General features: G+C 58.7%; 56 protein-coding genes and 1 riboswitch (2 of these 57 running past the window's edge). Of the genes, 42 read left to right on the top strand and 14 right to left on the bottom strand.

Annotation, left to right across the window (positions count from 1 at the left end; all coding sequences use genetic code 11):
- The 3 genes from EDC28_RS07440 to EDC28_RS07450 all read right to left on the bottom strand — a co-directional run.
- Positions 1-663, bottom strand: partial view of a hypothetical protein gene (locus tag EDC28_RS07440; protein ID WP_123421154.1) — the beginning only. The gene continues 957 nt to the left of window position 1, outside the view; 663 of the gene's 1620 nt are visible here — the first part of the coding sequence; the start codon lies at positions 661-663; its stop codon lies off the left edge, out of view.
- Positions 664-870: 207 nt separating this feature from the next.
- Entirely contained in the window at positions 871-3054 is a 2184-nt protein-coding gene (locus EDC28_RS07445; RefSeq protein ID WP_211355722.1) for a TonB-dependent receptor, read from the bottom strand.
- Between the two features lie 171 nt (positions 3055-3225).
- Positions 3226-5604, bottom strand: coding sequence for a S9 family peptidase (locus EDC28_RS07450; RefSeq protein WP_123421155.1), 2379 nt, complete (start codon positions 5602-5604; stop codon positions 3226-3228).
- Between the two features lie 315 nt (positions 5605-5919).
- On the opposite strand from EDC28_RS07450, the gene EDC28_RS07455 reads away from it, so the two are divergent.
- Positions 5920-6291: a hypothetical protein gene (locus tag EDC28_RS07455; protein WP_123421156.1), complete on the top strand. Its 372-nt coding sequence runs from the start codon at positions 5920-5922 to the stop codon at positions 6289-6291.
- A 33-nt stretch (positions 6292-6324) separates the two neighbouring features.
- On the opposite strand, the gene EDC28_RS07460 is transcribed toward EDC28_RS07455, so the two are convergent.
- Positions 6325-7245 (bottom strand): AraC family transcriptional regulator, encoded by a 921-nt coding sequence (locus EDC28_RS07460; protein WP_123421157.1) that lies wholly within the window; start codon positions 7243-7245, stop codon positions 6325-6327.
- 145 nt (positions 7246-7390) lie between these two features.
- Here EDC28_RS07460 and EDC28_RS07465 point away from each other — a divergent pair, with 145 nt between their 5' ends.
- The 7 genes from EDC28_RS07465 to EDC28_RS07495 all read left to right on the top strand — a co-directional run bounded on the left by EDC28_RS07465 (position 7391) and on the right by EDC28_RS07495 (position 13925).
- Positions 7391-8215 carry an oxidoreductase gene (locus tag EDC28_RS07465; RefSeq protein ID WP_244946558.1) on the top strand — a complete coding sequence of 275 codons (825 nt, stop codon included), beginning with the start codon at positions 7391-7393 and terminating at the stop codon, positions 8213-8215.
- 313 nt (positions 8216-8528) lie between these two features.
- Positions 8529-9443: a LysR family transcriptional regulator gene (locus EDC28_RS07470; RefSeq protein WP_123421159.1), complete on the top strand. Its 915-nt coding sequence runs from the start codon at positions 8529-8531 to the stop codon at positions 9441-9443.
- 2 nt (positions 9444-9445) lie between these two features.
- Positions 9446-10342 (top strand): LysR family transcriptional regulator, encoded by an 897-nt coding sequence (locus tag EDC28_RS07475; RefSeq protein ID WP_123421160.1) that lies wholly within the window; start codon positions 9446-9448, stop codon positions 10340-10342.
- A gap of 146 nt (positions 10343-10488) precedes the next feature.
- A complete protein-coding gene (locus tag EDC28_RS07480; protein ID WP_123421161.1) occupies positions 10489-11115 on the top strand; it encodes a glutathione S-transferase family protein in 627 nt (208 codons plus the stop codon).
- 51 nt (positions 11116-11166) lie between these two features.
- Positions 11167-13221 (top strand): 2Fe-2S iron-sulfur cluster-binding protein, encoded by a 2055-nt coding sequence (locus tag EDC28_RS07485; protein WP_123421162.1) that lies wholly within the window; start codon positions 11167-11169, stop codon positions 13219-13221.
- 10 nt (positions 13222-13231) lie between these two features.
- Positions 13232-13453: a hypothetical protein gene (locus EDC28_RS07490; protein WP_123421163.1), complete on the top strand. Its 222-nt coding sequence runs from the start codon at positions 13232-13234 to the stop codon at positions 13451-13453.
- Positions 13446-13925: a nuclear transport factor 2 family protein gene (locus EDC28_RS07495; RefSeq protein ID WP_123421164.1), complete on the top strand. Its 480-nt coding sequence runs from the start codon at positions 13446-13448 to the stop codon at positions 13923-13925. The genes EDC28_RS07490 and EDC28_RS07495 overlap by 8 nt, the downstream gene beginning before the upstream one ends.
- A 42-nt stretch (positions 13926-13967) precedes the next feature.
- Here the strand turns inward: EDC28_RS07495 and EDC28_RS07500 are convergent, their stop codons facing one another.
- On the bottom strand, positions 13968-16244 hold the full coding sequence (locus EDC28_RS07500) for a S9 family peptidase (RefSeq protein ID WP_336391508.1): 2277 nt from the start codon (positions 16242-16244) through the stop codon (positions 13968-13970).
- A gap of 254 nt (positions 16245-16498) precedes the next feature.
- Between EDC28_RS07500 and mdcA the strand changes: the two genes are divergently transcribed.
- The 11 genes from mdcA (at position 16499) to EDC28_RS07555 (ending at position 25459) form a co-directional block, all read left to right on the top strand.
- Positions 16499-18154 (top strand): malonate decarboxylase subunit alpha, encoded by a 1656-nt coding sequence (mdcA, locus tag EDC28_RS07505; RefSeq protein ID WP_123421165.1) that lies wholly within the window; start codon positions 16499-16501, stop codon positions 18152-18154.
- Positions 18154-18981 carry a triphosphoribosyl-dephospho-CoA synthase gene (locus EDC28_RS07510; RefSeq protein ID WP_123421166.1) on the top strand — a complete coding sequence of 276 codons (828 nt, stop codon included), beginning with the start codon at positions 18154-18156 and terminating at the stop codon, positions 18979-18981. The genes mdcA and EDC28_RS07510 overlap by 1 nt, the downstream gene beginning before the upstream one ends.
- Positions 18981-19292, top strand: coding sequence for a malonate decarboxylase acyl carrier protein (mdcC, locus tag EDC28_RS07515; RefSeq protein WP_050657116.1), 312 nt, complete (start codon positions 18981-18983; stop codon positions 19290-19292). Before EDC28_RS07510 ends, mdcC begins: the two co-directional genes overlap by 1 nt.
- Positions 19282-20109: a biotin-independent malonate decarboxylase subunit beta gene (locus tag EDC28_RS07520; RefSeq protein WP_123421167.1), complete on the top strand. Its 828-nt coding sequence runs from the start codon at positions 19282-19284 to the stop codon at positions 20107-20109. The genes mdcC and EDC28_RS07520 overlap by 11 nt, the downstream gene beginning before the upstream one ends.
- Positions 20106-20888: a biotin-independent malonate decarboxylase subunit gamma gene (mdcE, locus tag EDC28_RS07525; RefSeq protein WP_123421168.1), complete on the top strand. Its 783-nt coding sequence runs from the start codon at positions 20106-20108 to the stop codon at positions 20886-20888. Before EDC28_RS07520 ends, mdcE begins: the two co-directional genes overlap by 4 nt.
- On the top strand, positions 20885-21505 hold the full coding sequence (locus EDC28_RS07530) for a malonate decarboxylase holo-ACP synthase (RefSeq protein WP_170164057.1): 621 nt from the start codon (positions 20885-20887) through the stop codon (positions 21503-21505). Before mdcE ends, EDC28_RS07530 begins: the two co-directional genes overlap by 4 nt.
- Complete coding sequence (locus EDC28_RS07535; RefSeq protein ID WP_123421170.1) at positions 21502-22407, top strand: malonate decarboxylase subunit epsilon; 906 nt, start codon at positions 21502-21504, stop codon at positions 22405-22407. The genes EDC28_RS07530 and EDC28_RS07535 overlap by 4 nt, the downstream gene beginning before the upstream one ends.
- A 67-nt stretch (positions 22408-22474) precedes the next feature.
- Positions 22475-22885, top strand: a complete 411-nt coding sequence (gene madL / locus EDC28_RS07540) for a malonate transporter subunit MadL (protein WP_050657111.1) — start codon at positions 22475-22477, stop codon at positions 22883-22885.
- Positions 22878-23648, top strand: coding sequence for a malonate transporter subunit MadM (gene madM / locus EDC28_RS07545; RefSeq protein WP_050657110.1), 771 nt, complete (start codon positions 22878-22880; stop codon positions 23646-23648). The genes madL and madM overlap by 8 nt, the downstream gene beginning before the upstream one ends.
- A gap of 76 nt (positions 23649-23724) precedes the next feature.
- Positions 23725-24639 (top strand): LysR substrate-binding domain-containing protein, encoded by a 915-nt coding sequence (locus EDC28_RS07550; protein ID WP_123421246.1) that lies wholly within the window; start codon positions 23725-23727, stop codon positions 24637-24639.
- Positions 24640-24715: 76 nt separating this feature from the next.
- The gene (locus tag EDC28_RS07555) at positions 24716-25459 is read left to right on the top strand and encodes a hypothetical protein (RefSeq protein ID WP_123421171.1); all 744 of its coding nucleotides are present in this window, start codon (positions 24716-24718) and stop codon (positions 25457-25459) included.
- 68 nt (positions 25460-25527) lie between these two features.
- On the opposite strand, the gene EDC28_RS07560 is transcribed toward EDC28_RS07555, so the two are convergent.
- Complete coding sequence (locus tag EDC28_RS07560) at positions 25528-26250, bottom strand: anti-sigma factor family protein (protein WP_123421172.1); 723 nt, start codon at positions 26248-26250, stop codon at positions 25528-25530.
- Entirely contained in the window at positions 26247-26765 is a 519-nt protein-coding gene (locus tag EDC28_RS07565) for a sigma-70 family RNA polymerase sigma factor (protein WP_050657628.1), read from the bottom strand. The genes EDC28_RS07560 and EDC28_RS07565 overlap by 4 nt, the downstream gene beginning before the upstream one ends.
- Before the next feature lie 115 nt (positions 26766-26880).
- Between EDC28_RS07565 and EDC28_RS07570 the strand changes: the two genes are divergently transcribed.
- From EDC28_RS07570 to EDC28_RS07600, 7 genes are all read left to right on the top strand, one after another.
- Positions 26881-27909, top strand: a complete 1029-nt coding sequence (locus EDC28_RS07570) for a catalase family peroxidase (protein ID WP_123421173.1) — start codon at positions 26881-26883, stop codon at positions 27907-27909.
- Positions 27909-28433 (top strand): cytochrome b, encoded by a 525-nt coding sequence (locus tag EDC28_RS07575; RefSeq protein WP_123421174.1) that lies wholly within the window; start codon positions 27909-27911, stop codon positions 28431-28433. Before EDC28_RS07570 ends, EDC28_RS07575 begins: the two co-directional genes overlap by 1 nt.
- 110 nt (positions 28434-28543) lie before the next feature.
- On the top strand, positions 28544-29209 hold the full coding sequence (locus EDC28_RS07580) for a CerR family C-terminal domain-containing protein (RefSeq protein WP_050657104.1): 666 nt from the start codon (positions 28544-28546) through the stop codon (positions 29207-29209).
- A complete protein-coding gene (gene hlyD, locus EDC28_RS07585) occupies positions 29209-30183 on the top strand; it encodes a secretion protein HlyD (RefSeq protein ID WP_123421175.1) in 975 nt (324 codons plus the stop codon). Before EDC28_RS07580 ends, hlyD begins: the two co-directional genes overlap by 1 nt.
- Positions 30183-31862 (top strand): ATP-binding cassette domain-containing protein, encoded by a 1680-nt coding sequence (locus EDC28_RS07590; RefSeq protein ID WP_123421176.1) that lies wholly within the window; start codon positions 30183-30185, stop codon positions 31860-31862. The genes hlyD and EDC28_RS07590 overlap by 1 nt, the downstream gene beginning before the upstream one ends.
- Positions 31856-32950, top strand: a complete 1095-nt coding sequence (locus EDC28_RS07595) for an ABC transporter permease (protein WP_123421177.1) — start codon at positions 31856-31858, stop codon at positions 32948-32950. The genes EDC28_RS07590 and EDC28_RS07595 overlap by 7 nt, the downstream gene beginning before the upstream one ends.
- Entirely contained in the window at positions 32950-34035 is a 1086-nt protein-coding gene (locus tag EDC28_RS07600) for an ABC transporter permease (RefSeq protein ID WP_336391509.1), read from the top strand. Before EDC28_RS07595 ends, EDC28_RS07600 begins: the two co-directional genes overlap by 1 nt.
- A 40-nt stretch (positions 34036-34075) precedes the next feature.
- Here the strand turns inward: EDC28_RS07600 and EDC28_RS07605 are convergent, their stop codons facing one another.
- Positions 34076-35026 (bottom strand): TDT family transporter, encoded by a 951-nt coding sequence (locus EDC28_RS07605; RefSeq protein WP_123421179.1) that lies wholly within the window; start codon positions 35024-35026, stop codon positions 34076-34078.
- 99 nt (positions 35027-35125) lie between these two features.
- On the opposite strand from EDC28_RS07605, the gene EDC28_RS07610 reads away from it, so the two are divergent.
- Positions 35126-35998: a LysR family transcriptional regulator gene (locus tag EDC28_RS07610; protein ID WP_123421180.1), complete on the top strand. Its 873-nt coding sequence runs from the start codon at positions 35126-35128 to the stop codon at positions 35996-35998.
- Here the strand turns inward: EDC28_RS07610 and EDC28_RS07615 are convergent.
- Complete coding sequence (locus EDC28_RS07615; RefSeq protein WP_123421181.1) at positions 35988-36869, bottom strand: LysR family transcriptional regulator; 882 nt, start codon at positions 36867-36869, stop codon at positions 35988-35990. The genes EDC28_RS07610 and EDC28_RS07615 overlap by 11 nt on opposite strands.
- Before the next feature lie 96 nt (positions 36870-36965).
- Between EDC28_RS07615 and EDC28_RS07620 the strand changes: the two genes are divergently transcribed.
- From EDC28_RS07620 to EDC28_RS19960, 5 genes are all read left to right on the top strand, one after another.
- Positions 36966-38141 (top strand): MFS transporter, encoded by a 1176-nt coding sequence (locus tag EDC28_RS07620; RefSeq protein WP_123421182.1) that lies wholly within the window; start codon positions 36966-36968, stop codon positions 38139-38141.
- Between the two features lie 41 nt (positions 38142-38182).
- Positions 38183-39115, top strand: a complete 933-nt coding sequence (locus EDC28_RS07625; RefSeq protein WP_123421183.1) for a TIGR03571 family LLM class oxidoreductase — start codon at positions 38183-38185, stop codon at positions 39113-39115.
- Positions 39116-39210: 95 nt separating this feature from the next.
- Positions 39211-39353, top strand: a riboswitch (FMN riboswitch).
- Between the two features lie 94 nt (positions 39354-39447).
- On the top strand, positions 39448-40113 hold the full coding sequence (gene ribB / locus EDC28_RS07630) for a 3,4-dihydroxy-2-butanone-4-phosphate synthase (protein WP_050657094.1): 666 nt from the start codon (positions 39448-39450) through the stop codon (positions 40111-40113).
- Positions 40114-40239: 126 nt separating this feature from the next.
- Complete coding sequence (locus EDC28_RS07635) at positions 40240-40959, top strand: YebC/PmpR family DNA-binding transcriptional regulator (RefSeq protein WP_050657093.1); 720 nt, start codon at positions 40240-40242, stop codon at positions 40957-40959.
- Positions 40960-41176: 217 nt separating this feature from the next.
- Positions 41177-41572, top strand: coding sequence for a hypothetical protein (locus EDC28_RS19960; RefSeq protein ID WP_148049813.1), 396 nt, complete (start codon positions 41177-41179; stop codon positions 41570-41572).
- 117 nt (positions 41573-41689) lie between these two features.
- Here EDC28_RS19960 and EDC28_RS07640 read toward each other — a convergent pair whose 3' ends face one another.
- A complete protein-coding gene (locus EDC28_RS07640; protein WP_050657091.1) occupies positions 41690-42076 on the bottom strand; it encodes a hypothetical protein in 387 nt (128 codons plus the stop codon).
- Complete coding sequence (locus EDC28_RS07645; RefSeq protein WP_050657090.1) at positions 42069-42527, bottom strand: Rrf2 family transcriptional regulator; 459 nt, start codon at positions 42525-42527, stop codon at positions 42069-42071. The genes EDC28_RS07640 and EDC28_RS07645 overlap by 8 nt, the downstream gene beginning before the upstream one ends.
- Before the next feature lie 78 nt (positions 42528-42605).
- Here EDC28_RS07645 and EDC28_RS07650 point away from each other — a divergent pair, with 78 nt between their 5' ends.
- From EDC28_RS07650 to EDC28_RS07680, 7 genes are all read left to right on the top strand, one after another.
- Positions 42606-43316 (top strand): class I SAM-dependent methyltransferase, encoded by a 711-nt coding sequence (locus EDC28_RS07650; protein WP_123421184.1) that lies wholly within the window; start codon positions 42606-42608, stop codon positions 43314-43316.
- A gap of 1270 nt (positions 43317-44586) precedes the next feature.
- Positions 44587-45417 carry a DUF2262 domain-containing protein gene (locus EDC28_RS07655; RefSeq protein ID WP_123421185.1) on the top strand — a complete coding sequence of 277 codons (831 nt, stop codon included), beginning with the start codon at positions 44587-44589 and terminating at the stop codon, positions 45415-45417.
- 96 nt (positions 45418-45513) lie between these two features.
- Complete coding sequence (locus tag EDC28_RS07660; protein ID WP_123421186.1) at positions 45514-46341, top strand: hypothetical protein; 828 nt, start codon at positions 45514-45516, stop codon at positions 46339-46341.
- Entirely contained in the window at positions 46338-47135 is a 798-nt protein-coding gene (locus tag EDC28_RS07665) for an FRG domain-containing protein (RefSeq protein ID WP_123421187.1), read from the top strand. Before EDC28_RS07660 ends, EDC28_RS07665 begins: the two co-directional genes overlap by 4 nt.
- An 84-nt stretch (positions 47136-47219) precedes the next feature.
- Positions 47220-47840 (top strand): hypothetical protein, encoded by a 621-nt coding sequence (locus EDC28_RS07670; RefSeq protein ID WP_148049814.1) that lies wholly within the window; start codon positions 47220-47222, stop codon positions 47838-47840.
- A 782-nt stretch (positions 47841-48622) separates the two neighbouring features.
- Complete coding sequence (locus EDC28_RS07675) at positions 48623-48904, top strand: hypothetical protein (RefSeq protein ID WP_198174054.1); 282 nt, start codon at positions 48623-48625, stop codon at positions 48902-48904.
- Positions 48905-49014: 110 nt separating this feature from the next.
- A complete protein-coding gene (locus EDC28_RS07680) occupies positions 49015-49332 on the top strand; it encodes an Mpo1-like protein (RefSeq protein ID WP_123421189.1) in 318 nt (105 codons plus the stop codon).
- A 54-nt stretch (positions 49333-49386) separates the two neighbouring features.
- Here the strand turns inward: EDC28_RS07680 and EDC28_RS07685 are convergent, their stop codons facing one another.
- On the bottom strand, positions 49387-50130 hold the full coding sequence (locus EDC28_RS07685) for a class I SAM-dependent DNA methyltransferase (RefSeq protein ID WP_123421190.1): 744 nt from the start codon (positions 50128-50130) through the stop codon (positions 49387-49389).
- Between the two features lie 88 nt (positions 50131-50218).
- Here EDC28_RS07685 and EDC28_RS07690 point away from each other — a divergent pair, with 88 nt between their 5' ends.
- From EDC28_RS07690 to EDC28_RS07700, 3 genes are all read left to right on the top strand, one after another.
- Positions 50219-50647 carry an ACT domain-containing protein gene (locus EDC28_RS07690; protein WP_123421191.1) on the top strand — a complete coding sequence of 143 codons (429 nt, stop codon included), beginning with the start codon at positions 50219-50221 and terminating at the stop codon, positions 50645-50647.
- Entirely contained in the window at positions 50635-51108 is a 474-nt protein-coding gene (locus EDC28_RS07695) for a hypothetical protein (protein WP_050660914.1), read from the top strand. Before EDC28_RS07690 ends, EDC28_RS07695 begins: the two co-directional genes overlap by 13 nt.
- A 92-nt stretch (positions 51109-51200) precedes the next feature.
- Positions 51201-52043, top strand: coding sequence for an energy transducer TonB (locus tag EDC28_RS07700; protein ID WP_050660913.1), 843 nt, complete (start codon positions 51201-51203; stop codon positions 52041-52043).
- Here EDC28_RS07700 and EDC28_RS07705 read toward each other — a convergent pair.
- Together EDC28_RS07705 and EDC28_RS07710 are read right to left on the bottom strand one after the other, a co-directional pair.
- On the bottom strand, positions 52040-52936 hold the full coding sequence (locus tag EDC28_RS07705; protein ID WP_123421192.1) for a LysR family transcriptional regulator: 897 nt from the start codon (positions 52934-52936) through the stop codon (positions 52040-52042). The genes EDC28_RS07700 and EDC28_RS07705 overlap by 4 nt on opposite strands.
- Before the next feature lie 116 nt (positions 52937-53052).
- Positions 53053-55800, bottom strand: partial view of a TonB-dependent receptor gene (locus EDC28_RS07710; RefSeq protein ID WP_123421193.1) — the 3' portion only. Its footprint extends 117 nt past the window's final position; only the last 2748 of its 2865 coding nucleotides appear in the window; its start codon lies off the right edge, out of view; it ends in the stop codon at positions 53053-53055.

Genomic DNA, 55800 nt, shown 5'->3' on the forward strand with positions numbered 1-55800 from the left:
AGCCACAGACACAAAGATATTGGTGTCAGCCGAGGTGGCCGCTTTGGCCGATTGCCACTCTTTTAGCAGCAGCTTTAAATCGCCCTTGGCCTTGGCAGTGTTACGAAACTGGTGCGGCAGTTGCAGGCGCAGCCCCTGGGCTTTTCGCACCTCGCTACCCAGCATTTTGGCTTTGCCGCTGCTGGCCTGGCCTATGGCATAGAGCATGTTGGATGGGGTATCCCAGGTTTCAAAGGCCCGCAGTTCGGCGCCGCCAACGGTGCCCACATAGTGGGTCAGCCCCGCCCAAATACCCCAGCCGTGGCGATACATGGCGGTGTCGTCTTGGCCGTATACCCAGCCGTTTATCTCGCTCTCGGCACGGGGAAACTCAAAGCCCGCCACCACCTTGGGTAAGTCCGGCATGCACACCAGGCTGCCGTCAAGGTTGGCAATGTCGCCGTAGTGGGTGATGGAATTCATGCACTGGCCCAGCTCAACCAGGGTGGTTTTTAGCTGGCTGCCAGAGAGGGTGGTGCAGCTGGCGCTCAGGCTGTCTCCCGACACGCTGATATTGGTGCAGCTGCGCTGATAGCTGCCATAAGGCACAAAGTTGGCGGCGGGGGTAGCCACCGCAAAGGCGGCGCCAACCAAGGCAGCCCCCCAAAGCAAGGTCCTTTTCATAACCGATTCTCCATTGAGATGATGGCCCGGGCATCCCGAAGCCCCAGGCAGGCACGGTTAAAATTCAGTCATTAGTAATACGCTTACAACTGATGAAAAATACGGTGTGACAAAGTCGCGCTCTTGGACAGGTCGGCCAAGGCAGACAAAAAAAGCGGCCACCAGGGCCGCCACCGGGTATTAAAAAAGGGGCCTAAGCCCCTTTTATCAAAACGCCATGCTGGCGCTCAGGCTGAAGGTGCGGGGCGCGCCCTGCACCAGGTAACCATTGCCGGGGTAGCCACCCACTGACGCCCAATATTCTTTGTCGGTGAGGTTTTCCAGACGGGCGTGGAAGGTCACGTCGTGGTTCATCACCGTGGTGCCGTATTTGGCGCCAAGGTCATAGCGGGTCCAGCCAGCCACTTCCAGGGTGTTGGCGGCATCGGCATAACGGGCACCGGTGCTGATGGCTTGCATATCCAGGCTCAGGCCATAGACCCAGGGCAGGTCCCATTGCAGGCCAAGGTTACCCTGCCACTTGGCGGTACCAATCACCCGGTTGCCTTCGTTGGCGGCGATGCTGACATCCTTTTGCTTGGCATCAAGGTAGGTTACCCCACCCAGCACCCGCAGCCCTTCAACCGGCTCGCCAAAGATGGTCAACTCGGCGCCGCGATGGCGGTCTTTGCCGTATTCGCCAAAGATATTTTGCTCGTTGACATAACCGCCAGGCTTGGAGGTGGTAAAGACCGCAAAAGTGCCCCCTAAGCTGCCGGTATCTACCTTCACCCCCAGCTCTTTTTGCTTGGAGACATAAGGCGCCAGCATGGTGCCGGGGTTCAGGGTAGTGGTACCGGCGGTATCGCCCTGGGCCAAGGCCTCGATGTAGTTGGCATACAGGGAGACAGCATCGGTGGCCTTATACACCAGCCCGGCCGAGGGCGAGAAGCGCGACTTGCTGTACTTGCTGGTCTGGTCGGCGGTGCCGTAGGCGTAGCTGCGCAGGTCCATATGCTGGTAACGGCCACCTAAGGTCAGCAGCAGTTTGTCATCCAAAAAGCCCAGGGTGTCGGAGAAAGCCAGGCTCGGCAGCTTGGTGGTGCTGGTGGTTCTGGGGTCGCTCATGTCACCGCCGGCATAGCCGTCGGTGATGGGGCGGGCCAGCTGCACCGGGTGGTACAGGTTGGTGGCCAGGCCCAGATAGCTGCTCCAGGCGTAGGCGTTTTTGGAGTCCAGATCGTAATAGGAGCCGGCAACCACCCATTTATGACTGACCGAGCCGGTATCAAAATGGCCGCGCAGCCCCACTTCGCCGCTGTACACCGTATCTTCACGGGCGTTGTCGGCTCTATATGTCAACGCATCGCCGCTTTGGCTGTTGGTGACATAGAGGTTGGCCAGGGAGTTGTCTTCCTTGGAGTAACGGCCACCCACCGCAGCCCAGGCGGTGATGTTGTCACTCAGATCGTATTCGCCGCGCAGGGTGCCGAACCAGTCTTTCTCGTTGGAGTGGGTCCAGTCCTGGGCGTAGTTGGCATCGGCCTTGGGCGGCGCCGGTACGTCGCTGGTGCCAGACAAGGTCACATTGGGGCGGCCGCCGTACAGCTTGTGCTCCTGGAAGGTGGCATCGGCCGACACCCGGGCCCGCTCGCCGCGCCAGTCATAACCCAGTGAAGCCAGGTCGGTTTTTTCCTTCTCGCCGTCTACGCCGGTGTCGCCGTCACGGTGAGCGACGTTAACCCGGATACCGTGCTGGCCGTCGCTGCCGAAGCGGCGGCTGATATCGGCAGCGCCGTAGCCCTGGCCCTGGTCGTTAAAGCCGAGGGTGATGTCGGTTTTCTCGTCGTTACTGGCGCGCTTGGGCACCAGGTTGATGCTGCCGCCGATGGCGCCGCCACCGGGGGCCATGCCATTCAAAAAGGCGCTGGCGCCGCGCAGCACTTCAACCCGCTCAATCAGCTCCGCCGCCACGTATTGGCGTGGCAGCACGCCATAAAGGCCGTTGTAGGCGATTTCGTCAGAAGAAAGGGTAAAGCCGCGGATAAAGTAGCTTTCCTGGAAGTTGCCAAAACCGCGCGCCACCCGCACACCGGGGTCGTTTTGAATGACATCGCCAATGCCCTGGGCCTGGATGTCCTTCATGTACTGGTCGGTAAAGGCCAGGCCGCTAAAGGGGCTGTCCATGTAGTCGGTGGTGCCCAGCAGACCGGCTTTTTGGCCACGGGCCACTTGGCCGCCGGCGTAAGCGCCGATAAGGCCGTCAGCACTGGCGTCAGCGCTGGCGGTAACGGTGATGGCTTCCATGTCCTTGTCGCCATCTTTGGCTTTGTCGGCCGCAAAGGCGCCGCCACTTAAGGCCAGTTGAACACCAAGGGCTATCGGGAGAAGAGGGAGGGAGCGTTGCTTCACGGTTACGCCTTAAGACTGCAGCAGGAAATGCGCATGATTATCATCTTTACAAAAAATGAGATCAAATCTTATTAGCAATCGCTTTTGTATTGACCGGTTTTTGTCACTTTCGAGCTTGCTGGGCAACAGCATAAAAAAACCGGCCAAAAGGCCGGTTTTTCTTTATTGCCCTTAGTACCAGGGCCAGGCTTTGAGGCTGTAATCGCCACTGGTGCCGCCAGCCAGGTGCTCGATAAAGTAATCCCAACGCGCCTTGGTAATGTAAGGCGTGGCATAGCCGTAAGCATGGCGGGCATTGGGAATGGCCATCATGTCGAACTTCTTGTTGGCCTTGATAAGGGCCTCAATCACCACCTGGGTGTTCTGGGGCGGCACGTTGTCGTCCAGGGTGCCGTAGGTGAGCATCAACTTACCTTTGAGGTTTTTCACCAGCGCCGGGTTGGACTGGTTGTCGTAGCTGGTGGTGCCGTCGGCGTTTTTCACCAGCAGGCCTTGGTAGCGCTCGCCCCAGTCCGCCTCATAGATACGGTTGTCGTGGTTGCCAGACTCGGCCCAACCCACCTTGAAGAAATCGGGGTAGCGGAACATGGCATCGGCAGTGGTGTTGCCGCCACCGGAGTGGCCCCAGATACCGATGCGGCTCATGTCTATCCACTTGTATTTGGCGCCCAGCTCTTTTACCGCTTTAACCTGATCCGGCAGGGTGTTGTCGCCCATGTCGCCATACCAGGTGTCGTGGAAGGATTTAGAGCGCCAAGGGGTGCCCATGCCGTCGATGGCCACCACGATAAAGCCAAGCTCCGCCAGGGCCTGGTGGTCGGCGCGAGCAGCCAGGAAGCTGCGGCCCCGAACCGAGCCGGTTTGCGGGCCCGGATAGACGTAATCGATGATGGGGTAGGTTTTATTCGGGTCAAAGTTCGTCGGTTTGAACATCAGCCCGTAGAGGGGGGTTTTGCCGTCACGGCCGGTCACGGTAATTTGCTCCGGCGCTACCCAGCCAGCAGCCTTGAGACGGGAGATATCCGCTTTGGCGAGGGTCGCCAACACCTTGCCATCACTTGCCGAGCGCAGCACCGTTACCGCCGGGGTGGTGGGGGTGGAGTAGCTGTCGACAAAGTAGCTGCCATCTTCAGAGACGCTGATGCTGTGGTCAGCCGCTTCCGGGGTCAGCAACAGCGGTTGGCCACCGTCCAGCGGCGCCTTGTAGAACTGGCGATAGTAAGGGTTAACGCCCTGTTCCCGGCCGACGGCGGTAAACCAGACTTCCCGCTGGTTGGGGTCTAAGTGTTTGACATCCACCACCGGGCCTTGGCCGCTGGTGACCGGGTTAATCAGCTTGCCGGACTTGATGTCGTAGAGATACAGGTTGCCCCAGTCGCTGCGCTCGGAGTACCAGAGAATTTGCTGGCTGGCCGAGAGATAACGCCAGCTCACGCCTTTGACGCCGCTTTCAAAGTAAGTGGGTACCGACTCTTCAAAAGAGGTGAAGATGGCGCCGGTATCGGGGTTGGCAATGCGCACCCACTCGTGTTTGTGGTCACGGGAGGTGGAAACAAAAGCCAGGCTATTGCTGTCGGCAGCCCATTGCACGTCGTCCCAGGCGCCGTGGCCGCCGCAGCTGACATCGTCGCAAAGGGTGGAGCGGCGATAGTCCGCGTCCATTTGCAGCGGCACCACCTTGGCCTTGGCCACATCAATCACCACCCGGCGCAGCATAAACACATGCTCGTCGCCGGCGAAGGGGTACTTCCATTTCTCAATCTTGGGGTTGCCCAGCTCGGCGCTGGCCAGCACAAAATCGGCAACCTTGCGCTGATCTTGCTGGTAGGTGGCGATGCGCTTGGAATCGGGGGACCACACCAGCACCGCTTGCTCTGAGTGCATCCAGCCGGCGTTGTCGGTGGCGTAGCCAAAGTCCTTCACCCCATCGGTGGTGAGCTGGCGCTCCTTGCCACTGGCAATGTCATGCTCCCAGAGGTTCCAGTCGCGGATAAAGGCCACCTTCTTGCCATCCGGCGAGGTAACGCCGTGCAGCTTGCTGATGTCGGCCTGGTCTTTGTTGCCGGCCAAGAGCGCACTTAGCTCACCGCTTTGGCAGGCGTTAAGGGCGGGGTAATCGCAGCTGTAAACCGCGCCTTCGAGGGTCAGTTGGATATGGCCGTCTGTTGGCAGGCGGATCTCGGAGATGGCCAGCTTGCTGGCGTCCAGGGCCTTGGGCTTGTCTTTGGCTTTTTTGTCTTTGGCAGCGGCCTTGGCGCGCACCTTATCGATGGCCTTGGCCAGCTTGTTCTGGTCGAACAGTGGCTCGGGCTTGAGGCTGGCCACATCCATGCGCAGGTAGGTTTTCAGCTCGTGGTCGGTGTCGACAAACCAGAACTGGCGGTCGTTGAACCAGTGGGCGCTGCGTACATCGTGGTCCACCAGCGGCTGGGTTTTATAACTCAGGAATTTCTCCGCCCTGGCGTAATCGTCTTTTGTTACCGCGCTGGCGCCCAGGGTTACCAGGGCCAGCGACACGCCAACCCCCAGCATCGAGACTCTGCTCTTCATCCATCCCACCTTGTGCTTGTTATGTTTTATTGGCGTATCTCGCCACGAAATTGCGTTAAAGCATCGATTCTAAGCTGTTGGCGGCCAACAATCCTACCGCTGGGCGGCGATAAGGGGCGGCTGGTCGTGGCGCTTTTGGCCTCAAAACCGCTTCTTAAGCTGACAGCATCCTGAAGCCGGTTGCTTATCCGTAACCAAAAATCAATCTCTTGCAAACTTTCTGCACCATGTTCAGAGCCCTTTTTGGCTTGGGCTTTTACCGTGGCAGCTGTCCGAAGACGGAGGAAACTGCCATGAAAAAGATAACAACCAGTCTTGCCATCGCCGCCTTTATCCTGGCTCCCAGGGGCCTTTGCCCATGGCAACGGTAATGGCCACGGCCATGACAAAGGCCGCGGCCAGGGCCATCACCAGCGCCATGACAACCATGACCGCTGGGACCGCGGCGGCCACCACTACAGCCGCGACCGGGTGATCGTGGTGCAAAAGGGCTACCATCACCGTGGCCCGGCGCCCCGCCACCGTTACTACCACCGTAGCGATCTCGCCAAAATTGCCACCTTTGCGGTGTTGGCCGGGGTGACCTACGCCATTGTTGATAACGTCTACTACCAGCAGCGCGGCGAGCGTTACGAGTATGTCTCGGCGCCACCCGCCGGCAGCTACCGGGTTGTCGACTACCGCTGATAAAAAGCCGCCCACGGGCGGCTTTTTTGATGCTCAATGCGAGGCAATAAAGTCCCCCGCCGCCTTGGGCGGCAAGGCAAAAGCCTGGCGCAGCCGCCGCGCCTCCTGCTGGGGCGTTAACGCAAACAGCCTTTTAAACTCGCGGCTGAACTGCGACGGGCTCTCGTACCCCACGGCAATGGCGGCCGCAGCGGCGTTTATCCCTTCACGCACCATCAACAGCCGCGCCTGATGCAGGCGGATGGATTTTAGGTACTGCATGGGCGAGGTTTGGGTAACGGCGCGAAAGTGGCTGTGAAAGGTGGCCTGGCTCATACCAGCAAGGCCGGCAAGCGCTGCCACCTCCAGGTGCTCGGCAAAATGGCCATGGATATGGCGAAGGGCCTGGGAGATTTGGCCAAAGGCCCCTTGCTGGGTTAGCGCCGAGCGCAGCTGGCCGCCCTGCTCCCCGGCCAACACATGAAAGTAAATCTCCCGCACCAGCCCAGGCCCCAGAAGCTTTGCCTCCAGCGGGCTGCGAAGGGCTTTGAGCAGCCGCAGCAAAGACAGGCGCAAGGTGCCATCAAGGGGCGTGGATTGCATGCCGGTCGGCGGGTGGTCGAAGCTCGCGCCCCCTTGCAGCATTTGCAGCAACAGCTCGGCCACCACCGGTAAATCCAGGTGCATGTAAATGGCCAGCAGCGGCGCCTCCGCGCTGGCATCGGTTTCCATGGTAAAGGGCACCGGCACCGACACCGCCAGGTAGTGCTCGGCGTCGTAGAGATACACCTGGTCGCCAAAAAAGCCGCGTTTGGTGCCTTGCAGCACAAACACAATGCCTGGGTCATACAGCACCGGGGTGCGGGCCAGGGGGCGATTGGAGCGCAGCAGGCGCACGTCATCCAGGGGCGTCAGGTTGTAGCCCTCAAGGGGGGCCAGCTCGGCCAGCAGCGGGACAAGGTTTGAATCGGTCATGGCGAGGATTATGCAGCATATCTGGCCAATAACCACCCCAAGCCACCCACACTCAGAGCTTTAGGCAAGGATGGCAGAGCAACGGGTCTCATCATCCGCCTTAACTACCGGCATGCTGGGCGCCCTGGATTTTAAGGAGCGCAATATGAAAACCTTACTTATTACCGGTGTTAGCAGCGGCTTTGGCCAGGCCCTGGCCCAGCAGGCCCTGAAAGCTGGCCACAAGGTGCTGGGCACAGTGCGCAGCCAAGCGGCTCTTGATAGCTTTGCCGCCCTGGCGCCAGGGCGCGCCCATGGCGCCTTGCTGGACGTTACCGATTTTGCCCGCATCCCGGCCCTGGTAGCCGAGCTTGAAGCGCGCCATGGCGCCATTGATGTGCTGGTTAACAACGCCGGCTACGGCCACGAAGGCATCTTTGAAGAAGCCAGCCTGGAGCAGATGCGCCACCAGTTCGACGTAAACCTCTGGGGCGCAGTGGCGATGATGAAGGCGCTGGTTCCGCGTTTTCGGGCGCGCCGCGCCGGGCACATCATCAACATCACCTCCATGGGCGGCTTTATCACCATGCCTGGCATCAGCGATTACTGCGCCAGCAAGTTCGCCTTGGAGGCCTTTAGCGAGACCTTAAGCCAGGAGCTGGCCGGCTTTAACATCGCCGTGACCGCCGTGGCGCCGGGCTCCTTTCGCACCGACTGGGCCGGCCGCTCCATGGTGCGAAGCGAGCGCGCCATCGCCGATTACGACGCCCTCTTTGACCCGGTGCGCCAGGCCCGCCAGCAAAAAAGCGGCAAGCAATTGGGCGCCCCGCAAAAGGCCGCCGAGGCGATCCTCGCGCTTATCAGCCACCCCAAGCCCCCGGCCCACTTGCTGCTGGGCAGCGACGCCCTGGCCCTGGTGCAGCAAAAGCTGGCAAGCCTTGGCGCCAGTTTTGAGGAGTGGCAGGCCCTCACCCGCTCCACCGACGGATAAAAAAGGCCCCTTGCGGGGCCTTTTTTAGTGCTTGTTCCAATCCGGCGTCGCTTCGCCCTTGAGGTGATTGAGGAAGAAGTCGAACTGGCGGCGCCAGGCGTAGCGGGTGGGGCCGGTGGAACGGAGGCAACCGGTTGAAGGCAAAACAGTTATTCCGGGGTAAAAAAGCGGTATGGTTTTCAATACCAGTGCCGATCTGGCACCCAAAGGCCAAAGTTTCGCTTAAGCCCATCGACCGCTCAGCTACACAGGCGGCCGTTGCGCCCAGCGCCACCAAGGGCATTGCCCAAGCTGACGTGACCAAGGGGAAGGTGTGGATAGGTTTCAAGAAATGCAGGTGCTTATCGCGGTGTCGGAGCAGGAAAGTTTCAGCGCCGCAGCGCAGCGGTTGGGGATGTCTGCGCCCAGCGTCACCAGGGCCATTTCAGCCATGGAAAGCCGACTCGGTATATTGTTGCTGGCCCGCACCACCCGCAGTGTTCGCCTCACCGATGCCGGCCGGCGTTATGTGGAAGACTGCAAACGTATTCTGAGCGAGCTCCATGAGGCAGAAGAACTGGCAGCCGGTAACCAAACCAAGGCTTGCGGCCAGTTGCTGGTCACGGCGCCAGTGCTCTTTGGCGAACTTTATGTGGTTCCGTTGATGGCACAGTACTTGGCCAAGCATTCTGAGGTTAACATCAACGCCATGCTGGTCGACCGGGTAGTCAACCTCATCGATGAGGGGGTCGACGTGGCCTTTCGTATCGGCAACCTGCCTGACGGCGGCATGTGCGCAGTAACGGTGGGCCATATCCGGCCGGTTATCTGTGCCGCGCCGTCCTTCCTTGACCGCCGCACGCGTCCTGCTCGCCCCAGCGACCTCATCGATGCACCGGTAGTGCAATCCTCGGCAAGTGCCCTGCTTACCGAATGGCAGTTCCAAACCGGCCAGGGCACCTTGAGTTTTCACCCCCAGTCCCGGTTGGTGGTTAACTCCAATCAGGCGGCCATTAACGCGGCCAGCCTGGGCTGGGGCTTTACTAGGGTGCTGTCCTATCAGGTGGCGGACAAGGTGGCAGCTGGCGAGTTGGAAATTGTTCTGGATGAGTTTGAAACGCCGCCCCTGCCCATAAGACTCTTCTATCAAGGCGGGCGAATGCTGCCAGCAAAGGTGACCACCTTTGTCGACCACTGTGTGGCGGCACTCAAGGCCAACCCGGCTCTGCAATTACAGGGCAGGAGCTGAACGTGGACCGGTTCCAGGAAATGACGATTTTCAGGGCAATCAGCCAAACCGACAGCCTCGCTGGCGCGGCGCGGACCTTGGCATTATCGGAGGCGACAGTCAGCCGCGCCCTTGGCAACCTGGAGCGGCGCCTAGGCGCAACTTTTGCTGAGCGCAGCACCCAGGGCATAGTGTTGACCAAAGCAGGGAAAGCCTTTGCCGAACGCTGCGCCCATATCCTTGACGCCACTATCTCGGCGGCCGATTCAGCCAAAGGCATACATGGAGAAGCCAGCGGCCAACTGATCCTGGCGATGCCGCTGATAATGGCACAGCAACTTTTTTTGCCGGTCCTGCTTGAGTACCTAAAAGCCTATCCCAAGATGAATTTGTCACTGCGTTGCGTCGAGACCCCAGTCAACCTCCACGAACAGGGGATCGACCTGGCCGTAACCCTGGGGGCGCAGCCCGATTCATCGGCCTTTGCCCTGCCCCTAGGCCAAGTACGCCCACTTTTTTGCGCCACCCCTGCTTATTTGGCGAAACACGGCACACTCAAGAGCCTGGAGCAGATCGCTCTACACCCTCTGGTGCAGTCCCGGGCCTACTCCCAGCAGCTGGACTGGCGCACCCCCGAGCTTGCACAGCTTAAGTGCAGGCCCATTTTGTCCTGCACAACTCAGCAAGGGGCCATCAGTGCCGTTAAAGAGGGGCTAGGTATCGGCCGTTTTTCAAGCCACGAGGTTTACCATGAGCTTCAACAAGGGCTGCTGGTTGAACTTTTGGCTGGGTCAACCGAACCTGCCCGCCCCGTATACCTGGTTTACCGCGAAGGCCGCAAAGCGGCGGCACGGATACGCTCCTTTATCGATTTTGTACTGCCGCTGATGCGGGCCCACCCGGCCATAACACCACAATGAGCCTCCTTGACTCTGGCCATTCTTTCAGGAGGTGAAATAGTGGATTGTTATTCTTAGCCGTTCTCCAATCCCGGCTCGAGGATCAGTATGAATCCCATCAGCGCGCCAATCCGGCCCTGACATCTGACCTCAAAAGGAGCCATGCCATGACCAACGCCATCAAACTTTATCGCCATCCCCTGTCCGGCCATTCTCATCGTGTCGAGCTGATGTTGTCTTTGCTGGGGCAGCACACTGAAATCATCAATGTCGATTTAGCCAAGGGCGCCCATAAACAGCCCGAGTTCTTGGCACTCAACAGCTTTGGCCAGGTACCGGTTATCGACGATAACGGCACAGTACTGGCAGACTCCAACGCCATTTTGGTGTATCTGGCCAAGCGCTACGGCAAAGGCAAATGGCTGCCAGAAGAGCCGGTGGCCGCCGCCAAAACCCAGCGCTGGATGTCGGTGGTTGCGGGGCAGATAGCCTATGGCCCAGCTCGCGCCCGTCTGGTGACTGTTTTTGGTGCCCCATACCATGCCCCTGACCTCATCGCACAATCTCACAGCCTGTTTAACGTGTTGGAGCAGGAGCTAGGGCAAAGCGCCTTCCTCGTGGGGAACGAGGCCACCATCGCAGACATCGCGGCATACGCCTACATTGCCCATGCTCCCGAAGGCAACGTGTCGCTGTCAGACTACCCCCATGTTCGGGCCTGGCTAAAACGTATCGAAGCCCTGCCTGATTTCGTGCCGATGCAGAAAACTGCTGTCGGCCTGCAAAGCCTCTAACACCGGTCTGGGTCGCCGCTGCGGCCCTTTCTCTCTCAGGGGAAACGCACCATGGACAACTTATCTAAGTTAGCCTCCTCACCTTGGCATCAAGGGGAAAAACTGCTCCAGGAGAAAGTAGGTGTCTCCGAGCGCATGGACGATATAGGTCAGCGGGTAATCCGCGATTTCATGCCCGACCAGCACCGCGACTTTTATCATCAATTGCCGTTCATGGTGGTAGGTGCGGTGGACGATAAAGGCTACCCCTGGGCGACCTTACTGGAGGGGAAACCGGGTTTTGTTACCTCCCCTGACCCTCAGCAACTGTGCATCGCCAGCCGGCCTGCGCCAAGCGATCCGGCCGCGCCAGGTATCGGCCCAGGGCGGGCGTTGGGGTTATTGGGTATCGAGCTGCATAGCCGCAGGCGAAACCGTATCAACGGCCACGTTCAGGCTCTGGACGGTGACGCTTTGATTGTCAAGGTCGAGCATTCTTACGGTAACTGCCCCCAATACATCCAATTGCGTGAAATGGAGGCCGTACCGCCAAGCCAAGCCGAGCAAAGCATTGCCGAGCATCACAGCCAGCTCGACAGCGCCGCAGCCGCCTTTATCGCTACCGCCGACACACTGTTTGTCGCCAGCTACGTGGACCACCCGGGCGGCGGCCGCTCGGTTGATGTTTCCCACCGGGGCGGCCAGTCCGGTTTTGTCGGTGTAGAGGGCAACACCCTGATCATCCCCGATTACTCGGGTAACAAGTTCTTCAACACCCTGGGCAACCTGGCCGTCAACCCCAAAGCTGGCTTGGTATTCATTGATTTTGTCAGCGGCGATCTGCTGCAAATTAGTGGCCACACCGAGTTGGTACTGGAAGGACCGGAAGTGAAGGTATTTTCCGGAGCCGAGCGGCTGTGGAAAGTGCATGTCGATAAAATGGTGCGTCGTCCTGCCGCCCTGGCACTGCGTTGGCGTTTTGAAGCGTACTCGCCCTACAGCCTGGAAACCGGCACTTATTTGGATGCCAAAGCCAGGTTGCAGTCCGCCAGCCAGCAATGGCAAGACATGAAAGTGATGGCGGTGCAGGACGAAGCCGAGCAGATCCGCTCTTTTTATCTCACTCCCCAGGGCGCTGCCTTACCGGACTTCGCCCCCGGCCAGCATTTGGCCCTGCGCCTGGCAGTACCCGGACAGGACAAGGCGGTGGTGCGCACTTATAGCCTGTCTTGTGCGCCGGCGGACGAGTTCTTGCGCATCAGCGTCAAGCGCGAGGGCCTGGCGTCGAGCTTTTTGCACGATGCCATCGTGGCCGGCAGTGTGCTGCAAACCCGAGCCCCCGAAGGCAACTTTTACATCGACGTCGAGTCGTCCCGGCCCTTGGTGCTGCTGGCTGGCGGTATCGGCATCACACCGCTGCTGTCTATGGCCCGCGAGGCCCTGGCCCGCAATACCCAAAGAGCCGAGCCAAGACGGGTCTACCTCTTTCACAGCGCCCGCAGCCTGGCACAGCTGCCCTTTCGCCAGGAGCTGGACGACCTGGTGGCCGGCAGCCAGGGTGTATTCAAGGTCGTTCGGCTGCTTAGCGAACCCGAGCCGGAGGCCACAGTGGGTGAGGCATTCGACCATGTCGGGCGCCTGAGTATGGATCACCTCAAAGCGGTGCTGCCCTTTGACGACTACGACTTCTACCTCTGTGGCCCCGGCCCTTACACCCAGGGCGTTTACGACGGCCTGCGGGCCATGGGTATGGACGATTGCCGTATCCACGCCGAGGCTTTTGGCCCTTCCAGCCTGCGCCGCCATACCGATGGCAAGGGCGCCGTGCTGGTTCAGCCGCCGGCCGCCACCGAGGCGGTGCTTGTGATGTTCTCGGCCTCGAAAAAAGAAGCCAGATGGCAGCCTGACAGCGGCTCCTTGCTGGAGTTGTCCGAGAGCCGCGGCCTCAATCCGGACTTCAGCTGTAGGGGCGGCTCCTGTGGTACCTGCCGTACCCGCCTGCTAAGTGGCCAAGTGCACTACCCCAATCCACCGGCACAAATGCCCCCAAACGGTGAGGTGCTGATCTGCTGCGCCGTGCCGGCCAAGGGCGAAGATAACGGCCCCCCCCTTGTTCTGGATTTATAAGGAGCCCCCCATGAGACCCTATTACGATGCACCGATCCTGCTGGTGGAATCCCAGTACGAGATAATGTTTTATTCGCCGTACGGCGACTACGGCAGCGAGCTTCACAGCCCGGAGCCGGCCACCGAGCCACAAAGGCATGGGCTGCTACGACTCTGGCATTGGTTTCAAAGCGGGTTTGGTGGTCACTCCCAGAGCAGCACGGCCGCCAACCAGGAGCGCCACCATGACTGAGAAATCTGCATCAAGGCCACCTTTGCCGCCCTTTACCCGGGAAAGTGCCATCGAGAAGATCCGTCTGGCCGAAGACGGCTGGAACAGCCGCGACCCTGAAAAGGTGTCTTTGGCCTACACCGAGGACACTCGCTGGCGCAACCGTGCCGAGTTCGCCAGCAGCCGGACCGAAGCCAAGGCCTTTTTGGCCCGTAAATGGGCTAAAGAGCTGGATTACCGGCTCATCAAGGAACTGTGGGCCTTCACCGACAACCGCATCGCCGTACGTTACGCCTACGAATGGCATGACGAAGCCGGCAACTGGTTCCGCTCCTACGGTAACGAAAACTGGGAATTCAATGAGCAAGGCCTGATGGCAAGACGTTTTGCCTGTATCAACGATCTGCCGATAAGCCCATCCGAGCGGCTATTTCACTGGCCGCTCGGGCGGCGCCCTGACGACCACCCCGGTTTGTCCGAGTTGGGCTTGTAACAGCACGATGCGCCAGCAAAAAGGCCCCTTTCGGGGCCTTTTTTAGTGCTTGTTCCAATCCGGCGTCGCTTCGCCCTTGAGGTGATTGAGGAAGAAGTCGAACTGGCGGCGCCAGGCGTAGCGGGTGGGGCCGGTGGAACGGCCCGCCGAGTGCTCGCCGCCGGGCACTTCAAGCAGGTCAAAGTCCTTACCGGCCTTAATGAGGGCATTGACCAACTGCAAGCTGGAGGACGGGTCAACGTTGCTGTCTTGCTCGCCAAAGACGATCAATACGTTGCCCTTGAGATTGGCGGCATGTTCCACCGCCGAGGCTTTTTTGTAGCTGTCGTCCACCGGCCAGCCCATCCACTGCTCGTTCCAGCTGATCTTGTCCATGCGGTTGTCATAGCAACCGGCATAGGCCACGCCAACGCTATAGAACTCGGGGTGGAACACCAGGGCGCTCAGGGTGCTTTGGCCACCGGCCGAGCCGCCGTAAATGCCCACGCCTTTGGCAATGTCATACCAGGGGTACTTTTTGGCGGCCGCCTTGTGCCAGAGGATGCGGTCAGGGAAGCCGGAATCGCCCAGGTTCTTCCAGGCCACGTCCTGAAAGGCTTTGGAGCGGTTGGCGGTGCCCATGCCGTCAATCTGCACCACGATAAAACCGAGATTGGCCAGCGACTGCATGCCAATCACCTTGTCGCCACCGCTGTGGTAACCAAAGGGCCAAAAATCCTTGGGCACAAAGCTGTCGTGGGGGCCGGCGTAGATGTTCTCTATCACCGGGTAGCGCTTGTTGGGGTCAAAGTTGAGCGGCTTGACCATAAGGCCGTAGATATCGGTTTTGCCGTCGCGGCCCTTGGCCACGAAAGGCTCGGGGAATTGAAAGCCCGCCGCCAGCAGCTTGGAGATGTCGCCTTTGGCAATGGTGCGCACCAGGCTGCCGTCGGCTTTATGGAGCTCGGCGATATTGGGCAGATCTACCCGCGAATAGACATCCACGTAGTAGCGCATGTCGTCCGAGAAGGCCAGGTGATGGTTGGCCGGCGCCTTGGTGAGCTCGGTGAGGTTTGAGCCGTCAAAATCGACGCGGTAGTAGTGCACAAAGTAAGGGTCTTCCCCTTGGTGCATGCCGCTGGCGGCAAACCAGATCTGCCGTTTGGCATCGTCTACCTTCACCACTTCCCGTACCGGCCAGTCGCCGTTGGTGATGCGGTTTTTCACCTTGCCGGTGCGGCCGTCGTAGAGGTAGAGATGGGCCCAGCCGTCACGCTCGGACAGCCAGATGAACTCCTTACCAAGGCCATTCACGTCATGGCCGAATTCCCGGTCCTGGTAGATAAAGGTTTTGGCGGTTTCATTCACCACGGCCCGGGCCTTGCCGGTGGCGGCGCTCACTTCAATCACCCGGGCGGTTTGAAAGCCGCGCTGGTTGTAGCGAAAGGCAAAGGTGTTGCTGTCTTTTCGCCAGCGCAGGTCGGTGAGCTGATAGGGGTTGGGAAACAGGGCGTTATCAATCACGGTTTCCTTGCCGGTCGCTACCTCAAAGAGCACCGGCTGCTCGATGTCGATGGCGTCGCCCGGTTTGGGGTAGAGCTGTTTCACTACCTTGGGTTGCAGCTGATCGGTGGGTGAAGAGAGCACCCGGGTTACAAAACGGGCATAACCGGGGCGCACCCGGTACAGCACGATGTGCTTGGAATCGGGGGACCACGCAATGCTCTCGGGGTCGTAGAAGTTACCGGCGCTGCCGTCTTGGCTAAGAATGCGCTTGTGGCCGTCTTTATCGACCAGCACCAGATTGTGGCCCTCGACCATGGCGCTCAACTGGCCGTTGGGGGCGGCGCGCAGGTGGTTATCGGCCGGGAAGCGCAGGTCACGCACCACCCCAAAGCCCGAGGGGCGGCCCGGCCAGCTGCCGGCTTCACACTGGGCCACTTTCAGGCTGCAATGCCAGGGGGCGTAGTCGATATCAAAATCGATGCGCCCATCACTTAGGCTGAAATGCTTGATGGGCAGCTGCAAAGGCGTGACGGTTTTGCCAAGGGCGGCGGTGAGGCCTTGGGCGACAATGGCCTTGTCAAAGGCCGGGCGGGTTTGGCCGGTCTCGGCGTTTTCCATCACAAAGTCGTAGCCGCCGGCTACCGTCTTGCGGTAGTAAAAATCGTGGCTGTCCGGCATCCACTGGGCAGGAAACACGATGTCCCGGATCAAGCCAATCCAATGCTCACGCAGATCCAGACTGGCGTTGATGTCAGCAGCGCTGGGGGCTGCCTGAACCAGGCTGGCCATGGCCAGCAGCAGGCCTGACAGGCCTTTAAAGACGAAATTTCTCACCGGACTTCCACCTCACAAAACGGTATACGATATACGTTACTGTAAAGCGGGACGGCGCCCAACACAATGCGACCAATCCCTGCTGGCAAAAGACAAACCGCCAGGCTGCTGGCCCCCAAAGCCCACAGCCAGGGCCTTGGCGCTGGCTCACCTCGGGTTCATTACTCTCAGGGTAATGATTAAACACTCAAGTTCATTGATAGCCTGGCAACCTCACCATAACGTTGACGTAAACGCGATGACGAGGAACCGCCATGCAGGCCGATACCCAACGCAACTGGTGCAGCCGCCGCCAGGATAAAGCCCGGCGCCTGAGCCAGCTTGAGTCCCTTACTACCGGCAAAGAAATCCCCACCGCCCGCATTGTCGAGGCCCTGGAATTGCTGCTCGAACCGGGCGACAAGGTGGTGCTGGAAGGCAACAACCAAAAACAAGCCGATTTCCTTTCCCGCTCCCTGGGCCAGGTAGACAGCGGCAAAATCCACGACCTGCACATGGTGATGCCCAGCGTCGGCCGCCCCGAGCACCTGGATTTGTTTGAAAACGGCGTGGCCCGCAAACTGGACTTTTCCTTCTCCGGCCCCCAGAGCCTGCGTATCGGCCAGCTGATGGAAGACGGCCTCTTGGAAGTGGGCGCCATCCACACCTACATCGAGCTCTACGCCCGGCTCTTTGTGGATCTGACCCCGAGGATGGCGCTGCTGGCAGGCTTTAAGGCCGACCGGGCCGGCAATATCTACACCGGGCCTTCTACCGAAGACACCCCGGCGCTGGTGGAAGCCGCCGCCTTTAAAGACGGCATCGTTATCTTCCAGGTTAATGAAATCGTTGACGATGTAAGCGACCTGCCAAGGGTGGATATCCCCGCCAGTTGGGTCGATTTCATCGTGCTGGCCGACAAGCCCTTTTATATCGAGCCGCTCTTTACCCGCGACCCGCGCCTCATTACCGACGTGCACGTATTGATGGCGATGATGGCCCTAAAAGGCATCTACGCCCGCCACCAGGTGCAGTCGTTGAACCACGGCATCGGCTTTAACACCGCCGCCATCGAGCTGTTGCTGCCCACCTACGGCGAGGAGCTGGGCCTCAAAGGCAAAATTTGCCGCAACTGGACCCTAAACCCCCACCCGACCCTTATCCCCGCCATCGAAAGCGGCTGGGTGGAAAGCGTGCACTGCTTCGGCACCGAGCTGGGCATGGAAGACTACGTGGCTGCCCGCCCCGACATCTTCTTTACCGGCAGCGACGGCTCCCTGCGCTCCAACCGCGCCTTTTGCCAACTGGCCGGCCAGTACGCGGTGGACATGTTTATCGGCGCCACCTTGCAGGTGGATGGCGATGGCAACTCTTCTACCGTGACCCGGGGCCGGGTCGCAGGCTTTGGCGGCGCCCCCAACATGGGCCACGACCCAGGCGGCCGTCGCCACGCCAGCCCGGCATGGCTCGATATGCGCACCGACACCCACCCCCTGACCAAGGGCAAAAAGCTGGTGGTGCAGATGGTGGAGACCTTCCAAGACGCCAACAAACCCACCCTGGTGGCCGAGCTGGACGCCATCGCCATGGCCAGCGATTACCAGATGCCCCTGGCGCCGGTGATGATCTACGCCAGCGACGTGACCCACGTGCTCACCGAAGAAGGCATTGCCTACCTGTATCTGGCCAAATCCCCCGAAGAGCGCCGGGCCATGGTGGCGGCAGTGGCGGGCATTACCCCCATTGGCCTTGCCCGTGACCCGATTGAGACCGCGCGCCTGCGCGCCGAAGGGCTGGTGGCCTACCCGGAAGATTTGGGCATCAAACGCTCAGAGGCCACCCGCGACAAGCTTGCCGCCAAGAGCATCAGCGAGCTGCAGGCCTGGTCCGGCGGCCTCTATCAGCCCCCTGCCAAATTTCGGAGCTGGTGATGAAAGCCCTTGCCCTCACCCCTTCGGCACACAAAGCGGCCCTGGCCCGCTGGGCCTTGCTGGCCGAGGCCGAACTCACCCCCAAACCGGCGCTGGTGGACAGGCGCTCAAGCGGCGCCCATGGCGATATGGACTTGGCGCTGATGCGCCGCTCCGCCGCCGCCCTTGAGCCCTGGTTTGCAAAAATGGCGGCGCTGACTGGCCCGCGCAACGGGGATTTTCGCGCCGCCCTTGGCCTTTTGGGCCGCGAGGCCGAAAGCGCCATGTTGGCCGCCACCGGCGGCATCAATACCCACAAGGGCGCCATCTGGGCCTTGGGGTTGCTGCTGGCCGCGCCCGACGCCCCCCAGGCAGAAGCGCTCTTGGCAAGCGCCGGGGCCTTGGCCCAACTGGCAGACCCTCTCTCCCCGGTCCTGCCCCCAAGCCACGGCGAGCAGGCCATGGCCCGCTATAAGCTCGGCGGCGCCCGGGCCCAGGCCCAAGCCGGTTTCCCGCAAATTCGTGACCAAGGCCTGCCGGCCCTTCGCCAAAGCCGCGCGCGTGGCGACAGCGAACAAACCGCCCGCCTTAACAGCCTTTTGGCCATCATGACCGCCCTTAGCGACACCTGCGTGCTGCACCGCGCCGGGCTCAAGGGCCTTGATGCCATGCAGCAAGGCGCCCAGGCGGTGCTGCAGGCCGGCGGCGCCGGCACCCTCGCTGGCAGGCGCGCCCTCAAACGGCTGGACGCCACCCTTTTAGCCCTAAATGCCTCGGCCGGGGGCGCTGCCGATCTGCTGGCCGCCACCTTGCTGACCGACAAGCTTTGCCCAGAACAGGAGGGGTAATGGAAACCTTCGCACTGACCCAAGACGCCACCAACCAGCCCCTGGGCCGGGCCCTGGTGGGCTGCGTTGCCTCAGGGGACCTGGAAGTGATGATTGAGCCGGCCACCGATGCCAAGGCGCACATTCACATCACCAGCAACAGCGCCAACCCCGGCCGCTGGCAGCAGATACTGAGCGCCATCGCCCAAAGCCAGCCGCTGCCGGCCATGCGCATGGACATTCACGACTTTGCCGCCACCCCGGGGGTGATTCGCCTGCGCATCGAACAAGCCCTGGAACTGGCCAAAGAGGAGGCTAACCATGTCGCATAACTTTGCCGACGCCAGCGCCCGCCAGCGGGCCAAACTGCTGCTCGATGACGGCAGCTTTCGCGAACTTCTCGGCCCCTTTGCCCGCCTCACATCTCCCTGGCTTGAGCGCCAGGGCATAGTGCCGCAGTTTGACGACGGCGTGGTGATCGCCAAAGGCCGCATCGACGGCCAAAGCGCGGTGGTTGCGGCCATCGAAGGAGGCTTTCAGGGCGGCAGCCTTGGCGAAGTCGCCGGCGCCAAAATCGCCGGCGCCCTGGAGCTGGCCCTGGAAGACAACCAAAAGGGCATCCCCACCGCCGCCGTGCTGGTGCTGGAAACCGGCGGCGTGCGCCTGCAAGAGGCCAACCTTGGCCTGGCCGCCATCGCCGAAATTCAATCGGCCATTGTCGAGCTTCGCGCCCACCAGCCGGTTATCGGCATTATCACAGGGCCCGTGGGCTGCTTTGGCGGCATGTCCATCGCCGCCGGTCTTTGCAGCTACCTCATCATGACCCGCGAGGGGCGTCTGGGCCTCAACGGCCCGCTGGTTATCGAGCAAGAAGCGGGCATCGGTGAATACAACGCCGCCGACCGGCCCTTTATCTGGAGCCTTTCTGGCGGCGAGCAGCGCCTGGCCGGCGGCTTGGTGGACGCCTGCACCGGCGAGAGCACAGGCAGCGTTGCCAGCGCCCTGCGTTACTACCTGAAAAAGGGCCTGCCCAAGGTGCAGCGCAGCGACGCCTTTGACCGTTTCCTGCCGGCCCTTTTGGAGCTGGACAACAGCCAGCAGCTGGACGCCGCCGGCGCCCGGGCCATTTTAAAAGGAGTGCAAGCATGAGCCGTGGCCAACACTGGTTTGACGCCCTGACCCAGAACATGCAGCAAAAGGCCGGCCCCGTGCCCTCGGTGTGCGTTGCCGACGGCGAGTTGGCCGGCCGCCCCTGCCGGGTCATTTTGGTGCGCCCCGATGCCGCCAACCCCTTCCCCCGCGCCCGCAGCGGCGAAGTGGGGCTGCTGGAAGGCTGGGCGCTCGCTAAGGTGGTGCAGGAAGCCACCGGCGATAAGCGCACCCTGCTGGCCATTGTCGATGTGCCCAGCCAAGCCTATGGCCGGCGCGAAGAGGCGCTGGGCATCCACCAGGCCCTAGCCGCCGCCGCTGGCGCCTACGCCAAGGCCCGCCAGGCCGGGCACCCGGTGCTGGCGCTGTTGGTAGGCAAGGCCATGTCCGGCGCCTTTTTGGCCCACGGCTACCAGGCCAACGCCATCCTGGCCCTGGACGATGCCGGTGTCATGGTGCACGCCATGGGCAAGGCCGCTGCGGCCAGGGTCACCCAGCGCAGCGAAGAAGACTTGGACCGCCTGGCCGCCAGCATCCCGCCCATGGCCTACGACCTTAAAAACTACGCCTCTTTGGGGCTGCTGAGCGGCCGCATTGCCGTGTCAAGCGCCGAGGCCCCCACCGGCAGCGACCTTGAAAAGGTCAACGCCGCCCTTGCCGCTGCCCAGCAGCAAGCTCTTGGCAGCACCAGCCTTGCCCACCGCCTGGACGGCGAAAACCGCCGAGCCTCCAAGAAAGTGCGCCAGTTGCTGCGCCAGCAATGGGCGCTGGAGTCATGAACTGGCAGCCCCACGACTTGTTGTGGGTGAAACCCGGCAGCCTGTTGGCGCCGGCCGGGGAGCAGCTGGCGCCCTGGGCGGCGGCGCTTACCGGCCCGGTGGTGGTGCGCCGGGCACCCAGTAGCGCCACCTTGGTGCCGGTGGGGCTTCGCGGCAGCAATAAGGCCGAACGCCAGGGCGCCTTTGTACCCAAGGCCGCGGTAGAAAAGGCCCTGACGCCTTTTGATCTGGTGCGCCATAAAAGCTGGTTCGGCCACCCCCTTCGTGGCCAGCACCCGGTGCTGGTGACCCTTGACCGGGTAGCGGGGCTTCTTGGCGATTATCAGTGGGGCATCACCGGCAGCCTGGGGTATGAACTGGCAAGCGGCATCCGCCAACTGACCGACAGCTCAGATCTCGACCTGCTGCTGCACTGCCAGGGGCCACTGGCAAGAAGCGAGGCCAAGGCGCTGTGGCAGGCGCTCAACCTTGGCCCTTGCCAGCTCGACGTGCAGTTGGCGCTGCCGGGGGGCGCCGTGGCGCTTGCCGAGTGGGCAGGCCCCAGCACCAAGGTCCTTTTGAAAACCGACCTGGGGCCGCTGTTGACCGGCCAGCCCTGGCAGGAGTTGGTGGCATGAGCGCCGTCTTTACCTGCCCAGGCCAGGGGGCCCAGCGCCCCGGCATGCTGCAAAAGCTGCCGGCGCATCCTGCCGCCCAAGCCGTGGCTGCCAGCGCCGAGGCGGTGTTGGGCCTGACCCTCGGCGCCCTCGACAGCCCCCAGGCCCTTGGCCACAGTCGCAACGTGCAATTATCGCTCTTGATAAGTAGCGTTGCCTGGGGCCGCTACCTGCTGAGTGAGGGCTGCAAGCCGCGCTTTGTGCTGGGGTTGTCCATCGGCGCCTTCCCGGCGGCGGTGCTGGCCGAAAGCCTGGCTTTTGAAGACGCTTTGCAACTGGTGGCCCTGCGCGGGAACCTGATGCAAAACGCCTTTCCCAGCGGTTTTGGCATGATGGCGGTAACGGGCCTGGACCGTTACCAGGTGCAAGCCATCTTGGACGGCAATGCAGAGGCGGTGTACCTGGCCAATATCAATGCCGACAACCAGTGCGTGCTCTCTGGCCCCTGGGCCGGGATGGACGCCCTTAAGCCGCTGATCGCCAAGGCGGGCGGCCACTGCCAGGCCCTGAGTGTGACGGTGCCGTCCCACTGCCCGCTGCTGGACGAGCAGGCCCTGGTACTGAAATCCGCCCTGGATAAGGTGGCCATGCAGGCCCCCCGCATCGGTTATGTCAGTGCCAGCAAGGCGCGGCAGCTGCGGGACAAAGACGCCATCCGCGACGATTTGGCCATGAACATGGCGCGGCAGGTGCACTGGCTCGATGCCAGCCGCCTGCTGGCCGAGCGCGGCGTCCAAGCCGCCATCGAACTGCCCCCCAGCGGCACCCTCACCGGCTTGTTTCGCCGGGTGATGCCGCAGGGGCACTGCGTCGGGGCAGACAGCACCCGGCTCGATAGCCTTCAGCTTTTATGCAGCGGCTGAAGGCCAACACCGGGGCGCGTCAGCTGTACGCCCTGGCACATAAAAACGACGACAGCGGAGAAACAACATGATCATCTACGGCGTTACCTTACTGGCGGTATGCACCTTGCTGGGTGTGGCCATCGGCCAGGTTCTTGGCACCTTGATAGGGATACCCGCCAACGTGGGCGGCGTCGGTATCGCCATGGTGCTGTTGGTCTTGGTGGGCAGTGCCTTGCAAAAACGCGGCGTGCTGGACATCAAAAGCGAACAGGGCATCGAGTTCTTCAGTGCCATTTACATTCCGGTAGTGGTGGCCATGGCCGCCAAGCAAAACGTCTACGGCGCTCTGACCGGCGGTCCCATGGCCATTACTGCCGGTGTAACCGCGGTGGTGATTGGCTTTGCGCTGGTGCCGGTACTGGACCGCTGGGGGCGGGAAAGTCGAAGCGAAGAACCCACCGAAACCTTGACCGCCGAGGAGAGCCGCCATGTTTGATGCCCTGCTTAAAGTCTCCACCACCTACAGCATGGTGGTGGGCTTCGCGGTTATCGGCCTTATCATGTGGCTGTCGTACTGGCTGTCGGCCAAGCTCACCTCCGGCCGTATCCACGGCAGCGCCATCGCCATCCTGTGCGGCCTGGTGCTGGCCTACATCGGCGGCGTTATCAGCGGCGGCAAACACGGCCTGATGGATCTACCACTACTCTCTGGCATCGGTATTGTCGGCGGCACCATGCTGCGGGACTTTGCCATTGTTGCCACCGGCTTCGGGGTTAACGTGCAGGAGCTGAAAAAAGCCGGCATATCCGGGGTGGTGGCGCTGCTGCTGGGGGTCCTTTCCTCCTTTGTGGCCGGGGTGGCGGTGGCCATGGCCTTTGGCTACACCGATGCGGTGAGCCTGACCACCATCGGCGCTGGCGCCGTGACCTACATCGTTGGCCCGGTCACCGGCGCCGCCATCGGTGCCAGCTCGGAAGTGATGGCGCTGTCCATCGCCGCCGGTTTGGTTAAATCCATCCTGGTGATGGTCGCCACCCCCTTTGTGGCCAAGTACATCGGCCTTAACAACCCCCGCACCGCCGTGCTGTTCGGCGGCCTGATGGGCACCTCCAGCGGCGTTGCAGCCGGCCTTGCCGCCACCGACCCGAAACTGGTGCCTTACGGCTGCCTGACCGCCGCCTTCTACACCGCCGCCGGCTGCCTGATGGGCCCGTCGGTATTGTTCCTGGCGATGCTGGCCATCACCGGCCACCACTAAAGTCCCATTGCCTGCCATGGCTTGGCAGCAGATAGTCAAAGGGCCGGGCAACCGGCCCTTTTTTGTTGGGGGCGCCGTGGACGACGGAATAACACTCAAAAAACTCGATATTTTTCTTACCTTTATGCGCGCCGGCACCCTGGCCGAAGCGGCCGACCAACTGGGGCTGAGCGTGGTGAGCGTGCACCGGGCCATCCATTCCCTGGAAGAGGCCCTCAAATGCCCGCTGTTTCGCCAGGAGGGGCGCTTGCTGGTGCCGCTGCCCAGCGCCCAGGTACTGGCCGAGCAAGGCCAGCAGGTGCTGGCATCCCTGGACGACGCCATCAAGGCGGTGCGGGAAACCGCCGGGGTATATTCCAACCAGTTCAAACTCGGCGCCCTCTATTCGCTGACCCTCGGCACTGTGCCGCAGCTCATAGCTGGCCTTAAGCTCAGAAAAGGCGAACTCAACATCGAGCTGACCCTCGATTCCAACACCCAGCTTTTTGCCAAGCTAAAAGCCCTGGAGCTGGACGTGATCCTGGTGGCGCTGGAGCCGGGCTTTGACGATCCGGAATTCATCACCCTGCCCCTCTACCAAGACGATATCTGCCTGGCGGTGCCGCCAGACTCGCCCTTGCAGGCCCTGCCCCAGACCAACCTTGATAACCTTAACGACGCCACCTTCGTGACCCTGGCCAAGGGCTTTGCCACCAGCCAGGACAGCTACCGCGCCTTTAACAAGGCCGGCATGACTCCCAACGTGGTGATGCAGGTGTCGGATATTTTCTCGCTTATTTCCATGGTCAGCGCCGGGGTCGGCCTGGCACTGCTGCCAAGGCGAGTCGAAGCGGTGTTCGAAAATAAAATCCGCCTTATTCCCCTGACTCCCGAGTGCCAGGTGACCCAGCAAATTTCCATGGTGTGCCTGGCGAGCCGCGAGCGGGACCCGCGCATTTTAAGCTGCATTGCTGAATGCCGCAGTTACGCCAGGCGTATCGCCCCCAAATGAGGGCATGCTAGAAGTTGGATATGCTAAGGTGCAAAAAAAGCCAGGAACGGCGCTTAAAAAACAAGGAGATAACCTTATGACCGACAGCCCCTCTCTTGAGCATCAGCTCGATTTACAAATTCAGTCCTTCAGCCAGTGTCTGCAACAGGAACTGAGCCAGGCATTTCAGAGCCTCAAGGAAGAATACGCAGATCCCGCCTACGGCATCTATGCCATCGGCCTGTATTACGACCAGGGCAGCTGGCAACACCTGGCCCCCTTGCTGGCTTCGAAAAAGGCCCTGGACTGGCAAGCCAACCAGGACCAAGACTCCCCGCTTTCCATAGCAGACCGCATAACCAGCCGCCGCTGGGGGCTGATTGACAACCCCCACGCCCAAACCGTGATGGATCAAGATTGGCTGCCCGAGAGCCTGACCGTACTGGAACATATCCATGCCTTGTTGGAAGAAGCAGAAGAGGAAATCGAAGCCACCGAGCCAGAGCACCGTTTCCACCAAGCCCTTATCGAAGACCTGATAAAGGACTCCTACCTGCAATTGCGGCTGGCGGCCCGGCGGGCACTACTGAACCTCAAAGACGAACCCTGCTTCCAGGAGTGGCTGGCCGAGACCGGCGCCATATTGGTTACCGACGCCACCCCTTACGACGATGCGGTGCAGATTGAAGACATCCATGCCCTGAATGATGAAGCGGGTTACCGGCGTTTCTACGAGGGGCGCCAGGCGATGACCGCCATGTGCGCCAAGGAGGCGGCGCTGATCAAGGACATGCCCGATCACTGGGTCAATCAAGCCGTCAGGGAGCCGGAGGCCGACTAAGGACCCTGTGCATCAAAAAGCCGCCATAAGGCGGCTTTTTGTATTCAACCACCCAGGCACAGCCATCTCTAGATGCTGCCGAAGGGGCCGCTGGGCACCAGCGGGCTGTCGTGGGGGCTGACCAGGGCGTAGTTAAAATCGCTGTCTGACCAATACCTTGCCAACAGGCCGCCGTCTTGGCGCTGGCCCTTGGGCAGCAAGTGATGGCGCGGCCCCGGCGGGCGGATAAAGTACAGCAGCGCCTGGCCTTCGTCGTTGCGATACAGCACCATGGCGGCCGGCCCCTCGGCGGTGGCCATCAGCTCGGCGCTTACCCGTTTCAGGCCATAGTTGCTCAGCTCAGGGGGCAGGCTGGCGCCCTTGAAATGGTCGTTAAACAGCGCCGTCAACTGGGCTTGGCTGATGGCATCGCCTGGGGCCTGGCTAAAAAGCTTGTAGGCCTCTACCGCATCGTTCATGGGCAAGGTGGCCTTGGCATAAAGGTGGCTTTGCCATTGGCTACCACCCAGCCAACCACCGCCCAGGGCCAACACCAGGGTGGCGGCGGTGGCAAAGCGGCGCCGGCGCCGGGCTTTTAGCTCCCGGCGCACCGCAAAGGGGTGCAGCGCCGGGTTGGCGGCCTGAGGCAAAGCTGTTAACTCCTGACGCAGCGCCTCGGCGTCGCGGCGGTAGCGGGCCAACTGCTCCGCCGCCTCGGGGTTGCGGGCCAGGTAGTCGTCCACCATGGCGCGCTCGGCGGCGGCCAGTTCGTCGTCCAGGTACGCCTGGAGCTGCTCTTCGCTCGGTTTCATCGGATCACCCTCAGCCGGCCCTTGGCATTGCTTTGGGCCGGAACCTCTTCAAGTAACTGGCGATAGGCCTGGCGGGCCCTCGACAACCGCGACATCACGGTACCCATGGGAATATCAAGCGCCTCGCTCACTTCCTGGTAACTCATGCCCTCTACCGACACCAGCACCAGGATGCTGCGCTGCTGCTCGGGAAGCCTCGCAAAAAGGGCCAGGGAGTGGTCCTCTTCCAGTTGCTGCTCCAAGGTGGCGGTTTCGCCCTCATCACCACTAAAGAGCTGCATCAGCTTTTTAAAGCGACCGGCGCGGCGCTGGCCGTCGATAAAATGGCGATAAAGAATGGAGAACAGCCAAGGCCGCACTGCGCCGCCACGCTGACGTTGCTGCCAGCCGAGGATGGCTTTTTCCACCGTGCCTTGGACCAGGTCGTCGGCGTCATAGGGCGTGCGGGTCAGCGACAGGGCAAAACGCCTCAGGCTTGGCAGTTGGTCAACAATGACCGAATCCAGTTCATTCATGTCCGAGTTCATCCACTAAGTACGCTTATAAAACGTGTGGCGCTTTTTTTTATTCCCGTGGAATAAAAAAAAATCCCGAGCGTCTTGCTTGAGTAGCTAACCACAAGGACATCACATGGACACTCCCAACACCAAGCTGCGCCTGGCCATTATCGCCGTGGCGGTAGCGGTGCCGGCAGCCTTTTTTGCCTACTCGGCCGGCTGGTTGAGCCCATCAAGGCTAACCCCGGCTAAATTTGTCAACCAGTTGCAGGCCGACGGCGGCAACAATGTCGGCGCACGACGCAACCATACCAAGGGCCTGTGTGTCAGTGGTTACTTCGAGGGCAACGGCATGGGCGCGGCCATCTCCAGCGCCACGGTGTTTGCGAAGGGCCGCTACCCGGTGAGCGGGCGTTTCTCGCTACCTGGCGGCAATCCCCACGGCAATGACGCCAAAGCGGCGCCCCGCGCCCTGGGCCTTAAGATTGACGGCGGCTCCGGCCAACAATGGCGCATGGCCATGTTGTCTTCGCCGGTGTTTGTACTGAGTTACCCCAAGGATTTTTACCAGTTGCTGCAACTCCAGCAGCCAGACCCTGCCACCGGCAAGCCAGACGGCGCCAAGATTGGCGCCTTCTTTAAGGCCCACCCCGAGGCTGGCCCCTTCCTGGACTGGGCTCAGCACCACAAACGCTCCGACAGCTTTGCCAGCACCCCCTTTAACAGCCTCAACGCCTTTGAGGCCACCAACGCCAACGGCGAGCACCACTTTGTGCGCTGGTCCTTCCTGCCGCAAACCCCCTTTGCTGCCCAACCGGCAGACGCCGGCCCGGACTTTTTGTTTGACGACATCACCCAGCGCCTCAAAAAAGGCCCGGTCAGCTGGCAGCTGCAATTGCAGGTGGCCAACCCCGGCGACCCCATCGTTGATGCCACCAAGGCCTGGCCTGCCGATCGCCAGCATATCGACGTAGGCACCCTGGTGCTGACCCAAACCGAGCCACAGAGCAGCGGCGCCTGCCGCGACACCAACTTCGACCCGGTCATCCTGCCGGACGGCCTGAGCCCCTCGGCCGACCCGCTGCTGCCGGCCCGCTCTGCCGTGTATTCCGACGATTTCACCCGCCGCATCAGCGAACAGGCCAAGCTGGAGAAAAAATGATGAAAGACCAATTTCATATTGTTATTCGGCTGCTGCACTGGCTGATGGCCCTGGCCATCTTCACCATGCTGTTTGTGGGGGCTGGTATGGTGAGCTCGGTGGCTAACCGCGATTGGCTTTACGATCTGCACAAGCCCTTGGGCATCACCATTTTGGTGCTGGCCATCTTGCGGCTGGTGGTTCGCCTCAGCAGCCGCACCCCGCCCCTGCCCAGCAACATGCCGCTCTTTATGCAGTTGGTGGCAAAACTGTCTCATGTGCTGCTCTATGGCCTGATGCTGGCCCTGCCGATGATCGGCTGGCTGATGCTAAGTGCCGGCGGCTACCCGGTAACCTTGGGCGGTGGCATCGAACTACCGGCGCTGGTGGCCAAATCCAATAGCCTTTACGCCGTGCTTCGCCCCTTGCACACCTTGCTGGCCTACAGCCTGTTGCTGCTGGTGCTGGGACATATGGCAGCGGCGCTGTTCCACGGCCTTATCCGCCGTGACGGCGTGCTCAGGAGCATCACTTTCGGTAAGTAATTCACGCCTTCCAGTGTGGTAGCTGGTTGCTTCCCCGGCGCCGTTGTTGCGCCGGGGCTTTTTGCTGTCTATAGTTTGAGCATCAATTTAGTCATTCGATTAACTAACTTATGCCAGACACCGCCAGCCGCGGCCTCGACACCCGCGACGCCCTCATTAAAACCGCCACCCAGGTGTTTGCCCAGCAGGGCTATCACGGGGTCAGTACCCGCGCCATTGCCACCGCCGCCGGGGTCAACCAGGCGCTGATCGGCTATCACTTTGGCAACAAAGAAGGGCTGTACCTGGCTGTGTTCGAGGCCATAGGCCAAAGCCTTGGCCAGCACCTCTCCCCCCTTGGCCAGAAACTGCGCCAGGTGGTAGACGACGCCCCGGCCAACCTTGACCACCCTGCCCGCCTGGCCCTGTACCTGCCGCTTTTGGATAACCTCTGTAACGTGATGAGCGAGCTGCTGCTGAGCCCGCAAACCGAATACTGGGCCCAGCTCATCCTGCGCGAGCAGCAAAACCCCAGCCAGGCCTTCGAGCTGTTATTCGAGCGTTTAATGCAGCCCATGCTGGGCGCCCTGACCCGGCTGTTGGCCGAGCTGCGAGGCGATCTCGACGCCAAGGGCCACGCCATGCTGGCCATCAGCCTGCTGGGGCAAATTCTGGTGTGGCGCTTTGCCAGGGAGGCGGTAGCGCGCCATATGGGCTGGCAGCAACAGCCGGATCTGGCCGCCATCCAACAGCTGCTGCACCAGAACATCCGCCTCTTGGTAAAAGGAGAACTGTGATGAAAAAGCCGCTGCTCCTGCTGCTGGCCCTGGCGGTATTGGCCCTGGCCGGTTATGGCTGGTACCGAAGCCAGCAGCCACAAACCGAGCCCCTGACCCTCTACGGCAATGTGGATATTCGCGAATTGTCGCTGGCCTTTCGCCAAAGCGGGCGCCTGGCAAGCCTTGCCTTGCAAGAAGGCGACAGCCTCAGCGCCGGGCAAGAAGTGGCTACCCTCGACGACCAGCCCTTTCGCGAGGCCCTGGCCGCCGCCAAAGCCCAGCAGCAGCAAGCGAAGGCCCAGCTCGATAAGCTCACCGCCGGTAACCGCCGCCAGGAAATAACCCAGGCCCAGGCGCTATTGGCGCAAAAAGAAGCGGTATTGGCCGACCGCCAGCGCGAACTCAAGCGCCAGCAAGGCCTTGAGCAAAGCGGATCTACCAGCAAGCAGGCCCTGGACAGCGCCCGCTACGCCTTTGCCGAAGCCATCGCCAGTCGCGACTCGGCCAAGGCCAACTTGTCATTGCTGCAAGAAGGGGCCCGCAGCGAAGACATTGCCGCCGCCACCGCCAACCTTGCCGCCGCCAAGGCCAGGGTCGACCAAGCCAGTACCGCCCTTGCCGACACCCGGCTGATGGCGCCATCAGACGCGGTAGTGCTAAGCCGCCTGGTAGAGCCGGGGGCCATGGTTACCGCCGCCAGCCCGGTGTATAACCTGGCGCTACGGGATCCTGTGTATATCCGCGCCTATGTCTCGGAAGCCGAGCTGGGCCTGGTGCCCCCCGGCACCAAAGTGCACATCCGCACCGACAGCTCGGCCAAGACCTTCGACGGCCAGGTGGGCTTTGTCTCTCCCCGGGCCGAATTCACCCCCAAATCGGTGCAGACCCCTGAGCTTCGCACCGACTTGGTGTACCGGCTTCGCATCGTGGTCAGCCACGGCGACAGCGGCCTGCAACAGGGCATGCCGGTCACCATCACCCTGGCCCGGTAATGAGCGCCGTCCGCTTTGACAAGCTAAGCAAGGCCTTTGGCGGCAGGGCCGCCTTGAAGGGTTTGTCGGCAAGCATTGCCGCCGGCCGCCTGACCGGCCTGGTGGGCCCCGACGGCGCCGGCAAAACCACCTTGCTGCGGCTGATGGCAGGGCTGCTGGCCCCCAGCAGCGGCGCCTTGGAGGTGGCAGGCCGGGAGCCGCTGGCAGCTGCCGACCTGGCAACTGTGGTGGGCTACATGCCCCAGCGCTTTGGCCTTTACGAGGATTTATCGGTTATCGAGAACCTCAATCTCTATGCCGACCTCAAATCCCTGCCGCCCCAAAGCCGCCAGGCCGATATCGCCAAGCTGCTGAGCTTTACCCAACTGGCGCCCTTTACCGCACGCCTGGCCGGCAAGCTCTCCGGCGGCATGAAACAAAAGCTGGGGCTGGCCTGCGCCCTGATGGGTAGCCCCAAGGTGTTGCTGCTGGACGAACCCGGGGTTGGGGTCGACCCGGTGAGCCGCCAGGAACTGTGGCGGATGGTCAAGGCGCTCACCGACGACGGCATGGCGGTGCTGTGGGCGACGGCTTATCTCGACGAAGCCGAGCGCTGTGAAGACGTGCTGCTGCTAAGCGAAGGCGAGCTGATATTCCAGGGGCCGCCGGCCCGCCTTACTGGCCGCCTTGAAGGGCGCTGCGTTCGGCTAAGCAAAACCGGCGAGGACAAACGCCAGCTACTGGCCCGCGCCCTGGCAATGCCGGCGGTGCGGGACGGGGTTATCGAAGGCGAAGCGCTGCGCCTGGTGCTGGCCGAAGGGCAGACCGCCGAGGCGCTTAGCGACCTTGGCGGCACCTTAAGCCCGGTGGCGCCACGCTTTGAAGATGCCTTTGTGGATTTGCTGGGGGGCGGCCCCGGCGGCCATTCGGCCCTGGCCGACACCTTTTCGCCCCTGCCACGCCAAGAGGCGCCGGTGGTGCAGTGCGAGCACCTTTGCCGCCGCTTTGGCGATTTCGTGGCCACCGCCGACAGCACCTTTGCGGTGCGCCAGGGGGAAATTTTTGGCCTACTGGGCCCCAACGGCGCCGGCAAATCCACCACCTTCAAGATGCTGTGCGGGCTGTTAAAACCCAGCGCCGGCACCGCCCGGGTGCTGGGCATCGACCTCGCCCGCGCCCCCAGCGCCGCCAAAAGCCAGCTCGGCTATATGGCCCAGAAATTCTCCCTGTACGGTTTGTTGTCGGTGGCCCAGAACCTGCGTTTTAGCGCCGGGGTCTATGGCCTTGCCGGTAAGGCGGCCGCCAAACGCATCGACGAGATGGTGGACTGCTTTTCACTGGCACCGCTCCTTGGCAGCGCTCCTGACGCCCTGTCGCTAGGGTTCAAGCAGCGCCTGGCGCTGGCCTGCGCCTTGATGCACAGCCCGCCCATTCTGTTTTTAGACGAACCCACCTCGGGGGTCGACCCTTTGACCCGCCGCGAATTCTGGACCCACATCAACGGCCTGGTGCGAAAAGGGGTAACGGTGCTGGTAACCACCCATTTCATGGACGAAGCCGAATACTGCGACCGGGTAGCCTTGATGCACCGTGGCAACATCATCGCCCTTGGTAGCCCCGACCAGCTTCGCCAGCAGGCCGGTAGCGATTCGATGGAAGCGGCCTTTATCAAGCTTATCGAGGAGGCCGAGGCATGCTGAGCGGCAAACGGCTGTGGGCCTTGGTGGTAAAAGAAAGCCGGCAGGTACTGCGGGACCCGGCCGCCATCCTTATCGCCTTTGTGCTGCCGGTGGTGCTGCTGTTTTTGTTTGCCTATGCGGTGTCGCTGGACATCAGCCATATCCGCCTGGGAGTGGTGCGCGAAAGCGACAGCGCCAAGGCCCAGGCCTTGAGTAGCGCCTTTTCCGCCAGCCGTTACTTTGACGTGCTGCTGCTACGTGACCGCCGCCCGGCCCAGGCTCTGCTAAATGAAGGGCGCATCAAGGGCTTTGTGGTGATCCCCGCCGACTTTGACCAGCGCCTGGCCCGGCGCCGCCCGCCTTTGGTACAGGTGGTTACCGACGGCACCCAGCCCAACACCGCCAACTTTGTGGCCCTTTATGCCGAAGGGGTGGTGTCCGGCTGGCAAGGCCAGAGCCCCGCCACCGAGGTGGTGCCACGGGTCTGGTACAACACCGAGGTGGAGAGCCGCCGCTTTTTGGTACCGGGGGCCATCGCCATCATCATGACCATGATTGGCACCCTGCTCACCGCCCTGGTGGTGGCCCGGGAATGGGAGCGGGGCACCATGGAGGCGCTGCTGGCCACCCCGGCCCGGGTGGTGGAAATTTTGCTGGGTAAGCTGCTGCCCTACTTTGCCCTGGGGCTGCTGGCCACCTTGGGCTCGGCGCTGCTGGCCATAGGGGTGTTCGATGTGCCGCTGCGGGGCAGTTGGCTGAGCCTTTTGGCGCTATCGGCGGTGTTTTTAATTCCCGCCCTTGGCCAGGGGCTGGTGATCTCGGCGCTGGCCAAAAACCAGTTTATTGCCGCCCAGGCCGCCCTGTTCTCGGGTTTCTTGCCGGCCTTTTTGTTGTCGGGCTTTCTGTTTGAAATCGACTCCATGCCCGCCCCCATCCGCTGGCTGACCCAGCTTATTCCGGCCCGCTACTTTATCGAGTCGTTGCAGACGGTGTTTTTGGTGGGGGATTTGTGGCCGCTTTTTTTAAAAGACATGGCCGCCATGGCGGGCATCGGCCTGCTGTTTTTCGCCCTGGCCCGGGCCAAAACCCGTAAAAGCCTGGAGGGATGATGCCAAGCTGGCCGCGCCTTAAAGCGCAAATCATCAAAGAATGGCTCAGCCTGCTGCGCGACCCCAGGGCCAGGGCCATTTTGGTGCTGCCGCCACTGCTGCAATTGTGCGTCTTTGCCTTTGCCGCCACCCTGGAAGTGAAAAACGCCAACATCGCCCTGTATAGCGAAGACCAAGGCGCCCCGGCGGTGGCACTGATTGGCGATATCCGCCACGCCAGTTTTGTCGGCACCCTCACCCGGGTGCAAAACCCGGCCGAGCTTGGCCGCTTGCTTGATAACCGCAAAGTGCTGCTGGCGGTGCACATTCCCCAGGACTATTCGCGTAAACGCCTGGCCGGCCAAAGCGCCCCCATTCAGGTGCTGCTGGATGGCCGGCGCGCCAACGCCGCCCAGGTGGCCCTGGGATATTTGCAGCGCATTGCGGCGCGCCAGGGCGGTAGCCTGGAGCCGGTGGCCCTTCGCCACCAGTTCAACCCCAACCTCATTTACCGCTGGTTTGTGGTGCCGGGGCTGGCGGGGATACTGGCGATGTTTATCTCCCTTATCGTCACGGCGCTGTCTATCGCCCGGGAGCGGGAGCTGGGCACCTTCGATCAGCTGCTGGTATCCCCCACCACGCCTATGGAGATCATCATCGCCAAATGCCTGCCGGCGGTGCTGGTGGGCTTTAGCCTGGGGCTGGTGATGGTGCTGGCGGCCCACTGGGTCTTTGCCGTGCCCTTTACCGGCCAGGTGCTGTGGCTGCTGGCTTCGCTACTGGTGTTTATCCTGTCGGTGGTGGGGATCGGCCTGATGGTGTCGGCGCTGGCCGCCACCCAGCAACAAGCCATTTTGGGGGCCTTTGCCCTGGGGGTGCCGATGATCTTGATGTCGGGCTTTGCCACCCCGGTAGAGAACATGCCGCTGTTGCTGCAATACCTGGCCCAGGCCATTCCCCTCACCCATTTTCTGGTGATAGTGCAAGGCAGCTTTTTAAAAGCCCTGGCACCTGCGGTTATCTTAAGTCACCTCTGGCCCATGGCTCTGGCTGCCCTATTGAGCCTGGGCGGCGCCACGGCGCTGGTGCGAAGCCGGCTGTCATAAAAAACGCCACCTTGAGGTGGCGTTTTTGCAGTGTTTTTTTTCAAGCAGCAAGATGCGCTCGGCGAAGGGGGCTGAAGAAGAGTGCGTAACGCAGCGCCACGTAGCTCACTATCACCGTCGCTACCCACAGCTCCAGTTCCGCCAGGAAGGTGAGCTGGGCGATTGAGGTGCTGTCGATCCCCCAGGCGGCAAACAGGTGCACCACCTTAAAGAGCGCGGTGGCGCCAATCACCATGGGGAAGGTGAAGGCGGCGTAGCCGGGGCTAAAGGGCAGGCGCAGCAGCTTGGCAAAGGCCAGGTAGATGATGGCGGTCATCAGCACCGCAATGCCCAGCAGCAGGTCCACCAGCAGTGGTGAAGGATGGGCCACCACGGTCAGGTAGCCGGCCAGAGACAGGCTGGCAGGGGCCGCCAGAATAGCAATAGTGGGCTTGGCGGCATCCGGCACTTCGGCGGCGAAAATAAGCCGGTACAGCATCACCGGCAGCATCAGGGCATAACAAGCGATACCAAACCACAGCAGGCCGTGCGCCAAGGGCGCCAGGGCGCCGCCAGGGCTGGCTACGTCGGCAACGATAATCCCCACCGGCGGTACGAACCAGCTGGGCACCATGTGGTGCAGTTTAAAATCCCTGGCCCGGTGCCAGGCAAAGGTGGCCAAAAACACCAGATGCAGCGCCACGGCAAAGAGCCACAGGCCGCTGCCTAACTGGCCGCCAATGGCTTTAGACACCACCATGGTCGCCATGGCGAAGGTGGGCACCACACTGCCTACCACCGGGTGGGCCAAATCGTCTTTCAACAGGTGCGGGTGCAGCAGGAATTTAACGGCCAGCACCAGCAGCAGCACGCCGGCAATGGCGGCGCCCAGGGCCTGGGCCTTGCCATCGAAAATGCCCATGTTCTCCCAGCTCCAGCCGAGGCTGCCAATACCAAGGGCAAGGCCGGCCATGGGGGTGGGGGCGCCGGCAAAACGGGTTAAGTCACGCATGAGGGGATACTCCCTTCGCTGTTTTGATGGCGACATCATAGAAAGGCGTTCGTGTTCGTGATATCTAAATGATCCAAACCAAACGTTTAGAAAAACCAAATGCCGAGCATCAAGCAACTCAAGGTTTTTGCCAGCATTGCCCGCCATGGCAACCTGGGCCAGGCCGCCGACGAGGTGTTCCTCAGTAAGGGCGCGGTGTCTCAGGCCCTGGGTGAGTTGGAAAAACGCCTGGGCACCCCGCTCTTTGACCGGGTTCACCCCCGCCTCAAACTCAACGATCAGGGCCGGGCGCTACAGCCACTGGCCGAAGAAGTGCTGAGCCGCATCCAGGATATCGAGCATCTCTTTGACGATGGCGGCGCCCCCACCGGCACCCTTATCCTTGGCGCCAGCCAGACCATCGGCAATTATCTGCTGCCGGTGCTGCTGGCCAAGGTGCCTGGCGCCGAGGCGCGGGTACAGATCAACAACACCTTCGAGCTTTGCGAAAAGCTGGCCCACTTCGAGCTGGACCTTGCCCTTATCGAAGGGGAAAACCACCACCCCGACCTTGTCACCCAGCCCTGGCTGGAAGACGAAATGCTGGTGGTGTGCGCCCCCAGCCACCCCTTGGCCGCCCAAACGGCGGTGAGCCTCAAGGCGCTGGGCGGTAACGACTGGGTACTGCGGGAGAACCACTCGGGCAGCCGCGAGCAGTTTGACCGGGAACTGGCGCCCCGCATCGGCGCTGTGGGCAAGGTGTTGGAGCTAAACGCCCTGGAGGCGGTGATGCTGGCAGTGGAGCAGAACCTGGGACTGACCTTCGTCTCAAAACTGGCGGTGCAAGACCGCCTGGCCAGCGGCCGCCTCTGCGCCTTGCCGGTTGCCAGCCGCTACCCGCGCCAGCTGAGCCTGGCCTGGCACAAAAACAAGTACCACAGCGCCCTGCTGCGCCACTTTATCCATTTTTGCCAGCAGCAGGCTAAAGGCTGAGCCTGGGCTGCAGAAAATCCAAAAACGCCTGGATACGTTTAGAAAGACCACTGTTGCGGTAATACACCGCGTTGACGCCCTGGCGCTCCGGTTGGTCAACCTGATGCTGAGCCAGCACTTTAACCAGGGTCCCAGCTCTCAAATCAGCCGCCACCATAAAGTTGGACAGGCAGGCAATGCCGTTGCCAGCCAGGGCCAACTGGCGCAGGGTTTCGCCGCTAGACACCCTAATAGCAGGCTCTACCTGGGGTTTACCCGGCAGCGGCCAGCGGTTGAGGCTAGCCGGGCTCACGAACCCCAGCAACTGATGCTGGCCAAGCTCTGAAGGGTACTGGGGCACCCCGCGTTTGGCGAGATAGGCCGGGCTTGCCACCAGATGCAGCGGGCTTTGGCCAAGGGCGCGGGCATGCAGGCTCGAATCACTCAGGCCGCCGATACGAATGGCCAAGTCGGTGCGCTTTTCCAAAAGGTCGATGATGCCGTCGCTGCTGGTCAGTTCCAGCTCGATGGCCGGAAACTCGGCCCGAAACTCGCTGACAATGGGCACTATCTGGTGCAGCACAAAGGGGCTGGCCGCATCCACCCGCAGCCGCCCCCGAGGTTTGCCTTGGCTGGCGTCCAGTTCCTCTTCGGCTTCTTCTAATAATTTCAAACCCTGGCGCACACGCTCCACAAAGTGGCGGCCCTCTTCGGTCAGCTCCAGGCGGCGGGTGGTGCGGGCCAGCAAGGTGGTGCCCAGTTCCGCCTCGATGCGGCTGACCGCCTTGGACACGGTGGCTACCTGCACGTCCAGCTGCTCGGCGGCCCGAGAGAAACTGCCGCTGTCCACCACCGCCAGCAGCACCGCAAGGTTGTCGGAACGGGTTTTCATTTTCCACCTTGGAAAAAATTATTTCAGATAACGCACATTTATCACAAAAGTAAGCTTGGCAAGAATGCCGTCATCAAAAACTGACGGAGATTTGCCATGCCCATCGCCTTGCTGGCGCTCACCCTGAGCGCCTTTGCCATAGGCACCACCGAGTTCGTGATAGTCGGCCTGGTGCCCACCATCGCCAATGACCTTGGCGTTACCCTGCCCTCGGCCGGCCTTTTGGTCAGCCTCTATGCCCTGGGGGTGGCCATCGGCGCGCCGGTGCTAACCGCCCTGACCGGCCGCTGGAACCGCAAAACAGTGCTGCTGTCGGTGATGGCCCTCTTTGTGCTGGGCAACCTGTTGGCCTGGCAGGCCCCCAGTTATTCGAGCCTGATTGTGGCGCGGATACTGACCGGCCTTGCCCACGGGGTGTTCTTTTCCATCGGCTCGACCATCGCCACCAGCCTGGTCAGCAAGGACAAAGAAGCCAGCGCCATCGCCATCATGTTTACCGGCCTGACCGTGGCACTGGTTACCGGTGTGCCGCTGGGTACCTTTATCGGCCAGCATCTGGGGTGGCGCACCACCTTCCTGGTGGTATCGGTGCTTGGGCTATTGGCCCTTATCGGCAGCGCCTTGCTGGTGCCCAAAGACCTCAAGCAACCGGCTCCGGCCAAGCTTTCTTCGCAGCTCAAAGTGCTGACCCAGCCCCGGCTGCTGCTGGTGTACGCCATGACGGCGGTGGGTTACGGCGGCACCTTCGTGGCCTTTACCTACCTTGCCCCCATTTTGGAGCAGGTGTCTGGGTTCCAGTCCAGCGCTGTGGGTCTGATCATGCTGGTGTACGGGGTGTCGGTAGCCGTGGGCAACATCTGGGGCGGCCGCCTGGCCGACCGCATGGGCCCAATAAAAGCGCTGCACATCATCTTTACTGCTCTGGCGCTGGTGCTGCTGGCCTTCACCTTTACCGCCCAAAGCCCGGTGGGTGCGGTGCTGACCGTGCTGCTGTGGGGCGCCTTTGCCTTTGGCAACGTGCCCGGCTTGCAGGTGTACGTGGTGCAACTGGCCGAGAAATACACCCCTCACGCGGTAGACGTGGCCTCTGGCCTCAATATCGCCGCCTTTAACGTCGGCATTGCCCTTGGCTCCATCATCGGCGGCACCGTTATCGACAGCCTCAACCTGATGGATACCCCCTGGATAGGCGCCCTCATCGTGGTGCTGGCCCTGCTGCTGACCCGCTTGTCCGGCTTCTTGGACCGCCGTGGCGAAGCCCAAGCCCTTTAACCCAATCAAGGGGCAGGGCTGACCTGCCCCGGGAGCGCACCATGAGCATCAATACCCTCACTCAAGGCGGCTTTTCCATCGGCGTTGAGCTGCCACTGGACAACGACTGGACACCTCAAGGTGAAGCCAACCGCCTGGCCGCCGGCCGCAAACCGGGCGAGCCGGACATGAGCCAGCACCAGGCGCTGGTAAAACTGGCCGACCAACTGGGCTTTCGGGCCGCCTGGGTCAGAGACGTGCCCTTGTACGACCCAGCCTTTGGCGACGCCGCCCAGGTGTTTGAAATCTTCAGCTACCTTGGTTACCTGGCCGGCGTTACCCAGAACATTTTGCTGGGTACGGCGGCGGTGGTGTTGCCGCTGCGCCAATCCTGGCTGGTCAGAAAGGCTGCCGCCTCAGTACAAGCCCTTAGCCACAACCGCCTGCTGCTGGGGGTGGCAAGTGGCGACAGGCCGGCCGAATACCCCCTTTTTGGTGAAGATTTTGCCAGCCGAGGTAAGGCCTTTCGCGAAAGCGTGGCGGTGCTGCAAGGGGAGCGGGACCACCAACTCGCCCCCGGCCAGGCCATCTTGCCCAAAACCCCGCAGCCGCCGCTGCTGGTGGCCGGTTTTGCCCAGCAATCGCTGCAATGGGTGGCGGACAACATCCAGGGTCTTTTGGCCTACCCCGGCACCCCAAGCGACCACAAGCGCCGGGTTGCCCAGTGGCGCCAATTGGCTGGCAGCAAGCCCTATGTGAGCTTTATCCACTTGGATCTGTTGGCCGACAAAAACGCGCCTTTAAAGCGCCATCACTTTGGCATGAGCGGTGGCAGCAAGGCATTGGTGGCGGAGCTTGCCGCCATGCAGGAGGTGGGCGTGGACCATATCGGCCTGCACTTTCGCCGCAACCAGCGGCCCCTTAGCGAAACCTTTATGGCGATCGCCAGCGACGTGCTGCCAATGTTTCATGGCCAGCAGCCATTAATCGATTAACTGCAACAGCCTTTTTTGTGAAGGCGCTTTTCAATTGCGGCGGGGCGCAGTAGCATGTGCCCGCCGTTTTGTGACGGCAATCACTTTTGTTGATTACTTATTCTCAGGGCGGGGCGAAATTCCCCACCGGCGGTAGGCCCCAAGGGGCAAGCCCGCGAGCGCCCGGCACAGCCGGGGTCTAGCAGATCTGGTCAAAGTCCAGAGCCGACGGTCATAGTCCGGATGGAAGAGGATAAGGGCATGGGCGCGGCCTGGCTGCGCCTGTGCCTGTATGCAGCTTTTTGCAGCCATTCCTGTGCCCTGATTCTGGTAGCTTTAGGAGCGTTATTACCATGAGTCAGACCAACCACACGTCTTTGCTGGCCGAATTCGGCAGCCCCATCGAGCGCGTTGAAGCCGCCCTTGCCGCCTTGCAACAAGGCCAGGGGGTACTGGTGGTAGACGATGAAGATCGCGAAAACGAAGGCGACCTCATCTTTAGCACCGACCACCTCACCGCCGCCCAGATGGCACTGATGATCCGCGAGTGCTCCGGCATCGTTTGCCTGTGCCTTACCGACGCCCAGGCCAACCAACTGGAACTGCCGCCCATGGTGGCCGCCAACAACTCCAAGAACCAAACCGCCTTTACCGTGACCATCGAGGCCAAAGAAGGGGTGACCACCGGCGTTAGCGCTGCCGACCGGGTTACCACCATCAAGACCGCCGTCGCCCAGGGCGCCAAGCCCGAGCACCTGGCCCGCCCCGGCCATGTGTTTCCGCTGCGCGCCAAGGCGGGCGGCGTACTGGAGCGCCGCGGCCACACCGAAGGCACCGTCGATTTGATGCGCCTGGCGGGGCTGACCCCGGCCGGGGTCTTGTGTGAAGTCACCTTGGAAGACGGCACTATGGCCCGCCTGCCCGAAATCATCGCCTTTGGTAAAAAGCACGCCATGCCGGTGCTCAGCATCGAAGACTTAGTGCAATACCGCCTGGCCACCCAGCAACAAGCGGTATAACAGCGGTTACAGCGCACAAAAGCGGGCCCGGTGGCCCGCTTTTTGATTCCCACCAAGCAAACAAGACAGCAGCGCCGCCAGCGGTTACAATCCTGCTGTTTTTTTAATTAGCCAAGAAGAATTCCCATGGGCCGAGCGTTTAACAACCGTAAAGAATCCATGGCCAAAACGGCCGCCACCAAAACCAAAATTTATTCCAAGTACGGCCGCAGCATCTATGTCTGCGCCAAGCAAGGCGGTACCGATCCCAACGGTAACACCACCCTGCGCAGCCTGATTGACCGCGCCAAGAAAGACCAGGTGCCTACCCACGTTATCGAAAAGGCCCTCGACAAGGCCTCAGGTGCCGGTGGTGAAGACTTCCTGCCCGCCGTCTACGAAGGCATTGCCCCAGGCGGCGCCCTGGTGCTCATCAGCGCCCTGACCGACAACCCCAACCGCACCTTTGGCGAAATTCGCGGCGTGTTCTCCCGCTGCAAGGCCAAACTGGGCAGCCAGGGTTCCGTGTCCCACATGTTCGACCACCGCGCCATGTTTGTTTTTGCCGGTGACGACGATGAGCCGGTACTGGAAGCGCTGATGGAAGCCGACGTAGACGTCTCCGACGTAGAAGCCGACGAAGGCATGGTTACCGTACTGGTGCCGCCTACCGAGTTCTTCAAGGCCAAGACCGCCCTGCAGGAAATGAACCCCGACATCGATTTCGAAGTCGAGGAGATCACCTACCTGCCCCACGTTGACCACGAGCTGGCCGGTGACGACGCCGAGCAATTCGAGCGCTTTGTGGGCATGATGAACGATCTGGAAGACGTACAAGACGTGTACCACAACGGCAAATTTGCCTAACATTTTCTCGCACGAAAAAGGCGCCCGGTGGGCGCCTTTTTTATTTAAACGTTATTTAATGGGTAAAAAACATCCTCAAATAGGAAAAATAAAACCCATAAGTCACGGCGGTTAAATTTAAAAAAACAAATTGACTAACGCCATAAGCAATACTTAAATTCTTTCAAGTAGTGTTGCCCTCCCCCTTTAATGCAGGACCTTTATCACGAGGTTGGACATGGATAGCAAAAAAACATGGGCCCAGATTGCAGTGCCCGGCCCGTCAAAAACCACCACTGAACCTAAAACCCGGCTCCAGTACGAAAGCAGAAGCGGCCGACAGGTCCGCGAGTTCACCACCAGCGCCGGTGGGAAGCAGCGCAGCCAATCCGTATCCACACGCCACGAACGGCGGCAGCTGACCATTGACGAAGCCACCAACAAAGTGGTTAAAACAGGTGAATGGCAGCATATAAAGGATACTAATCGGCAGCACCGGCATCCTGGTGGTCAATGGCATGAACCGACAGCAGCAACCGGTGCCGTTGGTGGCTCAACCACGACAGCGCAACAAAGAACAAGCTTGGACAATATGGCCAGCACCGTTAGGAAATCATCCACCACCTGGAAATGATTTTTCCTCTTTTGCAATAACGCAATGCGACGGCCATCGATTTGTCGGTTTAATTGTTATGGCCTGAAAAAGACTCTTATTTAAAAAAAGGCGCTAATGGCGCCTTTTCAATAAGCCTTATTCCAGCCCCAGCTTGATGCGCATGTCTTTTTCCAACATGGCCTTGGCCATGGCGGCCTGGAACACTTTAAAGAACAGGCCGCTGACAAAGGCCGACAGGGTCAGGGTGAAAAAAGCCGAGACTATCCAGTCCACCCACAGGGCGCCGCTGGCAATCAGCACCGGCCGGTAGATGGCGATACCGGCAAAGACCACCCAGTGGCTAAAGCAGTAAAAGCATTTGAAAAGATAACCAATCATGTGGTTTTTGGCGGCGGTCCATTCCCGCCAGGGCCGAAACAGCTCGGTCTGGGTGACGGTAATGGCAATGCTGCTGGCCGCAACGGCCACCACCAGGCATTGCCAGAGCGCCAGCAGGGCACCAGAAGGTAGTAGATCAGTCATGGTGTTCTCCAAGGTGTTTAGGGGCGGCATGCCAGGGATAGGCCAGAAATTCCTTACCGATATCCAGCAGGGTCAGGGTGCCAAATTCCTTTAACAGCAGCGCTTCGGCGCTGGCCAAGGTTTGGTTCATCACCCGGTTGACCCCTTGCTCTACCAGGCATTGGGGGTTGTCGTTGCGATTACCTATGGCAAAAAGCCCGGGGGAGCCAAGGGCCTGGTAAACATCCAGCAAGGTAATTTGCGCCAGCGGCTTTTTCAGCTGCCAGCCGCCCTTGTGGCCCTTATCCGACTGCACCAGTTGATGCTCGCGAAGGCCGCCCAGCATCTTCCTGACCACCACCGGATTGGTATCCAAAAAGGTGGCCAGTTGCTCTGAGGTCACGGCTTTGTCCTCCTGCGCCATATGCAGCAGCAGGTGCAGGCAGGAAGAAAGACTGTTGTTTTGCTTCATGTAACTTTATCCGTTACGATTTAATGTAACAAACAATATTACGTGAATCATCACAGGTCAAGCCAACTCGGAGCCGCCATGAACAACGACGCGTTAATCGCCCTCTTCGACCAACAAGCCCAAGGCTACGACCAGCACTGGGCAAGGCTTGCCCCCATCAACCACAGCCTTTACCTGCTGCTGGACTCGGTGTTTGCAGGCTTGCCTCAAAACGCCCATCTACTTTGTGTGGGCGCTGGCACAGGCCGAGAGCTACTCCACCTCGCCTCAGCCTTTCCCGGCTGGCGCTTTAGTGCCGTAGAGCCCTCGGCAGCCATGCTGGCGGTGTGCCGCCAGAAAGCCGAAGCCGCCGGCATCAGCGAGCGCTGTACCTTTATCGAAGGCTACCTCGATGCCCTGCCCCCAAGGCCCGTTTTTGATGGCGCCACCTGCTTGCTGGTCTCCCAGTTCTTGCTGGAAGACAAAGCACGTATCGACTTTTTCAAGGCCATTGCCCGGCGCCTGCACCCCGGCGCCATATTGGCCAGCTGCGACCTTGCCGCCGATCTTGATAGCGCTGAAGGCGAAGCGCAGCTGGCGCTGTGGTTTAAGGTGATGTCCCAAGCCCTGCCCACTACCGAAGCCCTCGCCAAGATGCGCCAAGCCTACCGCCAGGACGTAGCCGTGCAGCCCCCGGCCGAGGTCGCCGCTCTTATCCGCCAAGGCGGTTTTACCGGCGTGACCCCCTTCTTTCAGGCAGGGCTTATCCATGGCTGGTTTGGGCAACGAGGGAATGGCGAGATTTTGTGATGATTCAGCCTGTTAGCGGCTTTACCCATTAGCGGACGCTTGTTAAGTTACTGTTATTGCTTGGCGAGTAGTGCCACTGAGCTTGGGCAGCTTGTCTGCGGGCTGAGGACCGCCAGGGGTAAAGCTCGAAGTTGAAGCACTGCTTCAACGCAGCTTTACGCGACAAATCTTTCTGGAAAAGATTTGAACGTCGGAGTTCAGCGACGACGGCCCGCAGGGCGAGGGCAAGGATAGCCCGAGTAACACAGGACGTGCGAGCTGGGGTGAGCGCGTTAAGAAAACGGTCCAGTGAACCGTTTTTAGCAAGCGAACGTGAGCAGCTCGTCTGCGAGCTGAGGACGCGCCAGGGAAGGTTTTCCAACGCTTGGCTAAGTGATAACAGGGACGCTATCAGCATGTGGGAGCTGTGACTCAGGGGGTGAGCCTCGAAGTCAAAGCACTGCTTTGACGCAGGTGAACGCGAGTACAGAGGATGTACGAGCTGGGTGACGCGCCAGGGAAGGTTTCCCAACGCTGGGCTAAGTGATAACAGGGACGCTATCAGCATGTGGGAGCTGTGACTCAGGGGCGGTAGCGTCAATTCAACTTGTATCGATGACCAATCTATTGCACTGATAATTAAGTATTTTTTTATTCTTGTCATCTGTGGTTGTTCCTTTAATGCCGGGACTCGCCCCGGCAGGCGAGGTACTTTGTTTTCGCACAAAGTCAGCAGGGCTGCCCACCCAAAGGCACCGCCCAGGCGTTACGCGACGTCCTTCCCTCTAGTCGTTTGCCGCTGACCGCTGCACATGCGTGTCCCGACGCATCTTCCGCTCAACCAAGCTGGCCGCCTCGCATCCATGCCTCGTGCCAGCTCACACTCCCGGCGGTAAGGCGCTCCACTTAAATGGGCTCCAAGAACCCTAAACCAGCGAGCTCGGCAGATTCTTGCTGGGTACGCAGTTTCGTTCAGATTTTTGGATGGGTATACAGTATATCCAGTCGAGGTTTGGCAATCTGGCACCTTTATTACGCATCCTTGGCTCATATATTCCGATAGGGTGTCTACAAGGTATTGATTAATATAAGTTAGTAATGAGGTCCGACTTCAAGATAAGAAGCCGGTCCAATCAGCAAAAGAAGCCGGCGCGTTTTCACGCAAGACGATAAGTAGGGTCGCAGATATCGTTTGGAAAATCAGATGGTTAAAACCGACACTCAAAGTGATCTGATGAGTGAAAACGAGCCGGCTTTATAACTATTGTTAGCCTTATTGGAATTTAAGTAGATGGAAGATATATTCAAAGAAGCAGCCATAAAAAAAGAAAAGCTGGAAAAAGAGTTTGTTGATTTGCCAGAAACAATTATAACTGGAGTTGTTGGAGCTAATGGACCTGGAGCTGGAAAGGTTCCTTCCGATAAGTATTGGTCCTTAAACCTATCTCTAATAGCCTGGAAGGAGCTTGGGGGGCAGATTAATGATTCAAAACTTATTCTTTCAAAGAACCTAGCTGATGGTGAGCTAGAAGATATTCGTGCTAATGTCGAGAGAGAATCTTTAGTCCAATTTGCAGTGAAGTTGTCTAAAAATAGTCCATTCGGTGATGCAAGAGCCCAGCTCATATCTATTTTGGATACACCAGATGATGCTGAACTAAAAGCTGTGCTCGAAAAATTTAAGGAACCTGTGGAAATTACACATCCTGAGTTTGGCACTCTAGTTCTTGATCGATCTGTAGACTGGTTTGAAGGCACTATGAATTGGATGGGAGAGCAAATTAGAATATCCGCTTCGTTGGATAGAGAAGACGGCTCACCGGATTCGAGTCTTAAGACTCTAGAGGCTCTGTGCGGCGACGCTAGTAATTGGTCAAAGAAAATAACAGATTACGCTGTTTCGGAACTTCTTGAGTTGAAAAATGACAACTGGCTGATGGATGGTCAAGGGGAATTAACAGCTTCAGACTTTACCAATGCAATGAAACTTGAATCTATTACTGTCTACCCAGATGGAGAGTTTGATTTTTGGCATAATGATGGTGATTTATTCTGGGGGCATTCGATCCTCATTTCTGGCACTTTATCTGAAGGACCCAATAATGCAGATATACCAGGCTAACAAACGCATGTTGCCGGACTGGTTTTCTGCTGCGCTCCAAACCAGCCGCAAATGCGGGCGTTAAATTGCATCTGGACGTCAATAGGAGATTCAGCATTGGGAGCTCGTGAATATCATCTTTATAGAGCAAAATTTATTAAACCTGCTCAACTACCTTTGTTTGCTGAAAACAAATCTTCGATGGAACTATTTCTTAGTTCCATACATGATAAACCAAATTATTCACTATCTAGTGGCAGCGAGTGGCACTTAGGTAATGTCAAAATGATAGGGTATTCCTCCGGTTCATTTGCAGTGGGAAGAACAACAAAAACCACTTTTGAAAAATTTAATAAAGAAACTGGTGACTTTCTAGATGAATTAGATGACTCTGCTCCTTATACAATTGTTATCTTTGATGCCAAAATTGGATTACTTGGTATTTCAAAAAAATCGAAACTCGCTCCAAATGCATCAAGTATTGCTAGGCGTATTAAGGACTTGCTTTTAACTACTAATACTGCGATTGAATCAGGTATAGATGTAAGAGTTGACGTAATTCCTGATCCAGAAGACTTCTTGGATAAACTTCGAGGAGCATATTCAATTAGAAAATTTAGAGCAACATTTACTGGTCCTAACCCTATTGATGCAGACGAACTTTTTCAAAAACCGCTTTCTGTATATGCACAAAGTATGGGGGCAGTATCAGGAACCCTAGAGGTGGTTGGCGAAGCGTTGAACGAAGACGTTGCTGAATCTGTAGCAAAATCGACTGCTGCAACCGGAAATACAGCTTCTGCTAGAGTGGTTCCTTCTGAAGGTGTAAAGGCCAAAAACATTAAAATGAAAGGAGATGCTGTTGTAGTAACTGTCGATGAAGATGCGTCAATCTTGCAAGTGTTGGAACAAATGCAAGTTGAATATATGAGGGTTAGGGGATGATCAATGAAACTGAAATTAAAGATTCAGAAGATCTAATTCGCTCATTGAATCAATTGCCTAATAATTTTATCTTCAGAGGGCATGCTGACGCCAGTTGGAAGCTCGAGTCAACTCTTGAACGTACCATTGGCAAAAAATGGTCAACCGAACTAGCTCGGAAGTTCGAGGATCACTACTTGAATTTATTCAAATCGAAGTATCATATTTACAATGGCAGCGAACATGAGCCAAAAAGTAAATTAGCTTGGCTATCCGTAATGCAGCATTATGGCGCTCCAACACGTCTGATAGATTTCACCGAAAGCCCTTATGTCGCTTTATATTTTGCTCTGGAAGCATACAACCCTCTACTGAAAAATGATCTTGCTATATACGCTATTGATTACAACTCGATCATGGATGAATCATTGGCTTATATTTCCAGACGTGATTCAAGCTTTAAGAAAACTAGACATGAAATTATTGGCAAGCAAGATGAGCTTTTTGATGATGTAGTTGACCGTTTTTCTTATGAGGTTGTTTGGATTACCGAGCCTCTTGAATTAAATGCCAGAATTGATCGACAATCAGGAACATTTTTAATTTCTGGTGATAAAGAAAAAAGAATAGAAGACCTTCTTTCTAATGATATGTATAAAAATGTTGAAATAATAAAATTCATCATCCCTAATGAAATGTATGAAAATATTTATGCTCTTTTAAGGAAGATGAATATAAATGCAAAGACTATTTATGGTGACTTGGGTGGGCTAGCAAAGTCAATCAAAATGGATATGCAGGTACATGCAATTTAACAAGGCGCTGCTACGGAAAATTTGCTCGCTAGCGCTCTTAAATTTCCGCAGAGCACGGCGTTAGCCACCTTGAGGAGTTTTAGCTTGATCAAATACATTGACCAAACCCAGCTGTCAGAATTCAAAAAGTGCCTTACTGATATCAGGAAGAATTTTGGTAAGAAAAATACAAAAAATATCGACCTATCTTATGGCGTGGAAGGAAACACTTTTCGAGCTTATCGAGGCTTCACAAAACCTCCGAGCAGCATATTCCAAGAGTGGGCAAGACCATACACAGAGAAAATAATAAAGGCACAACCTTCTGCCGCCGTCTCCACGGAGAGCAACTTTAAAAAATGGCACTCTGATACCGCAATTCCTTTAAGCTCTCAATGGAATAAAGCTCAAGACAAAGGTCTCTCTTTCGCACACACATACAAACTGGTCGATCTATACATTAAATGGCTAAGCCAGTTTGAGTTCCAAGATAAAAGCTTTGTGGCGCATCTAACCAAATATGCCTCATGCGCACTAGATAGCCAAACATTAAATAAAATCAATATTTGTTACAGCAAGTGCCTACCCATTAGCAATCCGCGCATGGGAGACATACACAACGCAAGCACATACGAACTTTGCCAAGAAATTATTGGAAACTTCTGCCAGAGTGCAGGCGCAACCAAACTAGAATTTGATTTTTGGGCCTGGAGAAAAGGCGGCTAACAAGTGACTGTGGCATCCAATATATTAATTATCAATTCCTATTGCTCTATACCTCACCATCTTTGGCTACTAGATAAAATAAAAACCTAAGGTTACCAACGTACTAGATATATTTTATCTAAATACAACAAGGAGAATATATGTATATTTCATGGTTTAGCTGGGGCTCCCCTGTAGGGGTAGGTATTTTTATTGCGTGTATCGGGATATTCTTTTGGGGTTTGTTTTCTGGCATTGCAATGCTGAATAAATCCAAGGAAGTGTCGAAATCAGAAAATTAAGATGAAAGAGTCGAGCGCTCTTTGCAGGCAGGCATCTAAACCAAAGCTATCGGTGCTTGTCTGCCGCACATTGGCCTTCAATTAGAAATAAAGGACATCCACCTTCTGAGTAACAAAAGTCCAGTTCTCGTATTGCATCGACAGTGCAGTATTAATCAGCCTTGAAGATGTTTACTTCGCTCTGATGCCACGTTTTGCCGTTAAAAACGCAAATCCAAGGCAAGCGATACGATCAGCGACTGCTGAGGGTATGTGAGCGTGGTGCTGTGAGGGGTTAAGCGGCTTTTATCGGTGGGCCGACTACGTTACGAGGACGTGTCATGGCCGAAGCCTTTATCAAGAGAGGGGTCTTTTAAGGCGAGTTTTCGCGAGGCAACTTCGCCATGATTGGATGGGTTCCCTTTTTCTCGCTGTTCTTGGCCAAGCAAGAAAGTTGCTCACCTGCCGGGGCGAACCCTGGCGTTCAAAAACTGGAACAGTTACTTCAAAAGGAGATGTGCGATGAGGAAGTCTCTGCTGTTGATACTCTTGGTTTTCCTATCAGGATGCGCTCAAAATTCCGGTGTCATTCCCATGGGTGATAATACCTATATGGTCTCCAGGCAAGCTGCAACGGGGTTCACTGGCATGGGTACGTTAAAAGCCGATGCTTTGAAGGAAGCCGCAGCGTACTGCCAATCGCAGCATAAAGAGTTAAAGGTTATTCAAGTGATAGATGCACAGCCGCCTTTTGTGATGGGTAATTTTCCTAAGTCTGAAGTGCAATTTTCCTGTATTCAATGAGTGTCAGCCCAGCAGAAAATCTCTATAAGCCACTGATTAAAAAGTCTTTAAGACCACAGGCGAAGGATCAACTACCCTAATAAACACACTATAAAAACAGGGAACAGGTTATGCAGAGCAAGTACCAATCCTTTAAAGATTTCTACCCCTTTTATCTTGAGCAACACCGTAACCAGACTTGTCGGCAGCTGCATTTTTGGGGCTCGACGGTGGTGGTGTTGCTGGTGTTGGCAGCGGCGGTGACCGAGCAGTGGTGGTATCTGGGCTTAACGCCGGTGGCGGGGTATGGCTTTGCCTGGGTGGGGCACTTCTTCTTTGAAAAGAACCGGCCGGCGACCTTTAGCCACCCCTTATACAGCCTGATGGGGGATTGGGTGATGTACAAGGACATGCTGGTGGGTAAGTTGCCGTTTCAGGCCCAGCACTGAGCTTGCCAATAAAAAAGGCACACAAGGGCCTTTTTTATTGGCGCAACGGTGAGTTCAGCGTTTTACGCAAACAAAGATGGCGTTACCTGAGGCCTGGTCCCAGGGCAGTATCTTGTCGTAGTCGTGCTCGAAGATATGCACCTCAAATAGCGGCGCCAGCAAAGCCTCAAGTTCGGCGAAAGTCACCGCCACCATGGGGTGTTCGTCCTGCCAGAAGGCGATATCCCCCTGGTGGTGGCGCTCGATATGCAGGCGCAGGGATTGGCGCTCCCCTTCCCCGCCGTAGTGCCAACCGGAGCGGAACCAGAAAAGGGCGTCGTCCTGGCTGGCGCTGTGGCTCACCGATGAGCTGTTGTCGATTTTCAGCCTGTCTACGGCGTTAAAGGCAAAGACCCCGCCGCTACCCAGAGCCCGGTGTACCTGAGCGATACAGGCCTTGAGATTGGCAATGCCATCGCAGTAGTGAAGGGAATACAAAAAGCAGGTGATGAGATCCAGCGGCGCCTCAACCTCAAAATCGCACATGTTTTGCAGCGTAAAACGGGCCTCGGGGCAGCGCTTGGCGGCTAAATCCAGCATCGGCTGGTTGATGTCGAGGCCGCTGCTGTCAAACCCTGCATCCAGGAAGTGGCGCACATGGGGGCCGGTGCCGCAGGCCAAGTCCAGGTGGCGGGTGCCCTGGTTGCCGAAAATGTGGTGCAGCCGTTGCAGGCTCTGGCTTTGCGCCTGGTAGTTGATGTCGGCACACATCAGATCGTAATAGCCGGAAAGGTCGGTATAAAGAGCGGTGCGAGACATGCAATACAGCGCCTGAAGCTGAGGGTGGCGCATAGTACACTGAGCCGGTGAAAAAGTATTCGATAAATTCCCCCCAAAGGAGCCCGCCGTGAGTGGCATTACCCACCTTGAAACCTTGCTTAAATCCATGTCGCCCGAGCTTAAGGCCGGGGACTTTGTGTTTTGCACCCTGCCCGGCAGCCTTGCCGATTACGTTTCCTTGTCGCCACTCGCCAGCTTTATTGAAGCCGAAGGGCTGACCCTTATCTTGGACGCTGCCACCGCCGCCGCCCATGGCCTGCCGGCATCGCCCCCTTACCGGCAAATTACCCTTAATGTGCATTCCAGCCTCGAAGCGGTGGGGCTAACCGCCGCCTTTGCCACTACCCTTACCCAGCATGGCATCAGCGCCAATGTGGTGGCCGGTTACTATCACGACCACATCTTTGTGCCCACCGCCAAGGCCGAGCTGGCCCTGGCGGCCCTTCAAGCCCTTAGCCAGTGCGACTCACCCCAGGAGAATGGATGGTCCACCTGATCAGTCAATGGATAACCGCCACCAACCAGCACTTTGCCCATCAGCGCCTGCCATGCAGCCGCTTTAGTGGCCCATTCACCGGGTTTTACTCACCCGAGTTTCTGGCAAGCAGTTACTACGTGGTAACAGAACATCTGCCCAAACCCGACTACCCCGAGCTAAGAGCGGCAGGCTTTAGCGACTTTATCGATATGCCCGCCAGCGCCATTACCTACGTTGATACCTACTACATCACGCCAGCCGCCATGGCGTCGCTGCGCACCCATTTTCACGAACTGGTGCATGTGCAGCAGTGGCTGCAACTGGGTCAGGAAGGCTTTATTGCCCGTTATATGGCAGAGCTTGGCCAGCATGGTTATGACCAGGCCCCATTGGAACGAATGGCTTATGAGCTGGACGGGCACTTCAATGCGCGTGGCGCGGCGCTACCTGTGGCGCAGTTTGTGGCGAAAAATCTGTAAGCACTTGTTATAAAACTACTATCCAGCCTTTAAACCGGCCAACAAATAAAGTAGACATGGAAATTACTGCTGACGAAGGAAGAGGTATCAGCATGGATTCTGTCACTACTCCCGCCAAACGCCCCCCTGTCGCCCTGTGGGTAAAAGCTCTGTGGTATCCGGTTGTAGCCCTGGGTATTTGGGGCATTTACGCTGATTTTGTCCCATCAGACAAACTGGCTTTTTACAGTGTTCGGTTAACGCTGCTGTTGTCGGTGGTGCTGACATTCTGGGTTTGGTGGGCCTTTATTTCCGGGCGCGCCAAGGTGAAAGCAGGCACTCCCGATGTCATGAAGTTCTTAGCCATGCTTATGGTGCCGCCCATGATGTGGTTTCTAATATGGTTGGCATTGGCTCAAGGTCTGCCGGCGCTTATTACCCGCTTTACAGGCAGCCCTTACCAAGAGGCCGCCCGCTTTGAAAAGCAACACCAGCATGACCGTTATATGTGTGATTACCGCTTAAGCAGCGATTTTCTATTCCATGCTTTCCCAAGCTTTCTTTGCAGCAATAAAGAATTTGTATTGGCTGAGCCAAAAGACGCGGTGCTAAACCTCAAGGGCTATCGCAATGCTTTGGGGTTTGATATCACCGACTACCAGCTGTTTTACCCCAAAGTGCTGCGCCGTATCGATCCGCACTACCCGCCAGCAGCGGCAGCGAAAGGTATTGAAGGCTTTGTGGAAATGGCCTTTGACATCGACCCGAACGGAGTGCCGGTGAACATTCATATAGCCGACGCTAAACCTCGGGGCGTTTTCGACGGCGCCGCTGCCGAGGCACTCAAGCAATGGCGCTACCAGCCGCTGAGCATCAACGGCTATCACGCCACCTTGCCCGCGCAGCACCTAAAACTTCGCTTCAGGTTAAAAGGCCAGGCTCACGCCCACAGCTAACCTCCGGTTTGGGTGATATCAAACTGGCGGATGGTTTCAACAAGAGCCGTAGCGGCAGCCGACAAACTGGTGTCGGCCAGGGTGACAATGCCGATGCCGCGGGCAATTTTCGGCTCATCGAGGGCGAGGCAGCGGCAACCCAGCGCCTGCATGTCATCAATACAAATGCTTGGCACTATGCTCACCCCCAAACCGCTCGCCACCATTTTGCCCAAGGTGCTCAACTGGTGGCTTTCAAAGGCTACCTCCAGCCGCTGGTGAGTCAGAGCCAGTTGCTGCTCGATAAGGCTTCGCACCACAGAGGGGCGCTGCAAAGCAACAAAGGGGTAGTGGCACAGCTGCGCCCAGGTTAAAGAGCTGGCGCCGGCCAGCTCGCTCTGCCCTGGCACCACGGCCACAAAGCGGTCTTGGTAAAGCGGGGTAAACGCCAGCTCGCCCAAAAACTCGGGGGCAAAGCACAGTCCTACTTCCACCTCGTGGCTGCGTACCCTGTCCAGCACCTGTTCGTTGATTACGTCATGCACGGCCACATGCACATCGGGGTAGCGGCGCTGAAAGGCCACCAGCATTCCCGGCAGCAAGGTGGCCGACACCGAGGGCATGGCGGCAATGCCCACCTTGCCGCTTTTCAGGGTGAAGTAGTGGCGCATGGTGTCTTCGGCGTTTTCCATATCCACCACGATGCGCCGGGCCATGGGCAAAAAGAGTTTGCCCTCCGGGGTAAGAGCCACCTTGCGGGTGCTGCGGGTAAAAAGGGCGCCGCCAAGGCTGGCTTCCAGCTCTTTGATTGCCAGGCTCAAGGCCGGGCGGGAGAGAAACACCAGCTCGCTGGCAGCAGCAAAGTTAAGGGTTTGCGCCACCGCCAAAAACGCCTTTAACTGCTTTAAGGTCATACCGTTACACCAAATCAGCCCAAGCCCTAGCATACCCTGCCACCGGCCCCTGGCAAGCCATCTGCTCTGGCAACAAAAAAACCCCGCAATTGCGGGGCTTTTTATTGGTGCTTGCCTTACAGGGAGTAACGGATCCCTAGGGCAAAGGTGCGGCTGTAGAGCGAGTTGCCGAAGTTGTAGATGTCTTCGTTCTGATAGTAGGACTTGTAAATCTCTTTGGTGAGATTGGTGGCGTCCAGGGTCACCATCAGGTTGTCGGAGACGTTGTAACTGAGCTGGAAGTCCAGGCTCTGCTCGGGGCGGCGATACACACCACGCGGGTTGGCGAACTGTGCGGCCTCGTAGTTATTCAACCATTTGTCACGCCATACGTAGGACAGGCGGGCATCAATGGGGCCGTGCTCGTAAATCAGCACCGTGCTGTAGGACTTCTTGGACACCCCAAACATATCGCGGCTGATATAGCCTATTTTCTCGCCAGTAGTGATGTTGTACTGCGGCACATCCTGGCTGGAATCGAGGAAGGTGGCGCTGGCCTGGATGCCAATCCCATCAAGCCAAGATGGTAGGCCATCCGGGAAGTAGACAGTACCCAATTCAATCCCTTCGAGCTTACCGTTGGAGGTGTTATCCGGTCGGCTCAGGATGTAATCAACAGGAGCAGGGTCCGTCGGGTCCTGTGCTGTGTACAAACTCAACGAGTCATAAACCAGGCCATCGATTTTGCGTTTAAAGTATGTCCCGTAAAGCGCATTCCCCTTTCCAAAATACCACTCAAGAGACAAGTCATAATTCTTCGACTCCACGGGTTTCAGATTGGGGTTACCGCCCGACGCATCCCCGGTATCGGAGTTAGTCAGTGGCTTTTGCTTAGTGATGTGCGGGTTAAGTTGGCCAAATTCGGGCCGACGCAGGGTTTCGGTGTAGGCAAAACGCGCCATCAGATCGTCGGTGATATAAAAGCGGCCGATAAAGCTGGGCAGCAATTTGTCGTTGCTGGTTTTACCGTCCTTCGACACCATGGTGGTGGGCAGGCGGTTGCCATCGTCATCCTGTTGCTTGGTGTAGGTGTTGAAGGTCATGTCGGTATCCGACTTGACGTAACGCACCCCCATTTCGCCATCGACCCGGTGCCCGAACAAGTCGGTGTCAAAGTCGGTTTCCAGATAGGCCGCGTAGCTTTTCTCAGTGATATCAAAGGTCTTTTGCAGCACCAAATCGTAAGGGCTAAAGCCATACAGGCTGCGGTAAGCATCACGCTGGTCATAAAGGTTGTAGCCATTGGCCACTACCCAGCCGCTGGGCACATCGGCTTCGCCGTCAAAGAAGCTGGGGTTGATGTAGGTCATGTCGTCGGCAAGGGCGGTGTTGCTGGCAGACAAGTCACCATCAGCACCTCGGGCATAACTCTCGGCACCGCGGCGCTCATAACGCACCCCGGCCTTAAGGCGGTTAAAGATACCGGCATCGAGCAGGTAGTCGCCGTCCATGGTCCAGGCGATGGAATCGCCCTCGTCCTTGCCGCCGTTGTCGTACATCTGTGCCAGGTTCCACGGCACATCTTGCAGGTTTACCCGGGTTTGATAGTCGTCTTGCACAAAGGCCCAGGCAGGCAGGCCGTTGTCGGCGTTAAAGTCTACCGCGACGTTGGGAATACCGATGGCATTGGCCCTAAGCGCCACAAAGTCGGTCTTGTACTTACTGGTTTGGTAGACCACTTCGGATTTCAGCTGAAAATCGGAGCTGATGTCCCACTTACCGCCCAGGGCATAGACATAGCTGTCGGTCTTGCTCTTGGTGTAATCACCGCTACTCCACACCGCTGGGCTACCAACAATACGGGATTTCACGACATTGGTGCCGTCGTAGTAGGTGGGCGCCGGGGTATTGGCCAAGTCGCCCCACCAATCCACATAGCTGAACAACATGGAGTTGAAGCTTTCGTTGCGAAAACCGTTGTAGAAGGTCTCGAACAGGTATTGGGATTTGTCGTTCGGTGCCCATTGCAGCGAGATATTAAACGCCGGGCGCTCGCGCTTGCCGTTGAGATCGTTCTCAAAGATGGCGTCGCGAGACAGCACATAAGGCACGTCGGCTTCGGTAACGTTGCCTTCACTGTCTTCTAGATTAAAGGTCGATCCTGCGGCATTGGGCAGGCCGTTATCCAAGCCTTTTGGCCAGCCATCAAAGATACGCACCAGATCATCGGCCCGAAACGGCACCACGGCGCCAGGGGTCACGTTCTGGTCGCGATAGTGAGTGCGAGCGTAAGAAACGTTCACCAGGGCGCCTACTTCACCAATGTTGGTGTCCCAGCGGTTACTGGCCAGGGCGCTGACGACAGGGTCGGTTTTGTCCGGTTGGTCGGCATAAACGCCACGGGCGGCCAGCACGAATTTGCTGCCGTCAAAGTCAAAGGGGCGCTGGGTGTGGATGTCGATTTGCCCGGCAATACCGCTGGAGAGCTGGTGGGCGCCACGGGTTTTGTAGACATCCACACTTTTCAAAAGGGCGGCGGGAATGTCTGCCACCGCCACCTGGCGGCCAGCGGCGGTAAAGATCTGGCGGCCGTTGACGGTGGTGGTTACATCGGTCAGGCCGCGGATGGTCACGGTGCTGACTTCACCGCCCCCACGGTCGGTGGTCTGCACACCGGTAACCCGTTGCAGCGCTTCCACCAGGTTGTTATCCGGGAATTTGCCGATGTCTTCGGCAACGATGGAGTCCACCACCTGCACGCTTTGCTGCTTGATGGCCATGGACTTGTTCAAACTGCCACGAATACCGGTGACTTCAATGACCTCGGTATCGTCATCTTCTTTTTTCTTGGCTTTATTGGCCGGGCCATCGGGCTGTTGCTGATC

The sequence above is a fragment of the Gallaecimonas pentaromativorans genome (genome assembly GCF_003751625.1).
GTDB classification, from domain to species: domain Bacteria; phylum Pseudomonadota; class Gammaproteobacteria; order Enterobacterales; family Gallaecimonadaceae; genus Gallaecimonas; species Gallaecimonas pentaromativorans.

Excerpts from the sequence above, each read along its gene's own strand:
- EDC28_RS07480 (WP_123421161.1), top strand. The coding sequence starts at position 10,489 with ATGACCAACGCCATCAAACTTTATCGCCATCCCCTGTCCGGCCATTCT.
- EDC28_RS07600 (WP_336391509.1), top strand. The coding sequence starts at position 32,950 with ATGCCAAGCTGGCCGCGCCTTAAAGCGCAAATCATCAAAGAATGGCTC.
- EDC28_RS07625 (WP_123421183.1), top strand. The coding sequence starts at position 38,183 with ATGAGCATCAATACCCTCACTCAAGGCGGCTTTTCCATCGGCGTTGAG.
- EDC28_RS07590 (WP_123421176.1), top strand. The coding sequence starts at position 30,183 with ATGAGCGCCGTCCGCTTTGACAAGCTAAGCAAGGCCTTTGGCGGCAGG.
- EDC28_RS07615 (WP_123421181.1), bottom strand. The coding sequence starts at position 36,869 with ATGAAAACCCGTTCCGACAACCTTGCGGTGCTGCTGGCGGTGGTGGAC.
- EDC28_RS07530 (WP_170164057.1), top strand. The coding sequence starts at position 20,885 with ATGAACTGGCAGCCCCACGACTTGTTGTGGGTGAAACCCGGCAGCCTG.
- EDC28_RS07700 (WP_050660913.1), top strand. The coding sequence starts at position 51,201 with ATGGATTCTGTCACTACTCCCGCCAAACGCCCCCCTGTCGCCCTGTGG.
- EDC28_RS07565 (WP_050657628.1), bottom strand. The coding sequence starts at position 26,765 with ATGAATGAACTGGATTCGGTCATTGTTGACCAACTGCCAAGCCTGAGG.
- EDC28_RS07520 (WP_123421167.1), top strand. The coding sequence starts at position 19,282 with ATGTCGCATAACTTTGCCGACGCCAGCGCCCGCCAGCGGGCCAAACTG.
- hlyD (WP_123421175.1), top strand. The coding sequence starts at position 29,209 with ATGAAAAAGCCGCTGCTCCTGCTGCTGGCCCTGGCGGTATTGGCCCTG.
- EDC28_RS07640 (WP_050657091.1), bottom strand. The coding sequence starts at position 42,076 with ATGACTGATCTACTACCTTCTGGTGCCCTGCTGGCGCTCTGGCAATGC.
- EDC28_RS07650 (WP_123421184.1), top strand. The coding sequence starts at position 42,606 with ATGAACAACGACGCGTTAATCGCCCTCTTCGACCAACAAGCCCAAGGC.
- EDC28_RS07595 (WP_123421177.1), top strand. The coding sequence starts at position 31,856 with ATGCTGAGCGGCAAACGGCTGTGGGCCTTGGTGGTAAAAGAAAGCCGG.
- EDC28_RS07635 (WP_050657093.1), top strand. The coding sequence starts at position 40,240 with ATGGGCCGAGCGTTTAACAACCGTAAAGAATCCATGGCCAAAACGGCC.
- EDC28_RS07510 (WP_123421166.1), top strand. The coding sequence starts at position 18,154 with ATGAAAGCCCTTGCCCTCACCCCTTCGGCACACAAAGCGGCCCTGGCC.
- EDC28_RS19960 (WP_148049813.1), top strand. The coding sequence starts at position 41,177 with ATGGATAGCAAAAAAACATGGGCCCAGATTGCAGTGCCCGGCCCGTCA.
- EDC28_RS07465 (WP_244946558.1), top strand. The coding sequence starts at position 7,391 with ATGAAAACCTTACTTATTACCGGTGTTAGCAGCGGCTTTGGCCAGGCC.
- EDC28_RS07490 (WP_123421163.1), top strand. The coding sequence starts at position 13,232 with ATGAGACCCTATTACGATGCACCGATCCTGCTGGTGGAATCCCAGTAC.
- EDC28_RS07675 (WP_198174054.1), top strand. The coding sequence starts at position 48,623 with ATGAGGAAGTCTCTGCTGTTGATACTCTTGGTTTTCCTATCAGGATGC.
- EDC28_RS07580 (WP_050657104.1), top strand. The coding sequence starts at position 28,544 with ATGCCAGACACCGCCAGCCGCGGCCTCGACACCCGCGACGCCCTCATT.
- mdcE (WP_123421168.1), top strand. The coding sequence starts at position 20,106 with ATGAGCCGTGGCCAACACTGGTTTGACGCCCTGACCCAGAACATGCAG.
- madM (WP_050657110.1), top strand. The coding sequence starts at position 22,878 with ATGTTTGATGCCCTGCTTAAAGTCTCCACCACCTACAGCATGGTGGTG.
- EDC28_RS07460 (WP_123421157.1), bottom strand. The coding sequence starts at position 7,245 with ATGACCGATTCAAACCTTGTCCCGCTGCTGGCCGAGCTGGCCCCCCTT.
- EDC28_RS07680 (WP_123421189.1), top strand. The coding sequence starts at position 49,015 with ATGCAGAGCAAGTACCAATCCTTTAAAGATTTCTACCCCTTTTATCTT.
- EDC28_RS07665 (WP_123421187.1), top strand. The coding sequence starts at position 46,338 with ATGATCAATGAAACTGAAATTAAAGATTCAGAAGATCTAATTCGCTCA.
- EDC28_RS07560 (WP_123421172.1), bottom strand. The coding sequence starts at position 26,250 with ATGAAACCGAGCGAAGAGCAGCTCCAGGCGTACCTGGACGACGAACTG.
- ribB (WP_050657094.1), top strand. The coding sequence starts at position 39,448 with ATGAGTCAGACCAACCACACGTCTTTGCTGGCCGAATTCGGCAGCCCC.
- mdcA (WP_123421165.1), top strand. The coding sequence starts at position 16,499 with ATGCAGGCCGATACCCAACGCAACTGGTGCAGCCGCCGCCAGGATAAA.
- EDC28_RS07570 (WP_123421173.1), top strand. The coding sequence starts at position 26,881 with ATGGACACTCCCAACACCAAGCTGCGCCTGGCCATTATCGCCGTGGCG.
- EDC28_RS07685 (WP_123421190.1), bottom strand. The coding sequence starts at position 50,130 with ATGTCTCGCACCGCTCTTTATACCGACCTTTCCGGCTATTACGATCTG.
- EDC28_RS07610 (WP_123421180.1), top strand. The coding sequence starts at position 35,126 with ATGCCGAGCATCAAGCAACTCAAGGTTTTTGCCAGCATTGCCCGCCAT.
- EDC28_RS07450 (WP_123421155.1), bottom strand. The coding sequence starts at position 5,604 with ATGAAGAGCAGAGTCTCGATGCTGGGGGTTGGCGTGTCGCTGGCCCTG.
- EDC28_RS07655 (WP_123421185.1), top strand. The coding sequence starts at position 44,587 with ATGGAAGATATATTCAAAGAAGCAGCCATAAAAAAAGAAAAGCTGGAA.
- mdcC (WP_050657116.1), top strand. The coding sequence starts at position 18,981 with ATGGAAACCTTCGCACTGACCCAAGACGCCACCAACCAGCCCCTGGGC.
- EDC28_RS07645 (WP_050657090.1), bottom strand. The coding sequence starts at position 42,527 with ATGAAGCAAAACAACAGTCTTTCTTCCTGCCTGCACCTGCTGCTGCAT.
- EDC28_RS07575 (WP_123421174.1), top strand. The coding sequence starts at position 27,909 with ATGAAAGACCAATTTCATATTGTTATTCGGCTGCTGCACTGGCTGATG.
- EDC28_RS07605 (WP_123421179.1), bottom strand. The coding sequence starts at position 35,026 with ATGCGTGACTTAACCCGTTTTGCCGGCGCCCCCACCCCCATGGCCGGC.
- EDC28_RS07695 (WP_050660914.1), top strand. The coding sequence starts at position 50,635 with ATGGTCCACCTGATCAGTCAATGGATAACCGCCACCAACCAGCACTTT.
- EDC28_RS07485 (WP_123421162.1), top strand. The coding sequence starts at position 11,167 with ATGGACAACTTATCTAAGTTAGCCTCCTCACCTTGGCATCAAGGGGAA.
- EDC28_RS07705 (WP_123421192.1), bottom strand. The coding sequence starts at position 52,936 with ATGACCTTAAAGCAGTTAAAGGCGTTTTTGGCGGTGGCGCAAACCCTT.
- EDC28_RS07555 (WP_123421171.1), top strand. The coding sequence starts at position 24,716 with ATGACCGACAGCCCCTCTCTTGAGCATCAGCTCGATTTACAAATTCAG.
- EDC28_RS07495 (WP_123421164.1), top strand. The coding sequence starts at position 13,446 with ATGACTGAGAAATCTGCATCAAGGCCACCTTTGCCGCCCTTTACCCGG.
- EDC28_RS07620 (WP_123421182.1), top strand. The coding sequence starts at position 36,966 with ATGCCCATCGCCTTGCTGGCGCTCACCCTGAGCGCCTTTGCCATAGGC.
- EDC28_RS07535 (WP_123421170.1), top strand. The coding sequence starts at position 21,502 with ATGAGCGCCGTCTTTACCTGCCCAGGCCAGGGGGCCCAGCGCCCCGGC.
- madL (WP_050657111.1), top strand. The coding sequence starts at position 22,475 with ATGATCATCTACGGCGTTACCTTACTGGCGGTATGCACCTTGCTGGGT.